The sequence below is a fragment of the Mycobacterium sp. P2_H7 genome, assembly GCF_056403275.1.
In genome coordinates, this window is the sequence record NZ_JBFUFU010000009.1 from 287,415 (window position 1) to 345,085 (window position 57,671).

Genomic DNA, 57,671 nt, shown 5'->3' on the forward strand with positions numbered 1-57,671 from the left:
AGGTGGTGACCGCCGACCCCGGGCGAGCGTTCGCGTGGGAAGTGAACAGCGGCTGGGTTTACTGGGGCTACACCCTGGAACTCGAGGAGGGCGGTACCCGGCTCACCGAGTCGTGGGAGTTCCGTCCCGCGGGCATGGCGGGCTTCCGGCAGAACTTCGGCGAGCATGCCGAGGGCTTGATCTCCGAACAGGTCGCGGCGGCCAGCGCCGGGATTCCCGCGACGCTCGCCGCGATCAAACGGATCGCCGAACGGGGCTGACACTCAGCGATTGTCGGGCAGTGAGCTCGCGATCGACTCCCACGCCTCGGTCAGGTGTGCACAGAGCGGGCTGGTCTGGATAGCGACGCGTCCGGCAGTAAGGAGCTCAGCTAGCCCAACTTTGGTTGAACGGCCGAGCGTCACATTCGAGGTTGGGGACGTCTCCTGTATTCGAGTAGCTGACTACTTCATCGGGGGCGACCCTTGGTTCATACGCTCGAGTGAGGCCGATGCAGGCGTCAGCAGGGAATTCCGCGCTGACGATGGGAAGGAGTTCGGAGATGACCCCTCAGATCATCATTGAAGCAATCACGCTGCGCGAGTTACCGATTGATGCGATCACACGTGCGATCGTCCGGCACCCCGCATGGAGGGCCGGCCGAGGCCGAGTGGATCCGCGAATCATTGCCGCCAATGTGGAGGATCGCCTCGGCGCCGAGACGGGCGAGTTCCGCGGTCTTGCGTTCGACTCATCGGCCAATGAGGCATGGGATATCTGTGGCCACGTCGACCGACTCGATGACATCGCGATGACCTCGACTGCGGCAACGCCACTCCCGTCGCCGGAGGAGTTGGGCCAGGCACTTGAGATTCTTCGTGCCGACGAAAGATTCGCTCACGCGAGCGGTGACGACGTCGTGGTGTACCAACCGATGCCTCCACTGGCCGACCTGGAACAGGATGACGGCACGTATACCCGGCGCATCAATCTGGGCATCCTGCGTCCGGCCGGTGGTCCCCGACATCACATCGTTTCGGTCGACATCGCCAGGCGACTCGTCGACTGGTACCCGATCGGCGTACATTCGCCCACCGACGCCGATTGCGAACGCATGCTTCCTGCGGGAGTGGATGTCGGGCAGGACCCCAATGGCCACGCACGGGTGCGGGTGCGGGTGCTGGACGGCGGGACGGAGTTGTGGAACTTCGTTCTGGTTCGCCCGCGGAATTCGGAACCGGCCACGTACGGGAAGGGTTCCGGCGTCGAACTGCGAGACGTTCGTTTCCGGGGCAAGTTGGTTCTATACCGGGCCCATGTGCCGATCCTGAACGTGCTGTACGACGATGGCGTGACGTACCGCGATTGGCAGCGACAGGAGACGGTATTCCAGGCGGTAGGCCAGGACCCGGTGGGACCCGGTTGGCGGCTCTGCACGCAACCGCCAAGGACAATTCTGGAGGCGGGTACGGACGCAGGTAATTTTCAAGGCGTCGCACTGCACTATGACAATGGCGAGCTACGCATTGTGAGCGAGATGGCTGCGGGCTGGTATCGCTACGTCTCAGATTGGCGGCTGCGCGACGACGGCACCATCGGAGCCCGATTCGGGTTTGCGGGCACCCGCAATCCCCGAACGTGTATGCGTCATCAGCATCATGTGTATTGGCGCTTCGATTTCGACATCAACGGCAGTGCCCAAGATGTCTTCCAGGTTCGGCGAATGGTCGTCCCGCCTGGCGGGGGACCGATCCGTCTGGAGTGGCGTCCGATAGTCCGCGAGACCCAGTTCAAACGAAACGTCGCCACGCAGCGGGGATACCGGGTGATCGATAAGGCGACCGGGAGCGGATACCGCATCGTGCCGAGCTCAGGGGACGGCACTGCTGACAGTTACGGCGTCTCGGATATGTGGGTCTTGCGCTACCACGCAGACGAAATCGACGACGGTGTGTCGGTAGTTGGTGGAACGCCTGCGCAGACTCAGACTCAGCTCGCCCGGTACGTGAGCGGGGAATCGGTCGACGGTGAGGATGTCGTGGTCTGGTACGCGGGCCATTTCATCCACGACGAGCATCATCCAAATCCGAGCCAAGGCCACATCATCGGGCCGAACCTCGTCCCGCACGCTTGGTAGCGCCAGCACGTCAGGACTCGATCTTCTCCGGTTCCTGGCTGCTTTCCCGGTTCTTCCACGCCGGGACGCTGCGGGCGGGCCGATGCCGCACCACCTGTGGCCACCAGAACCACTTGCCCATCAGCGCCGCGATGGACGGGGTCATGAACGACCGGATGACCAGGGTGTCGAACAGCAGGCCCAGGCCGATCGTCGAACCGATCTGTGCCACCACGGTCATCTCGCTGGCCACCATGGACATCATGGTGAAGGCGAACACGAGGCCTGCGGCCGTCACCACCGAACCGCTGCCGCCCATCGCGCGGATGATCCCGGTGTTGATGCCGCCGTGCAGTTCTTCTTTCATGCGGGCCACCAGCAGCAGGTTGTAGTCCGCGCCGACGGCCAGCAGGACGATCACCGTCATCGCCATCACCATGAAGTGCAGTTCGATGCCGAGGATGTGCTGCCACAACAGCACTGAGAGTCCGAACGACGTGCCGAGTGACACCACCACGGTGCCGACGATGACCGCCGCGGCGATCAGGCTGCGCGTGATGATCAGCATGATGACGAAAATCAGCGTCAGCGCGGCGATCCCGGCGATCAGCAGGTCGTAGTTGTTGCCTTCCTGCATGTCCTTGAAGGCGGCCGCGATACCGCCGAGGTAGATCTTGGAGCCCTCCAGCGGGGTGCCCTTCACGGCCTCCTTGGCGGCCGCTTTGATGTCGTCGACCAGCTTGATGCCGTCGGCGGTCAGGGGATCACCATCGTGGGAAATGATGAACCGCACCGACTTTCCGTCGGGGGAGATGAAGCTCTTCATCCCGCGCTTGAAGTCGGCGTTGTTGAAGGTGTCCGGCGGCAGATAGAACGTGTCGTCGTTCTTGGAGTCGTTGAAGGCGTCGCCCATGGCGGACTGGTTCGCCTGCATCTCGTTGGTCTGGTCCTGCATGCCCTTCTGCGTCTGGTACATCCGCAGCATCATGTCCCGCGACGACTCCATGGTCGAGATCTGCGAGGGCAGCGTCGACAGCATCTGCGGCATCAGCTGATCGAGGCGCTGAAGGTCGGGCAGCAGTTCCTGGAACTGGTCGGTGGTGGCGTCGATGCCGTCCAGGGCGTCGAACACCGAGCGCATCGAGAAGCACACCGGGATGTCGTAACAGTGCGGTTCCCAGTACAGGTAGTTACGGATGGGCCGCAGGAAGTCGTCGAAATCGGCGATGCTGTCCCGCAACTGGGCGATGTCCACGGCCATGTCGGTGCTCTTGCTCACCATGCTGTGGGTCGTCGCGCTCATCTCCGTCATCAGCGCGATCATCCGGTTCATCGTGGCGATGGTGGATTCCATGTCGCCGGCCTGCGTGAGCATGTTGGCGAACATGTCTTCCATGTACTTCTCGTTCATCTTCTGCGAGGCGCTGCCCATGCTCATCTGCGCGGGGATGGTGCTGAACTTCAGCGGCTTGCCGTCCGGCCGGGTGATGGCCTGCACGCTGCCGATCCCGGGCACCCGGAAGATGGCCTTGGCGATCTTGTCGATCACCAGGAAGTCCGCCGAGTTGCGCAGGTCGTGGTCGGACTCGATGAGCAGCAACTCAGGATTCATCCGTGCCACCGAGAAGTGCCGTTCCGCGGCGGCGTAACCCTCGTTGGCCGGCAGATCCGGGGGCAGGTAGTTGCGGTCGTTGTAGTTGGTCCGATATCCGGGCAGCGTGAGCAGACCGACCAGGGAGAGCGCGACGGTGGCCAGCAGCACCGGGCCGGGCCAGCGCACCACCAGGGCGCCGATCTTGCGCCAGCCGCGGATGCGCATGGTGCGCTTGGGTTCCAGCAGATTGCGGAAGCGGCTGGCGACGGTGACCACCGCCGGGCCCAGGGTCAGCGCGGCGAAGACAGCCACCATCATGCCGACCGCCATCGGGATGCCCAGCGACTGGAAGTACGGCAGCTTGGTGAAGTGCAGGCACAGCATGGCCCCGGCGATGGTCAGACCGGACGCCAGCACCACGTGGGCGGTGCCGTGAAACATGGTGTAGTAGGCCGATTCCCGGTCTTCGCCGAGACTTCGGGCTTCCTGATATCGGCCGATCAGGAAGATGGCGTAGTCGGTGGAGGCGGCGATCGCCAACGTCACCAACAGCTGGGTGGCGAACGTGGAGAGCCCGATCAGGTCGTGATAGCCGAGGAACGCGACCACACCGCGCGCCGCCGACAATTCGAGCACCACCATCACCAGGACGATGAGCACCGTCGTGATGGAGCGGTACACCAGCAGCAGCATGGTGATGATGACGACGAAGGTGACCAGCTCGATCATCTGGACGCTGCGGTCACCGGCGATCTGCTGATCGGCGGCCAGCGCGGACGGCCCGGTGACGAAGACCTTCACCCCGGCCGGTGGCGGGACCGCGGTGACCAGCTTCTGGGCGGCCTCCACCGATTCGTTGGCCAGCGACTCGCCCATGTTGCCCGCGAGATACACCTGCACGTAGGCGGCTTTGCCGTCAGGGCTCTGGGCGCCGGCCTCGGTGAGGGGGTCGCCCCAGAAGTCCTGCACGTGCTCGACGTGCTGGGTGTCGGCCTCCAGGCGCGCGACCATGTCGTTGTAATAGCGGTGGGCATCGGCGCCGAGTTTCTGGTCACCTTCCAGCACGATCATCACCGAGCTGTCGGATTTGAACTCGTCGAAAACCTGGCCGACCTTCTTCATCGCGATGACCGACGGCGCGTTCTGCGGACTCATCGACACCGAGCGCATCTGCCCGACGACCTCCAGCGGCGGCACCATGATGCTGAGCAGAGCGACGATCGCGATCCAGCCGATGATGATGGGGATGGCGAGGGTACGGATCCACTTCGGGATACCGCTGCGCTGGTGTTGGGGCGGGGACGCGTCCGTCACCGAAGTAGGGGCGGACACGTGCTGGCACTCTCCTGATGGCGTAGAGGTCGACTCTTTCGTACCAGATACGGTCGGCTGATGGTGCGCTACGACCGAGGAGTTGACGTCGATGGGTTTGCTTGACGGCAGAACGGCCGTCGTCACCGGCGGGGCGTCGGGGATCGGTCTGGCCACGGCGCGCCGGTTCGTCGACGAGGGCGCGCGGGTCTTCCTCACCGGTCGCCGGCAGGACCATCTGGACCGGGCCGTGGCGGCCCTCGGCGCTGCCGCGCAGGCGGTACAGGGTGACGTGGGCACGCCGGCGGACCTGGACCGGCTGTACGCGGCGGCCGGTGCGGCCGGGCGCGGCCTCGATGTGCTGGTGGCCAACGCCGGGGTGACCTCGGTGCAGCCGTTGGGTGCGATCACCGAGGACGAACTGGACCGGTTGCTGACGACAAACGTGAAAGGCGTCGTGCACACCGTGCAGAAGGCGCTGCCACTGCTGAACGACGGCGCGTCGATCATTCTGCTCGGATCCTCGACGGCCGACCGCGGCCGGCCCGGCCTGAGCGTCTACGCCGCCAGTAAGGCCGCCGTCCGGTCGTTCGCCCGGACCTGGGCCAACGAACTGAAAGACCGGGGCATCCGGGTGAACGTTCTCGTCCCCGGGTCCACGGCCACCCCCGGCAGCGACAATCTGGCCGCGCAGACCAGCCCCGGCGAGACGGTCGCCGAATTCCGCGCCGGCCGGGTGTCGACCATCCCGCTCGGGCGGTTCGCCGACCCGGAGGAGATCGCCAACGCGGCGGTGTTCCTGGCCAGCGACCTGTCCTCGTTCAGCACCGGGTCGACGGTGACCGCCGACGGTGGCGTCAACCAGGTGTGACCACCGAGCGCGGCGCGCACCACCGGTCCAGGCACGCCCGCCAGGCGACCACATCCGCGGACGCGCCGGTCCAGGCCACGTACCCGTCGGGGCGCACCAGCACGGCCGGTCCGGCGTCGGCGCGTTCGGCCTGCCGCAGCCCGGCCGCCTCGACGGGCGTCGCGCCGTGCTCACGCACCAGCACGAATCCCGGAGTGCGTTGCACTTCGGTGAGCCGGCCTTCGGTCAGCGGGATCTGCACCGCCCGCGCGCCCACCGGGCCGCGCCCGTAGCGCAACCCGACGCCGGAGAAGCTGCCCGCCACCGCATCCCGGATCGCCGGTAACCGAAGCAGCCGGGGCGCAAGGAGATTGCGAAACCCGCGCGCCACCCGCGGATGCAGTGTGACCCCGCGCGCCATCAGACCGGATTGCTGTAGCACCCGCGCACCGATCGGGTGGCGTTCGGTCTGGTAGGTGTCCAGCACTTCGTCGGCGGCACCGCCCAGGACGGCATCGAGTTTCCAGGCGAGATTCGCCGCGTCCTGGACGCCGGTGTTCATCCCCTGCCCGCCCATGGGGGAGTGCACGTGCGCGGCGTCGCCGGCCAGGAACACCCGTCCGTGCCGATACTGCTCGACTTGCCTTTCGTCACAATGGAATCGGGAATGCCAACCCACCTCCAGTATTCCGGGATCGGCTTGGGTGGCGCGCCCGAGCACGTCGACGATCTCGGAGGTGTCCACCGGTGTGCTGTCCGGTACCTGATGCCCGCGGTCCCACAGCATGGTGCGAAACCACTCACCTTCCGCGTCGCTGCGTCCGTAGGGCGCCAGGAACGCGAACACTTCCCGGGTGCTGTGCAGGGTGAGACCGTCGCCCGCGGGGCCGTGCGCGAGTTTCACATCTGCCAGCACGATCGAGGACAGCAGGGTCTTGCCCGGGAAGTCGGCGCCCACCAGGGTGCGCACGGTGCTGTGCGCTCCGTCGGCACCGATGACGTACCGCGCCCGCCAGGTGGTGAGGTTGCCGTTTTCGCGCGAGCGCGCCGTCACGGTGACGCCGTCGTGATCCTGTGTCAGCGCCGCGATCTCGAACCCCCGCCTGATGTCGGCCCCGTGGTCTGCGGCGTAACGGGCAAGGGCCGCATCGACATTCGTCTGCGGCGTGATCATGGCGAACGGGTAGGCCGAGTCGAGGTGGGTGAGGTTGATGCGCGCGCCGCCGAAGACCGTCACCCCCGGTGTCCGGTGCGCCTCGGCCAGCAACTCGTCGGCCACGCCGCGGGCGTCGAGCACCTCCAGCGTGCGGGGCATGGTGACGAAGGCGCGGCTGGAGGGGTTGACCGTGGGCCGGCGTTCCAGCACGGTCACCGACCGGCCGGCGCGAGCCAGATCGCCGGCGGCGGTGAGTCCGGTGGGACCCGCGCCGACCACCAGGACGTCGGTCTGGACGGTGCTCATCGGGTCACCGCCTCGGGGTTCGGGTACCAGCGGCGGATGTCGTCCGGGGTGGCGACCGCGTCCTTGTTGAAGACGAAGCGGCAGCCGGGCTGGCTGTCGTGGGCGGCGTTGACGATCGACTCGAACAGCAGGGTGTTGCCGGCCACCAGACGTACCCCTGCGCCGATGAGCACCGCGTCGTAGGTGCCGGCCTCCAACCACTGCCGGGCCTTGGCCGCGCCCGCGTCGCCGAACGGGATGAGGCAGTTGTCCACGTGATAGCCCGCGTCGCGCAGTCCCGCGACGTTCTCGTCGTTGGCCGCGCGCAGCCTGTCCCGCGACAGCCCGGGGAACTGGGCGAAGTCGGGTGAAGTCACATCGATGACGTCGGGATCGAGGCCGATCTGGATGGCAGTGACGGTCATGGCTTGTCCTTTCCGGCGGATTGAGTTCAACAACTGTTGAACTGAACGCTAGGCGTGCCCATTGCCCGTGTCAACAGTTGTTGAATACGCTGTCCGGATGACGACGAAACCGCGCGACGGCGAAGCCACCCGGGCCGCGATCCTGGCTGGCGCGCAGGCGCAGTTCGGTGAACAGGGCTTCGAGCGCACCACGATCCGGTCCGTCGCCGCGGCGGCCGGAGTGGACCCCGCCCTGGTCATGCACTACTTCGGCAGCAAGGCCGGCCTGTTCGCCGCGGCGTCGCACCTGGACATCGCCTTTCCGGACCTGTCCGACATCGCCCCCGAGGACATCGCGGGTGTGCTGATTCCGCTGTTCGTCGACGTGTGGGGACCGGACGGCTCGTTCCTGCCGCTGTTGCGTGCCGCCGCGACCAATCGGGTGGCCGCCGATGCGCTGCTGGGCGTATTCGCCGCGCAGGTGGCCCCCGCCCTGGCCGCGGTCGTACCCGACCGGCCTGCCGAGCGGGCGGCGCTGGTCGGTGCGCAACTACTCGGTGTCGCGGTCTCGCGCTACATTCTGGGCACTCCACCGCTGGTCGGCATGGCCGACGTCGAATTGGTCGAGTGGCTCACCCCGGTGTTGGCGCATTTCCTCACCCACCCCGCGCCGGGTGGTCTGTGATGGACCTCACATGACGCGGAGGTCAACTAGGTAGCGCTCTACTCGTGGCCCGGACATGGGCTGCCCATACGTTCGGAACATCAAGGTGGGCACCACTTCACACGTCCACCACGACGTTTGGGGACCACCATGTCAGCTCTGTCGATCACCGCCCACGGTGCACCAGGCACTGCCGGTCTGAAGTTGCTGTGGGACAGGTGCATTCAGCGTCTCGCCGTGCGATCGAAGTCCAGCAGAGCGGAACCGCGCCGTGCCCGTCGGCATTACCCGGCCGCGCGGCCGGCGTACATGAACGACGCCTGCATGCGGCGCGAGATGTCGCGGCTGTGACGCTCAGCCGGCCCAGACGTCCTCGACGTAGTGGTCGGACTCGACCAGTCCGATGAGCCAGTCGCGAGCCTGGCTCTCGCCGGCACCGGTACGGGCGCAATAGATGTCGAGAAACGCCTGCCGCACCGCGGGCGCCATCCGGGCGCCGTCGCCGCAGATGTAGACGTGAGTGTCCTTCGCCGGATCGCCGAGCAGTTCCCACACCTCGTCCGCGTCGGCCGAGATCCGATCCTGGACGTAGCGCACACCGTCCTGCGAGGCGCGGGAGAAGGCGGGCCGCATCCGCACGATCCCCAGATCCTCGGCGATGTCGAACTGCTCACGGAAGATGTAGTCCACCTGCGGGTCGCGAATCCCGAAGAAGCACAACGCCGGTGCATAGGGGTCGCCGGCCTGTCGCGCCGCGAGCCGGTCGCCCAGGAACCCGCGAAACGGTGCGACGCCGGTGCCCGCACTGACCAGGATCACGTTCTTGGCCGGATCCGCACCCGCCCGGAATGCCTGGCGGGCCTGATCGACGCGGGCGCGGATCTGTGCACCCGAACCCAGCGCGGCCAGATGGTTCGACGCCACACCCTTGAACAGTCCACGCCCCGACCTCGCCGGGGCGTCGAGCACACTGACCACCAGCGCAACGACTTTCGGCGACATCCGGGACGACGAGGCGATGGAGTAATGCCGCGGCGTCATCGGCTCCAGGAGTTCCAGGAGGTCGGCACCGGTGAGTGCGCAGGCCCGGAATTCCAGTACGCACTCGATGGGGCTCAGCGTGCAGGGTTCGGCCGCGTCGGCGAGTTCTTCCAGACGCTGCCGTTCCGGGACGCACGGATTGGCCGCCGCGAGCTTACGTAGCTGACTGCGGGTCGCCGGTTTGCGCAGTTCGACGAAGTGGGTGAGCAGTTCGCGCACACTGACCTCGCGGTCGAGCGCGATGAGCCGCCGCGAGGTCCGGCGCGGGTTGATCGACAGCCGCAAATCCGGGTCGATGCCGAGTTGCTCCAACACCGTGTCGACCAGCTCCGCGGGATTGTCGGCCAGCACGGTGAGATGGTCCCCGGTGTGATACTCGACGTCGGCAGGCAAGGCAACGCGGACAAAGTGTTTGGCTTGGCCCTGGGCATTCTCGTCGCTGACGAGCTCGGTGTTCTCCAGCACCGTCATGGGGGACACCGCGAACCGGGCGTCGAGGGCGGCGGTCACGGGGCCGACGATGGGGTGCAGATCGTAGAGCGGTTCCTCCGTGTCGGTGAGCACCACCGCGTCCGGATCGCCGAACTGCCGGGACAGCGCCGTCCACAGCGCCGTCGAGAACTCTTCCAGCGTCCCGGTCAGGTCACCGGAGGTGTCGGCCGCCGCGAACGGAACCAGAGGCGTACCGCCCAATTCGATCAGCCGTTCATCGATCCGCTTCGGCACCGCCTGATACGTGTCGGCCCAGTTGTGGTCGCCGACGCCGAGTACCGCGAAGTACGGGGCGCCCTCCAGCGCGGCGTCGGGTCCGGTGAGCCAGGCGAGGAATTCGCGGGCGTCGTCGGTCGGCTGGCCGTTGTAGGACGAGGCCACGATCAACACCGCGTCGGTGCCGGGCAGCCCCGCGGCGGCATCATCGAGCGGGCCGACCGTTGCGGCACAACCGATATCGCCGGCCTCTTCGGCCAGTTGGGTGGCCAGCGCGCGGCAGGTCCCGAGATTCGATCCGTGTAACACCGCCAACGTGGTGCCCGCCTTCAAGGTGGACAGCGGACCGACGGGCGTCTGGACGGCGCTGGCGGGTGCGGCCACAAGGGTGCGGTCGGCGGGTGTGCGCCGCACCAGGTCGAGGTGGAAGCCGGCGGGCCGTCGGCTCAGCGGGCCGTCCCACCGCAACACGTAGTGGGTGGAGTCGATGAGACGGTAGCGGTGCATGATGCGGGCTATGGCCATGGTCGCCTCGTGCAGGGCGAACTGCCGCCCGATGCAGGACCGGGCACCGGTGCCGAAAGGCTTGAACAACGCCGCGGGCCGCGCGGCCGCGCGATCGGGTTCGAACCGGTCCGGGTCGAACAACTCGACGTTGTCACCCCATTCCGGTTGCCGGTGCAAGGCCCCGGTGAGCACCGCGACCGACTCGCCCGCACGGATCGGGTAGGCGCCGCCGATGACGGTGTCTGACAGCGCCATCCGGTCGAAGCTGAGCACCGGCGGCGACAGTCGCAGCGTCTCGTTGATGACCTGCCGCAGGTAGCCGAACTTGCCGATGTCGTCGTAGGTCGGCAGGTACCCGTCCTCGGTGCCGAAGACCGCGTCCACCTCGGCCTGGACCCGTGCCAGCACCGCCGGGTGGTGCACCAGGTTGTACAGCGTGTTCGGCATCAGTTCCGAGGTGGTCAGCTGCCCGGCGATGAGAAAGGTCATGATCTGGTTGCGGATGTTCTGCTGGTCCAGCACGGGTTCGCCGCCCCGGCCGAGCATCACGAAGAGCAGATCGTCGGCGGCGTCGGTGCCCGCCGCGCGGTGCCCCTCGATCAGCTCGTCGAAGTAGGTCTGCAGGGTGGCCAGCTCGGTCTCGAATCGCGGTGTGGTCTCGCCCTTTCCGAGCTCTCCGAGGGCAGCGGTGAAACTCTGCGGGATCGCCGCCAGGCCGTCGTGGTCGAAGGACTGGAACTGTGCGCCGAAACCTGCCAGCGCCACGGTGTCCATCGCGAGCTTCTGCAGATCATCGGAGATGTTCACCGGTTGCCGCCCGGCCTGGGCGTCCCAGCGTGCGATCATCCGGCCGTTGATGTCGAGCATCGCGTCGTGATAGTTGCGCAGACCGGCGTAGCTGAATCCGGGTAGCAGAACATCATGTGCCTTCTGCCAATTCGGCTCTCCGTGGAAGGCGGTGAACAGACCGTCCCCGGCCAGCGGACGGACCCGGGCCAGCGACGGCGTCAGGTTCTTGGCGAAGCGTTCCTCGTCGCAGAGTTCTTCGACCAGTTCCATCGAGCAGGCGTACAGCTTGCGGAAGGTGCTGTAGTCGGCATAGAACAGCGGGCCGTGCCGTTCGCCGAGAATGTCGACGGGCAGCGCGTAGGGCCGTCCGGCCAGCTCGGCCGGACCGGGAAGCGGACCTTCGGCGGAGGGAACGTCGGTCAGTTCCGGTGCGAGCGACGGTGCGAAGTCGGCCATGTCGGGCAGCATAGGCGTCAATTCCGGGTGCCGGGATGAATCTTCGCCGCAATGGGCCGGAGCACCTTTACCATCGTCGACATGGTGCGATTGGTGCTGAATACGCTGGTATTCCTGGGGTCTGCGGCCATCGGTTTGCTGGTCGCGGCCTGGCTGGTGCCGGGCGTGCGGGTCTCGGTGTCGGGGTTCATCGTCGCGGTCGCGGTCTTCGCGCTGGCGCAGGCAGTCCTGGCACCGTTCATCGCGAAGATGGCGTCCCGCTACGCGTCGGCCTTCCTGGGCGGAATCGGCCTGCTGTCAACGTTTGTCGCACTGTTGCTGGCCTCGGTGCTGACCCACGGTCTGGCCATTCGCGGTGCCGGCTCCTGGATCGCCGCGACCGTGGTGGTGTGGCTGGTGACGGCGATCGCCACTCTGCTGCTGCCGCTACTGGTGGTGAAGAAGAAGATCGGCAAATCCTGACGGCGGGATGACTTTCGGCCGCCGCCGGGGTCCATACATGTGTGTGGACCACCTTGCCTCGGCGCGTGTGCGCGACGATAGCGGTCAGTTCGGCCGTGCTGCACGCACTCGCACTGGGCTCTTCGGCCGCCTTCGTCGGTGTGCTGATGATCGTCGGCTGCCTGTCCTGCGCGTGGCACCTGTGGTGGCACGACTCGATCAGGGCGTGGCTGACCGTCGCGCTGATGAATCTGGCGATGATTGCCGTGCACCTGCCGATGTCGGCGGGGCATCACCACAACGGCGGCCCGTCGGCGCCGCCATCCACCCTGATGACGTGGGGCATCGGCGCGGCCATCGTGGAGGTGGGAGCGGCGACGGTGGGGCTGTACCTCAAGACCCGGTCGTCAGACCCCGATCAGCGTGTCGATCCAGCCCCGCGCAAAGTACAGCAGGAACCCGGCCGCAACGACCCACAGCAGCGGGCTGACCTCACGGCCCTTGCCTGCGGCCGTGCGCACCACCGCCCATGAGATGAATCCGACGCCGATCCCGTTGGCGATCGAATAACTCAACGGCATGACCGCGACCGTGAGCACCACCGGCAGCGCCACCGAGAAGTCCGCGAGATCGATCTCGCGCAGGTGCGAGGCCATCATGGCGCCGACGATCACCAGGGCGGCGGCCGCCACCTCGGTCGGCACGATGGCCGCAATCGGCGTCAAAAACATTGCGGCCAGGAACAATCCGCCCGTCACCAGGCTGGCCAGACCGGTCCGTGCGCCCTCGCCGATGCCCGCGCCGGACTCGATGAACACCGTGTTCGACGACGCCGACACCGAGCCGCCGACCACCGCACCGGCGCCCTCGACGACCAGTGCGGACTGCAGGCGGGGGAAGTTGCCGTGCGCGTCGGCGACACCGGCCTGACGCGACAGCCCGGTGAAGGTGCCCATCGCGTCGAAGAAGTTGGTGAACACCAGGGTGAACACCAGCATGATGGCGGCCAGGACACCGACGCGGCCGAAGCTGTTCAGGCTGAAGTCTCCGACCAGCGACAGATCTGGGATCGAGAACGGTGAGCCCTGCAACGTGGGAACCGACAGCCCCCAGCCGCCGGGTTTTTCGACGGCCGATCCGAGATGCCAGATGGCCTCGATGACGACCGCGACCACCGTGCCGATGACCAGGCCTATGAGAATCCCGCCGCGCACCTTGCGGGCCACCAGGACACCGGTGACCAGCAGCGTGAACACGAACACCACCGTCGGGATGCTGGTGATGGATCCTGCGCCCTGCCCGCCCAGGCCGACCGGCGGTGACGGACCGCCGGTGGAGGCGACGAACCCGGCGTCCACCAGACCGATGAACAGGATGAACAATCCGATGCCCGCGGTGATCGCCAACTTCAGTTGCATCGGCACCGCGTCGAAGATCAGCCTGCGCAGTCCGGTCACCGCCAGCAGCACGATGATGAGGCCGTTGATCACGACCAGCCCCATCGCCTCGGGCCAGGTGAGCGAACCGACCACCGAGGACGCCAGGAACGAGTTGATACCGAGGCCGGCCGCGAAGGCGAACGGCAGCCGCGCGATGACCCCGAACAGGATGGTCATCACGCCCGCGGCGAGCGAGGTCACCGCGGAAATCTGGGTGAACGCCAGCTTGTCGCCGGCGACGTCGGCGCTGCCGGACAGGATGATCGGGTTCAGCACGATGATGTACGCCATCGCGATGAAGGTGACGACGCCGCCGCGCAATTCGGCGGCGACGGTCGAGCCACGGGAGCTGATGTCGAAGAAGCGGTCCAGCCGGTTCACGGTTCGACCTTAAAGGGTGGTGCCTAGTGACTGCGGGCAGATCCGGTCAGGGCGGCGCCGGCGCCGTCCTGCAGCAAGCAGATGACGGTGCTCGGCAGTGGGTTGTGGGCGGTGCGGTCCTGATTCGAATCGATCAGATAGCTGACGGTGTAGCCGCCCGACCGTCCGGTGTAAGCGGCGAGCGCCTCGGTGCAGCGCTGGTTCGCGATATCGGTGACCGCCGCGTCCACCGGTATGGGTGCGCGTTGGTAAACCTCCGCGCGGTGCGGCGCCGCGCAGTCCACCAGCGTCACGTCGACGGCGCCTTCGTCCACGGCCGGCACCTGATCTATGCAATCGCCGACCTGGAGGTTGAACCACGGCTGGATGGGCGACACCGAGGCCGGGGCCGCCGTCGCCACCGTGGTGGTGGTTGTGGTGGTTGCCGCCGAGGAGGTCGTCGGGGCCGCGGTGGGTCCGCCGCAGCCCGTCACCAAGGCCGCGACGCAAAGAGTCAGTGGCGCAAGGAGACTGCCCGTCCGCACGCCATGAAGTTTAGATCCTGCACGCGCGGACAGGCCGGATCGCGGATTTGTTCCCGCCGTTCCGAGCCGAAACTGTGATGTAGCCCTTGTAACGGATCTCGGTGCGCGGCGATGAAACATGCGAGACAGCTGCTGGCCCCGGGCCAGTGTCGGGGGAGATGGCTGCAACATGGCAGCTGTGGCTGAGATGCCACGCTCCCTGGACCTTCAGAGGAGTGGATGCACGGTGGGTGCAACGCGCGAATTTTCTGCCGGGCGATACGTCGTCGCCGGAGTCGCTTCGACGGTGGTCATCTCGCTGACCGCGTTGACCGCGGGACTGGCTCCCGCGGTGGCGGCCCCGAGACACGATGGGCCTTCGCCGACGACGGTGTCCGAGAAGCCGTCGCCGGCGGTGGTGGCTGACGACTCCGCTCCCACGACCACGGTCCCGGTCTCCGAGCCCAGGACCGCCAAGACGCAGGAACCTGCCACCGACGCCGAAGCGCCCACGGCGGCACCACAACCGACCACCTCGCAGGCACCCGCCCCCGTGGTGGAAGCACCGGTCGTGGTTCCGACGGCGACCGCCGCGCCCACCCCCGCGACGACGGCGGCCCCGCCGCCCGCGCGCACCACCACGACCAAGGTCGCCGAACCCACCACCCGGGAACCCGCGCCGACGCCGAAGGTAACCGAAGCGCCCAAGCCGACCGAGACACCCAAGCCGACCGAAGCGCCCAAGCCGACCGAGACACCCAAGCCGACCGAAGCGCCCAAGCCGACCGAGACACCCAAGGCCGCCGAGACCCCGGCGCCGCGGGTGGCCCGCACCGGTGAGCGTCCCGCACCGGTCGATCAGGTCACCGAGACGCCCGCCGAAGGCAGCGTCACACCCGCCGCGCAGACCCCGGAACCGGAAACCACGCCGCCTGCGCAGACCGTCCAGGCGGTGGCGCCCGAGGCCACCCCGACACTGACCGCCAAACCCTCCGCGACCGAGACGTCCTCGACCGTCGCCAAGGCGGCCCGGCCCATCGAGACCCTGAAGCCGCAGACCCTGGACGCACCCGAGGCGGATATCGAGGTGGCGCGCAACGCCGCGCCCGTCGAGGAGAGGCAGCCCGAACCCGCGGCCGAGCACGATGTCGCCGCGCTCGCGGTATCGCTGAAAGTCAACGACCGCAACAACAACCGAACTGACAACCGCATCGACGATCGGGACTGGAACCGGCCCGACTTCGACCACCGCAACGACCGGGGCGACCGCCTGGACTGGGACCGCAAGGTGCGCCAGTGGCGGCCGGACTGGGTGCAGTACGACGAGTACTACCGGCCGATGATCTTCAACCCGTACCGCGACCCGGTGCGCGTCGTGTACATGTACCAGAACCGGCCGCGCATCGTGCAGATCAATCCGTTGCAGCGGGTGGTCATGTACGCCGCCGACCTCGCCGCATACAGCTTCACCGCGGTCGTCGTGAACGCACTCAACACCGCCGTCAACGTCGCGGTCGGCAGCTTCTTCGGCGGCGGGTTCATCCCCACGGCCGGGCTGCTGCGCCCGCCGCCCCCGCCGCCGGTGCTGCGCTATGACAACGTGCCGGTCCAGGTGCGCTACTCACAGGCCGTCTACGAGCCGTTCCGGGTGCAGCGCATCGTCGACGTCGGCGATGACAGTCGCTACGGCGAACGCAAGGTGCTGCTCGACGGTGTCACGCCGGCCTGGGGAGTGTGGAAGCAGTCGGGTACCGGTGAACGCCAGTTCGAGGTGCACCGGACCCAGCAATTCCCCGGACTCGACGACCCGCGGGAAGCGCCGTTGCCCGGCGACTACCGGATGCAACTCGTCTCAGATACCGCTGCCGACACCCCGTCCGGGTTGGACCGCAACCAGGTCTACCTGATTGCGGCGGCGGTGGCGTGCTCGGTGCTGAGCCTGGGTGCCGTCGGCCTGGTGGGCCTCATCGGGCGCCGGCGCGGAATGTAGCCCTCGGTCAGGCGTGCACGTCGCGCAGACCGACCGCTCCGCGCAGCCCCGAGCAGTTCACGCAGCCGATGCAGCCGACGCAGTCGGTACACGCCACGCACCCCACGCAGGCCCGGCACTTGCGGCACGCGACGCAGCCGAGGCAGGCGGCGCAGCCGATGATGGCGGCGCACAGGATGGTGAACGCGCTGCCGAACACGGCGAAACTGGCTGCCACACCGGCACTTGCGCCGGTGGCGATCGATCCGGCGACGCCCGCGCTGTTGACGGTGGCGATGGATCCGGCGACGGCGGCGCTGCCGAGGGTGGCGATCGATCCGGCGACGGCAGCACTACCCACGGTGCCGATGGATCCGTCCACCGCGGCGCTGCCCACGGTGCCGAGGGAGTCTTCGACGACGGAGTTACCGTCCGGCCCAAGAGATGTCGGTTTCATCAGTCAGCACCCTTTCCGTTGTCCACGCGGTACACCGCTCCGTGGATGGCTGCCGCGTCGTCACTCGCCAGGAAGGCGATGGTCTTCGCGACATCGATCGGATCCATGAAACCGCGTGGCGCCGCGATCCGCATGATCAGATCCCAGTCGGCGTCGTCGGGGGCGGCGAACTCGGTCACCTGCGGGGTCAGCATCCCGCCCGGACACACCGCGTTGATGCGCACCTTCTCCTTGGTGAACTCCACCGCCAGGGCCCGGGTCAGCCCGACGAGCCCGTGCTTGGCCGCGCAGTAGGCGGCCGAGTAGACCTCGCCTTCCACGCCGGCCACCGAGGCGACGTTGACGATGTTGCCGCCGGTCTCGAGCAGATGCGGCAGCGCGGCCCGGCAGAGGTAGAACGGCCCGTTGAGGTTCACCGCCAGATCCTGGTCCCACTCGTCGTCGGTCAGCGTGATGGTCCGGCGCATCTGATGGAAGCCGGCCACATTCGCCAGCACGTCCAGGCGGCCGAACGCGTCCACGCAGTCGGCGACGGCCTGCCTGCAGGCGTCGGCTGTGCCGATGTCCACCGAGGCGAACCGGCCGCCGGGTATGTCGGCGAACACCTCCGCGAGCCGCTCGGTGTCGCGCGCGATGCCGAACACCGTCGCGCCGCGCTCGGCGAACACCTTCGCCGTCGCCGCCCCCAGGCCCGAGGACGCCCCGGTCACCAACGCCACTTTGCCGTCAAGATTGCCCATGCCCGGCACTCTCTCACGGGACAAACCCGGGACGTGTCAGAAGGGCCCTGCGATACTGCGTCGGTGAGGACGTACATTTCCGGATTGTTCGGTGCCGTTCTGCTGCTCGCGGCGCTGGTCGGCTTTGCCGGCCCGGCGCACGCCGACCAGCAGGTGATGGAGGGTGTCTACGCCCTCCACCAGGACGGGCTGCCCGACGGCGAATGGTCGATCTACCCGTCCTGCGTCCCGGTGGTGGGTGATTTGCGCGCCGAGATCCGTGACCCGGTCGCCTGCCGGCTGCACGTCAGCTCCATCCCGAAAGAGATTGCCAAGGGCGGCGACGCGGTCCTGACGAACGGGGTGTGGGCCTACAACATCGGTTCCGTCGACGGCCTGACGTGTCCGGACGGCAGCCTCAAGCCGCTGATGGAGACCTACCAGTTCGACAGCAACACGTTGACCGGCACCCACATCATCTCGCACAACCAGGTCTGCGGTCTGCCCGCGACGCTGGACAAGAAGCCGTTCACCCTCTCCTATCTGCGCCCGCTGCCGATCCCGATCACCCAGTACCCGCTGATCTGTGAGCCGGGTGGCTTGCGCCGCTGCTTCTGACCAGCGGCGCTACGCTCACCGTTCGATGACTGATCACACTCGGCTGGAGCGATTCGAACAACGCACCGAATGGCTGATGGCCGTTGTGGCCCTGATGTTTCTGGGTTGCTACTCCATTCAGGTGCTGGCCGAGCCGCACGGCGCGGCCGACGAGGCTGTTCGGTACGTCATGATCGGGTTGTATCTGGCGTTCGTCGCGGACTACCTGGCGCGGTTCTATCTCGCCGATCCCCGCGGAAAATGGTTCCTGCGCAATCTGCTCGACCTGGCGATCGTCGTGTTGCCGATGTTCCGCCCACTGCGGCTGATCAGCCTCGCGGTGGTGCTGGAGGTCCTGCAGCGCGCGGTCGGGCACAGCATCCGGGGCCGCGTCGCGGCATACACCGCGGGCGGCGTGGTGATGATCGTCTACGCCGCATCCCTGGCCGTGCTGGATGTCGAGCGGTACGCCCCGCATGCCCAGATCACCTCATTCGGCGACGCATTGTGGTGGGCCATCAGTACGGTGACGACCGTCGGCTACGGCGATCTGGCCCCGGTGACCTTCGGCGGCCGCCTGATCGCGGTGGCGCTGATGATCGCCGGGATCAGTCTGCTCGGCGTCGTCACCGCGACGCTCGCGTCCTGGATCGTGGAGAAGGTGGCCGAGGAGGACACCGCCAACCAGGCGGCGACCGCCGCGCACATCGAAGAACTGCGCGACGAGATCCGCCGCATGCGCGACGGGCCGAACTAGGAGGAGAACGCCCGATGAAGCGAATAGTGGTGTGGGGGACCGGTTTCGTCGGGACCATGGTGATCGGCGAGATCGTCAAGCACCCGCTGTTCGAACTCGTCGGGGTCGGCGTCAGCAACCCGGAGAAGGTGGGTCGCGACGTCGGTGAGATCTGCGGGCTCGAGGCGCCGATCGGGCTGACCGCCACCGACGACGTCGACGCCCTCATCGCGCTGGAACCGGATGCGCTGGTGCACTACGGGCCGACCGCGGCGCAGGCCGACGCCAACATCGACCTGATCACCCGCTTCCTGAGGGCCGGGATCGACGTCTGCTCGACGGCGATGACACCGTGGGTGTGGCCGCACATGCGGCTCAACCCGCCGTCCTGGATCACCCCGATCGACCAGGCGTGCGCGGCCGGGGGAGCGTCGTGCTTCACCACCGGCATCGACCCCGGCTTTGCCAACGACCTGTTCCCGCTGACACTGATGGGTCTGTGCTCGGAGGTGCGCAGCGTGCGGGCCTCCGAACTGCTCGACTACACGAACTACACCGGTGACTACGAGTTCGAGATGGGCATCGGCAAGCCGCCCGAGTACAAGCCACTGCTGGAACACCGCGACATCCTGGTGATGTCGTGGGGTGCCACGGTGCCGATGATCGCGCACGCGGCCGGCATCACGCTCGACGAGATCACCACCACCTGGGAGAAGTGGGTGACACCCGAGGACCGCAAGTCCGCCAAGGGTGTCATCCAGGCCGGGAACGTGGCCGCCGTCCGGTTCACCATCAACGGGCACTTCCGCGGCGAGACCCGCATCCAGCTCGAACACGTCAACCGGATCGGTCTGGACGCGGCGCCGGACTGGCCGACCGGCAACGACAACGACGTCTACCGCGTGGACATCGACGGCACGCCGAGCATCTCGCAGGAGACCGCCTTCCGGTTCACCGACGGCTCCGGTCGCGACGCGGCCGCCGCGGGGTGCCTGGCAACGGGTCTGCGGGCACTGAACGCCGTGCCCGCGGTGAACGCGTTGGCGCCCGGTTGGGTCACAGCACTGGACCTTCCGCTGATCCCGGGGGTCGGCACCATCCGCTGACCAGCGCCGAGTAACGCCGCTCTGGCAAATTCAGATGGACAACCCGATAGGGTTTCCTGAAGGCGGGTGTGATGACGGAGTCGGTAGGGCTGTCGATTGGTGCCACCAATCTGGCGGCGGTGACAGTGGGCCGGGCGGCGGTGACGCGCCCGGCTGTACTGACGCGGGGACGCGGCGCGGTGTTCACCGATTTCGTGGATCGGGTCGGGGACCCGGTCGGGCTGATCGGGGCCGACGGATCCACCCACCGTGCGGAGACGTTGCTCACCGAAGCGCTGCGCGGGCTGCGCGCCGCGGTCCCGCACGCCGCGCACACCGGCATCAGCCATCCGGCGCACTGGCATCCCCGGCAGATCGACGCGCTGCGTGCCGCGCTGGCCGCCGACCCTGAATTGGGTTCGGCGCCACTGTTTTCCGATGCGGTGACGGCGTTGGTCGCGCTGGCCGACACCCCCGGATTACCCGCGCGCGGGGTGGTCGTGCTGTGCGATTTCGGGGGCACGGGCACCAGCATCACGGTGGCCGACGCCGCGAACGGATACCAGCCGATCGCCCCGACGCTCCGCTATGCCGAGTTGTCCGGCGCGTTGATCGACCAGGCATTGCTCACCCAGGTACTGGCCGGCATACCGGGTGCGGCCGACGCCGCGGGCACCGCGGCGATCGGCTCGCTCACCCGGCTCCGGGCGGACAGTCGCACAGCCAAGGAGCAACTGTCGGGCGCCACGGCGGCCGTCGTCCCGGTGGATATACCCGGCCATCGCACCGAGCTGCGGATCACCCGCGACGAACTCGACGACGCGCTGCGGGCGCCGCTGACCGACTTTCTCGTCGTCCTGCAGGAAACGTTGCAGCGCAGTGGAATTCGCCCGGCCGAACTTGCGGCCGTGGCCTCGGTCGGCGGGGGAGCGCGCATCCCCGCCGTCACGACCGCCCTGTCCGAGCGGTTCCGGGTTCCGGTGGTCACGACGCCGCAACCCTGGCTGGCGGCCGCGATCGGCGCCGGGATCCGGGCCGGCCACTCGACCGCGGACGAGGGGGTCACCACCGTCACCCCGCTGGCGCCGCCCGCTCCGGTGGGCGACCCGGCCATGTCGAGCACATTCCGTGCCCTTGCCTGGTCTCAGGACACCGATGAGGTGCCCGGCCCGGAGCCGTTCGTCGTCGACCACCCGATCGAGTCACGGCCGGAGATACATTTCACGGACCGGGACGAACCCGAACCCGAACCGGTCCCGTGGTACCGCCGGCCCGCGCTACTGCTGGGCGCCGGCGCGGCCGTCGTGCTCGCGGTGTGTGCAACCGCGACCGTGGTGGTGATGCGTTCCGACCAGACGCAGACACCCGCCCCGCAGAGCACGACGGCGACCGCCACCGCGAACCCCGCCACCCCGTCGCAGGCCCCACCGGAGCCGATACCCGCCGAGGCGCCCGCACCGGCACCCGAAGCTCCACAGCAGACGCGCACCGTCACCCGGCAGGCGCCAGTCACACAGGCGCCGGCACCCGAACCCACCACGGAAGCTCCGCCCGCGACTCCGACTCCGGCACCGGCACCGGCACCGGCACCGTCGCCGGAGCCCACCACCGAAGCACCGAGCCCACCGCCGCCCCCGCCGTTCATCCCGACGATCCCGACCATCCCGCCGATACCCACGATCCCGGGCCTGCCACCGTTCATTCCACAACCGGGGCAAGCGTTTCCGCACTAGGGTGGAGCCGATGAGCACCGGTGCCGATGTGGTGATCGGCCGATTGCTGGCCGGCGGAGTCGATGTCTGTTTCGCCAATCCGGGCACCTCGGAGATGCATTTCGTGGCCGCACTGGACCACACGCCGTCGATGCGGGCCGTGCTCTGCCTCTTCGAAGGGGTGGCCACCGGCGCCGCCGACGGCTACGCGCGGATCGCGGGCACGGCCGCGGCCACCCTGCTGCACCTGGGACCCGGACTGGCCAACGGCCTGGCCAACCTGCACAACGCGCGGCGAGCGCACAGTCCGGTGCTCAACATCGTCGGCGATCACGCCACCCACCACACCGAGTTCGACGCTCCGCTGGAATCCGATATCGAGGCGCTGGCCCGATGGCCGGAGGGGCTGGTGTTCCGGCCCGCCACCGCGGATGCCTTGGCCGTCACGGTGGACGAGGCCGTCACCGCGGCCGCGGGCCCACCCGGGCGGGTGGCCACCGTGATCCTGCCCGCGGACTACTCGTGGAGCACCGCCGACATCCCGGTCGTCGCGCCACCCGAGGCCCCCGCCGGCGACGACGTCCATTCCGATATCGAACCGGTGGCGGAGGTCCTGCGCACCTACGGCCCGAACACGGTCCTGTTTCTCGGGGGAGCGGCCACCACCGAGTCGGGATTGATTGCCGCGGAACGCATTTCGTCCGCCATGGGAGCCAGGGCGCTGGTCGAGACGTTCCCGGCCAGGCTGGTCCGCGGGACCGGCATCCCGCCCATCGACCGGCTCGCCTACCTGGCCGAGCAGGCCGAGCAGCAGCTGGCCGATGTCACGCACCTGATCCTGGTGGGCGCGCGTTCACCGGTGGCCTTCTTCGCCTACCCCGGAAAGGCGAGTGGGCTGGTGCCGCGTGGCACGCAGATCCACACGCTGGAGCCGGCCGACCTGGACCGGCTCGCCGATGCGCTGGGCGCTCCGCCATCAGCACCTGCCACCCGGACGCCCCCGGCGCTGCCCAGCGGCCCGCTCACCGTGGCCAACTGGGCCGAGGTCGTCGGGGCGCTGTTGCCCGAGCACGCGATCATCGTCGACGAGGCCAACACCAGCGGAGTGCTGCTGCCTGCCGCGACCGCCGGCTCGCCGCGACATGACGTGCTGACCCTGACCGGCGGTGCCATCGGGCAGGGTCTGCCGGTCGCGGTGGGCGCCGCGGTTGCCGCCCCGGACCGGCCGGTCATCGCCCTGCAGGCCGACGGCAGTGCGCTGTACACCATTTCGGCGCTGTGGACCATGGCCCGCGAGCGCCTCGATGTCACCGTGGTGATCCTGAACAACCATGCGTATGCCATCCTGCAACTGGAGCTGGCCCGGGTGGGTTCGTCGGCCACCGGGCCGCAGTCGCGATCACTGCTTGATCTGGGCGATCCGAACATCGACTTCGTCGCCATCGCACAAGGATTCGGGGTTCCGGCGACCCGCGCAGGCACCGCTGAGGAACTCGCCGCACAGTTCCGGGCCGCCGTGGCCGAACCCGGTCCACATCTGATCGACGCGGCCATTCCCGCCTGGGGCTAGGGCGATTTCGGCCGTTTGTGCAGCACGACCACCGCGAGCGGAATGCGGGTCTCCTCGGGCGCGGCAGCCAGTCGGGCCGCTACACCGGCCTCGAGTGCCTCGTAGAACGCCGGCCTGCGCTCCGGTGGCAGCACCCCGATCAGTGTCGGGAACACCGCGGCCCGCACGAACGCCGCCCACTCCGCCCCGAAACGCCTTGCGTCACCGTCGATCTGATACTGATTCCAGAACCGGTCCTCGGCGTCGAAGACCTCGAGGTGCTCGATGGCGAGTTGCTCCAGCCGGCCGGACGGGGCGAACGGTGCGTGGAAATCGCCGGCGCGGCGTCCGGCGATCGGGATGCTCATCCGGCTCACCTCGTCCTCGGTGATCACCTCGCGGTCCACCAGTTCGGTCAGTTCGGCCATCAACGCCTGTAAGACCGGCCGGTAGCCGAACTCACCGTCGTCGGAGACGGCCATGGTGATCACCACCGTGCGCCCACCCGGGCACAGTTCGCGGCCGCGGAACGCGACGAATTCATGCCAGTCGAACGCGGCTTGCTTCTCGTGTGCCGCGCGCACATCCGGGTCGGCGCTGAACGACGCATGGATGTGGTCGGGCACCGCGGCGGGCACGCGACCCAGCCACAGCACCGCCCACGCCGACCAGCCCAGGTTGACGCTGTTGGACGGGATGATCTGCGTGTAGAACGACCGCCCTACCGCCGACGCGTAGGCCGCGCGATCCTTCTTCAGGTAGCTGTCGGGGTCCTCGGCGAGGATGCGGAACAGCGCACTGAAGTCGTTGTCAGGGACGTCGGTGTGTGTCACCAGGATGGAGTGTTCGGAGCGGGTCCGCGCGCGCAGGACGGAGATGGCCGCCGAGATCGGCAACAGCGAGTTGTGCCCGTTGGCCGCACCGTAATCGGCCAGCACGATGGGCCGGGGCGAGGACGGGATGGGTACCAGCTGGGCGGCCTGCTCGAACAGGGCGATGGCCCGTTTCAGCCCGGCGGCCTGCAGCCGGGAGCCTGCGGTATAGAACGAACTGCCCGGTGGGATCGGTCGCACCACCACACTGGATTCTCGGCTCGAACTGGACACAGCGACGACGGTAGTCCTTTGCCGCCGTACGCACCGTCCGGAGGGGGACGTGACACACTTCGCCTATGAGCGCCTCGACCGTGCCCAAAATTCTCACCGCCGTCGCCGTGGTGACCATGATCCTGTCGGGTATCGCCTTCGTGGTGGCACTGGTGCTCAACGCGTTCGTCCTGGACAAGTACAACGCCTACGGCGAAGTGCCGATCCCGGGCAGCAGCACCCTGCACCTGCCGGCCGGCGAGGTCACCATCAGCTTTCACACCCAGATCATCGGCACCACCAACGGCGGCCTGCCGATCCCCAATCTGAAGCTCAGCACCGACCCGCCGGCCGGTGTCGCCGAACCCGTGGTGACCGAGAACATCGGCAGCACCACCACCGTCAACAACGATGCGCGGGTGCGGGTGTGGGTGGCCCGGATCGCAGAGGAAGGCGACTACCGGATCTCCACCGACGGCAACGTCAGCGCGTTTCTCAGCCCGCGGTTGGCGTTCGGTCACGGCAGCCCGGTACCCAACCTGCCCTGGTGGGCGGCCGCCCTGTTCGGGGCGGCCGTGGTGGACCTGATCATCGCCCGGGTGTGGGCCGCCAAGGTGCGGCGTCGGCCGAACCCGGTCGGTGTGGCGCCGACGTTCACCATCGACTCGGGTCCGTCGTTCACCCCGACCGACGACGGCATCCGGATTCAGCAGCTGAAAACGCTTGCCGCGCTGCGTGACTCCGGTGCCCTGACGCAGGACGAGTTCGAGTCCGAGAAGCGCCGGTTGCTGGGAAGCTAGGCGGCGCTCAAGGCCAGCCGTGACCTCTGAAAGGTGCCGGCCGGCGTGAACCGGCCCAATACTTCGTCGGCGGGTTCACCCGCGAAATCGGTGATCAGCGCCTTGGCTGATTCCTCCGACGTGACGGACTCGAAGGGCCGCGGGTTGTCCAGCAGGCCCAGCAGTTTCGACGCGAACGGCGCGCTCGCGCTGGCCGCCGCGAAGAACAGGGCGCCGTAGGCCGCCAACTCCGGGTCGGCCAGGAACAGCCGGGTCACCACCTGGGCGGCGCGGGCCCGACGGTCGTAGAACTCTTCGAATGTGGCTGTCAGCCAGGCGGTGTCGAACGGGCCGTGGTGGGCGCCGGCCTTGTGCACCAATGCGGCCGCCTGGATGAGGCCGCCCTGCGCGCCCTGGCCCGCGATGGGGTCGAACGCGACGGCGGTGTCGCCCAGCGCCGCAACGGGATGACCACTCGCGGTGTGGCCCACGCCGGCGCGGACCACCTGGGTGACAGCGCCGGTCAACCACGAATGCGGGTCTTCCTCGATGACCTGCAACTGCGACACCTCGGGCAGATCCCAGTCGATGTGATCGCGGTGCAGCTCGGTCGCGACCGACAGGGCGGAATCGGCGCCCGTGACGGAGACGAACCGGCGCTCCCAGTCACTGCCGGGCCGGGCCCACCCCAGGAACGCCCACGTCGGCCCGGCGTCCTTGTGCAGGTACGGTCCCCAGAACACCTCACCCTGGTCGGCGACCACGGTCAGCGCATTGTGTTGTCCGCCCGCCGTGCTGCGGTGTGCGAAAACATCGGGGCCGTAAGGAAGCCCGGCCACCGTGAAGGCAAGCAGGCTGCGCTGCGGCTTGGCGTACACCGTGCGGGCCGGGTCGACGGGGAACAGCGCGGACAGTCCGCCGCGGCCGGTGGCCACCAGGGTCAGATCGACCCCGGCGGCGATGGTGTCCAGCCGCTGCGGATCCACCGCCTCGACCACGAACCGGCCGCCACGCTGCTGGAACAGGGTCAGCCGGTCGTCGGCCTTGAGCCGGGTGTCGACGGCGATGCCGCGGAACCCGTCGAACCAGCCGTCGAAGGCAATGGCCTCCGTTCCGCCGTCGACCACCCGCACGCTTTCGCCCGTCGACAGCGGAGCGGTGGCCAGGTAGGTGTTCAGCCCCAGACTCTCCTCGGCGCGCTGCGCCTCACCCAGGATGAGCGCGGTACCGGTGGCCGGGACACCGTCACGCAGCCGCTGCTGGTCCAGTTCGCTGTACACGGTGACGTCAAAGCCCTTGTCCAGCAATCCCAGTGCTGCGGTCACCCCGGTCTGGCCGGCGCCGATGATCGCCGCGGTTCTCGATGTCGTCATGGCATGACTATCGGTGCGTGGTGAGCGTGCCGGTAGGGACTTGCTCAGCGTGATCGCAACGTGGTCAGGCCGGCGCGGTACCGACCAGCCTCATCAATGGATCGGTGGGGCCGATGTCGAGTGTGCATTCCCTGGGACGCGGATCGGGGACGAAAGACCAGAACATGGCACCCGCAGCGCCCTGCTTGCGCATCTCGGTGAACGCCGAGCGCAGCACACGTTCACGCTGATCCGTGGAACCGCACGACCCGGCTTCCATGCCGATCTCGGTGATCAGCAGCGGTTTGTTCAGTTCGCGGGCCTGCAGCGCCCGTCGGGCCAGGCCGTCGTACCGGTTGCCGGGCAGGTAGTCCTTGGATTCGTAGAAGTGATATTCCAGCACGTCCACGCCGGGGGAGGCGCTGACGTATTCGAACGCGTCGCCGGCCGAACCGCACTGCCCGCCGCCGGCGTGCCCGCTGAAGATGGTCGAGCCCGGATCCAGCGCGTGGATGCGGGCGCCGGTGACGTCATAGAACGCGCGCAGCACGGCCGCCGAGTCCGGGTGGCAGTACCGGCGGGTCCAATCGCATTGGCTGTCCGTGCAATCCGAGGGCTCGGGCTCACCGACGGCTGTCCAGCCCGCCAGGGCCGGCGAGCCGCCCCAGCGCTTGACGGCCGCGTCCAGCCACGCCTCGAACGTCATCGGCGAACCGTGCGGGGTGGCGGACCGCCAGCCACCGGCGTACCAGGAGTAGTCCTTGAACGAGCCGCCCTCGCAGCTGCCCTCGTTACTGGAGAGCACCGCGATGAGCAGCTGGCCGTGCCGTTCGGCGGCCCGCACCACCGCATCGAGCGCAGTGAAGTCGAGCTCGCCGGTGCGCTTGTTCACCGCGAAACTCGAATACGCGTCGAACCGGGTGAGCGAATGCGGCTGCAGCCGGCTGAAGTACTCATCGAGATCGACCTGGGCCCCGCACCCGGCGTTGATGGACCAGTTGGTGCCCAGCTGATAGGCGTTGATGCCGATGGGCCACCACGGCTTGCCGTCCAGGGTCAGCGTGCTGCCCGACACCCCGAGCGTCGGAATCGGGGGCGCCTGCACTGCGGTGACGGGTACCGGTGGTGGCGGAGGCGTCGCGCACGCCGCCGCCACCACGGCAACCACAGCCCACAGGGCCAGGGCGTGCAGGAGCCGACGTGCCATCACGCAGACACTAGTGGCCTGCGGGGGTGCCGACCATCAGCATCAGGGGATCGGACCGGAGCTGCGGTGCCGGTGGGCGATGAGGTGTGGCGCCGCCCGCACCATGGCTCGATGTCAGTGCCCCCGAGCCACCCATTCGTCGTAATTGACGAGCTCGCCACCGATGGTGGTGGTGTCGCCGTGACCGGTGTACACGACGGTCTCATCCGGCAACGTGCCCAGCCGCTTGGAGATGGACTCCAAGATGGTGGGGAAGCTGGAGTAAGAGCGCCCGGTGGCGCCGGGGCCGCCCTGGAACAGGGTGTCCCCGGAGACCACGGCGTTCAGCCCCGGTGCCGACCAGCACACCGAGCCGGGTGAGTGCCCCGGGGTGTGCAGGGCGTGCAGTTCGATACCGCCGGCCGTGAGCACCAGCCCGTCTTCGACCTTGTGAAAGTCCTTGTCCGGGTGGATTTCCCGCCACAGCATCTCGTCGGCCGGGTGCAGGAACACCGGCGCGTCGAGGGTGGCGGCGAGTTCGGGGGCGACGGTGATGTGGTCGTTGTGGCCATGGGTGCAGATGACGGCGACCACGTTGCGCCCGGCGACGGCCTCGACGATGGGGGCGGCGGTGTGGGCAGCATCGAAGACGATCACATCGTTGTCGTCGCCGATGAGCCAGATGTTGTTGTCGACGTCCCAGGTGCCACCGTCGAGGCTGAACGTTCCGCTGGTGACGACGCGTTGAACGCTCACAGAATCACGACCGAGCGCAGGACCTCACCGGCGTGCATCTTGTGGAACGCGTCTTCGATCGCGTCCAGGCCGATGCGTTCGGAGACGAACTTCTCCAGGGGCAGCCGGCCCTGGCGGTACAGCGAGATGAGGGTGGGGAAGTCGCGCTCGGGCAGGCAGTCGCCGTACCAGGAGGACTTCAGCGAGCCCCCGCGGGAGAAGAAGTCGACCAGCGGCATCTCCAGCTTCATGTCCGGGGTCGGGACACCGACGAGCACTACGGTGCCGGCCAGATCGCGGGCGTAGAAGGCCTGCTTCCAGGTCTCGGGACGCCCGACGGCGTCGATCACCACGTCGGCGCCGAACCCGTCGGTGAGGTCCTGGATCGTCTCGACCGGGTCGAGTTCTTTGGCGTTGACGGTGTGGGTGGCGCCGAACCCTCTGGCCCACTCCAGTTTCCGGTTGTCGGTGTCCACGGCGATGATCGTCTTGGCCCCGACGAGTGCGGCGCCGGCGATGGCGGCGTCACCGACACCGCCGCAGCCGATGACGGCCACGGTGTCATCACGCCCGATGGCACCGGTGTTGACCGCGGCACCCAGACCGGCCATCACACCGCAGCCCAACAGGCCCGCCACCGCGGGATCGGCTTCGGAGTCGACCTTGGTGCACTGGCCCTGGTGCACCAGGGTCTTGTCGGCGAACGCGCCGATGCCCAGTGCGGGGGTCAGTTCGGTGCCATCGGTCAGCGTCATCTTCTGGGTGGCGTTGAACGTGTCGAAGCACAGGTGCGGGCGGCCGCGCTTGCAGGCTCGGCACTCGCCGCACACCGCGCGCCAGTTCAACACCACGAAGTCGCCGGGCTCGACATGGGTGACGCCCTCGCCGACGGATTCCACGGTGCCGGCGGCCTCATGGCCCAGCAGGAACGGGTATTCGTCGTTGATGCCGCCTTCGCGGTAGGTCAGATCGGTATGACACACGCCGCACGCGATGATGTCGACAACGACCTCACCGGGACCCGGGTCGGGAATGACGATGTCGACCAACTCGACGGGCTGCTTCTTGGACCGGGAAATCACACCGCGCACTGTCTGAGGCATGCGTACAACTTAATGCCTCGACCAAAAAATGGAATGGTGTCCAAACAAATGTCCGGTTGCGGGCGGGGAGCGCGAAGGCGACGGCGCGGCGCGTCCCGGCGCGTTACCGTGGGCCATGGCGTCAACGTCCACGTCGGCCGGTCCCGAAATCGAGCTTCTCGTCATCGCGCGCGCGGCGTTCCGGCGTAGCGACTGGCGCAGCACCTACGAGATGTTCGGGCGGGTGGAGGGCGTGCAGACCCTGGCCGCCGACGACCTGGCCGCCTACGCCGCCGCGGCGTGGCGGCAAGGCCATGGCCGCGAAGCCGTCCGGATCAACGAGCGGGTGCATGCCCTGTTGGTGCGCACCGATCCGGTGCAGGCCGCGGTCAAGGCCGCCGAGCTCGGTCTGGCCTGGCTGGCGCGCGGCCACGCAGCGGTGGCCCGCGACTGGGCCGCCCGCGCCGAGGTGCTTCTCGCGGGCACCCCGGAGGGCGCGGCGCACGGCTACGTCGGCTATCTGAGGGTGGTGCTTGCTTCCGATGATGCGTCGCTGTCCGACCTGCGGGCCCTCGCCGGCCGCGTCGCCGATCCGGCGCTGGCGGCGTTGGCGGATGCCGCCGAGGGCATCGTCGCGCTGACCCAGGATCGCTACGCCGACGGTTACGCCCGTCTGGACGCCGCGCTGCTTCCGGTGCTGGACGAACGTCTGCCGATGGAGTGGGCCGGCGACGTGTACCGGCGGGCTCTGCTGTTGGCCCGGGCTCATGCCGACGCGGCGCGGCTGCACGCGTGGGCGGAGTCGATGCGGAAGTGGAGCGAGGCCACCGAGGCCGCCGCATACTGCGCCATCTGCGACGTGCTGCGAGCGGGCCTGACCGCCGAACCGCCCGCGAGCCGGGCTGTGGATCTGCGCCGGCTGGTCGTGGAAGTCGACGCCGCCGTCGCCGGGCTGCTGGACGATCTGCTGGTGCAGGTGCGTTGAGAAGGTCAGTCCGCGAGCCCGCAGGAAAAGCTCGCACGCACGGTGTCGGGTGCCGTGCAATTCCGCGCGATCAACTGCTGTAGGGACTGTGTGTCCTTGATGATCGACATTCCCGCCTTCGAGAAGGTTTGTTCGTTGAACACATTGCGGGCCAGGAGCGGATTGGTGAGTGCTTGCGTGAAGGCATCGTTGGCCACCATCGTCGTCAACAGTTCGCCCATCATCGCGTAATCGGGGTAGTCCTCAGCGAATATGCCGACGTACCACTCGAGGTTGTCGATATGCCCGTAGAGCTTCTCCAGGCGTTCCCGAACGTCCGCGTCGGCTGTCAAGTCGCGGAAGCTGTTCAGCCGCTTGAGGCTGAAGGCTTCGCGGTAGTCGTTGTACGAGCTCAGCCGTGCCTGCCGCATCAACGTGATCGTCCGTTCCTCGACTGACGGATGGTCCGGATCGGACCGATCCACCAGGAAATACGGTGTGTTGAGAAGACCGATCTTTCCCGCGCGTTCCGCGGAGAAGTGCGTCACCAGGTACTCGATCCCGCGGCTTAGCACCAATGGATTGTTATTGCGAAAGTCTTTCGGGCTCAATTGGTCCGGCCCCTCGCCGATGCTGTCGGGCACCAGCATGTGCCAGCGGTAGAGCAGATTGAATTCGATCGAGCACCAGTTCTGCCGGTTCCAACGCTCACCATCGGCGATGTACGGGACCACCTGGAGGGGAAAGTCGAACGGGCCGATGTGTTTGATGTATTCCTCGACGACGAGTTTCAGCAATAGGACGATCATGACGTTGCGTGTTGTCTCGAACAGTCGGTCGTCATCCCAGTCCGGGTGCCGGCCGTTGAGCAGATGTGCGATCCGGTTGTGTTCGCGCAGGAATACGGTGTCCAGCACTGTGTGGCCGATGGTGGAGTTGCCGTGCTCGAGACCGACCGCGAACACCGAATCCTTCCGGTCGTCGGGAACGTCGCCGAGGATCGTGTAAATGAAGAACTCTTCATCGTGAAGTCCTCGGAACTCCGGCTTGAATTCGAGTGGGCTGCCTGGTTCACGCGGATTGAAGAGGAATGGCGGGAACTCCTCACCGTCGATGAGCTGACTCTTGAGTCGCCCGCCGTGGTGCTCGCGCAGCATGGCCGTCTTTTCCGCGCTGAGCCCGTAGATCTGGCACAGGTCGATCTCGTGGTTGGAGGTGTTCTTCCGGCCCATCGTGTCGGCGCGGCTGGTCCGCAAGAAGCTGTCCGTGAACCACTGCGCGAAGAACATGAACATCGCGCTGGTGTCGGTGGATTTGATTTCCGCCTCGCGGCGGTAGAGCCCGGTCACGTCGGCAGATGCGGGCAGTGCTTCCGGCGGCGTGGTCGACGGCGGGAGGTGGCGTCCGCTGTAGGTGCGATCGGTGAGGCTCAGCCAGCTCGTGTAGTCGCTCGCGAGCGAGAGCGCGCGCGGACGAGGTGGACTGGCATACCCGTAGTAGTTGATCACCAATCGGCTGGCGGTCTCTCGCAGAGGGCCGACGGCACCGATCAGTTCGACGATCTTCGGCAGTCGCCGAGTCACTGATTCGGGCAGGTTCGGCGGCTTCAAGCCGAGTCGCGATATCGCCTTGCGTGGCTCGCGGACCAACAGCAACGGTGTCGAGAACATGCGGCTCCCTTGGGTAGACAAAGATTTGGCGGAGGCGGGTGAAGGGTCTGCCTTGATCGTTGTCGGTGCGGGGCCGGCGGATACGCGTAGCGCGATACTCGCTTGCTCCTCGCCGTCGATGGGTGGGCCGGGCACGCACGTAGCATTCGTGGCCGTGAGCGCCCTCGATGTGTTGTCCGACTGGCCGGTGCCCGCGGCCGCCGCTGCGGTGGTGGGACCGGCCGGGCCACTGGCCACCCACGGCGACGTCCGCCGCGTCTTCCGGCTGGCCTCGGTGACCAAGCCACTCGTCGCGCGCGCCGCGCAGGTCGCCGTCGAAGAGGGGGTCTTCGAACTCGACACCCCGGCCGGCCCGCCCGGGTCGACGGTGCGCCACCTGCTGGCGCACGCCTCCGGTGTGTCGATGCAGACCGCCGACATCCTGGCCGAGCCGGGCGCCCGGCGCATCTACTCCAACTACGGCTTCGCCCTGCTGGCCGCCGCGCTGCAGGATGCCGCGGACATCGACTTCGGCGACTACCTGCGCGAGGCGGTGTTCGCGCCGCTGGGCATGGCGGATTCCGAACTCACCGGCGGGGCCGACGCCGCCGGGTACGGCGGGCAGTCCACGGTCACCGATCTCGCGGCGTTCGCCGGTGACCTGCTGCGCCCGGCGCTCGTGTCCAAGCAGTTGCACGGCGAGGCGGTGTCGGTGCAGTTCCCCGGCCTGGGCGGGGTGCTCCCGGGATTCGGATCGCAGCGGCCCAACGACTGGGGCTTGGGGTTCGAGATCCGGGACGGTAAGTCACCGCACTGGACCGGGTCGCTGAACTCGGCGGATACCTTCGGGCATTTCGGCCAATCGGGCACGTTCATCTGGATCGATCCCGCCGCTGACCTGGCCTTGGTGGTGCTCACCGACCGCGATTTCGGCGACTGGACCTATCCGCTGTGGCCGGCGATCTCTGATGAGGTCCTGAGAGAATTCCGCGCACACTAGCGCAACAACCGCCCCACGAGGCACAATAGACACGCACGAAACAACTGCATCGCTTTGGTAACTACGAGGTCGTTGGGGAAGACGTCCCTAGTGGAAGCCGAAGGAGCAGATGATGCGTGCGTCGAACCAGTTCGCCGATGCGACGACTGGCGTGGTTTACGTTCACGCCTCGCCCGCGGCGGTATGCCCACACGTGGAGTGGGCCCTTTCGTCGACCCTGTCGGCGCGGGCGAACCTGAAATGGACGCCCCAACCGGCCCTGCCGGGGCAGCTTCGTGCTGTCACGAATTGGGTCGGGCCGGTGGGCACCGGTGCACAGCTGGCCAATGCCCTTCGTTCGTGGTCGGTGCTTCGTTTTGAGGTCACCGAAGATCCCAGTGAGGGCGTGGATGGCCACCGCTGGTGTCACACCCCGCAGCTCGGGTTGTGGAACGGCCCGATGAGCGCCAACGGCGACGTCATGGTCGGGGAGCAGCGGCTGCGCACCATGATGGCCTCCGGCGCCGATGCCCTGGCCGCCGAACTGGACACCGTGCTGGGTACCGCCTGGGACGAATCGCTGGAGCCGTACCGCGGCGGTGGCGACACCGGCGAGATGACTTGGCTGAACCGCGGAGTCGGCTAGCAGTATTCCGTCGAGTGGCCGGTTATCACACGCGAATCGTGCATCGCCGTGCGAGAACTGGCCACTAGGCGCGGCTAACGCAGCCGCGGGGCCAGGAAGTCCGCCGCCAGCGCCGCGGGTTGTCCGGGGTCGGCGGTGAAGACGTGGTCCTGGCCGGGTAGAACATGAATCTCGCCGTGCGGGAAGACGGTGACGAAGTGCTCTGACGCGGCGGCGGGCACTGCCTGGTCGTCGGCGCCCTGGATCACGGTGACCGGACCCGCGTACTGGGCCGCGACCTGTTCCAGCGGCAAGGTCTGCCCGGTGAGGATGTAGTTGCGGCCGACGTGGAAGTTGTTGACCGAGGCGACCACCTCGGGTGGATTGGCCGGGTCGAATCGCGTGCCCAGGAAGTCTCCGGACCGGGTGGCGGCGGGGATGATGCTGGCCGGGGCGAACAGTGCGACGGCCGAGATCTTGTCGCCCAACTCGCCGGCGAGCATCGACGCGACCACGCCGCCCTGGGAATGTCCGGCCAACCCGATGGTCGACACGAACGGTAGGCCGCGCGCGTAGTCGTACATCACCCGCGCGTCGTCGATCTCGCCGGGGACCGTCATGTCCTCTTGCCGGCCGCCGCTGGCGCCATGGCCGTCGAAGTCGAATCGGAGTGTGGCGATGCGCGCGTCCTGCAACGCGTGGGCCGTCGCGCGGATCAAGGCCTCGTTCTGGTTGCCACTGAATCCGTGCATGACGATCACCAGCGGCACGTGTTCGCCCGGCGCCAGTGGCGGAACGTCGAGCGTCCCCACCAGGCGGATACCGTTGCGCCACAATTCGATCGGCTCGGATTTCGCCGCTGCGGGGGCCGGGGACGCGGTGGCCAGCTGCACCGCTGCGGCACGGGTCGCCGGTGCTGACGCCTCGGTGCCCGGGTCGGAGGCGCAGCCGCTCACCACGAGCGACAGCGTCGCCAGGGCGCCGAGAGCGAGCAGGTGGATGTTCTCGGGCATGCCGCCTAACGTACCCGGTAGTGCTCTGGGTCCGGTTCGGCCAGCATCCGGGTGAGTGTGGCCCGATCGAACGGCCACAGGTCGACGGTGCCGCCCTCGGTGAAGTACCACGAATTGCATCCGGTGTTCCACACCGTCGGCCCCATCGCATCGGCGACGGTGGCGTTGAACTGGTCGGTGGCCTCTTCGGTCACCTCGACCTCGCTGATCTCGCCGTCGCGGAACCGCTTGAGCCAGGCCACGATATAGCGCGCCGTGGCCTCCGCGGAGTACTGCAGCGGGATCGAACCCGTCGGTGAGTTGGGCCCGAGCACGGTGAACAGATTCGGAAAGCCGGGGATCGCCGTCATCCGGTAAGCGCGTGGGCCTTTGACCCATGCGTCGTCGAGGGTGACGCCGTCGCGACCGACGATCGACATCGGGCGCATGTAGTGGTGTGCGTGAAAGCCGGTGGCCAGCACCACCACATCGACGTCGTGGTGTACACCGTCGGCGGTCCGGATGCCGGTCGCGGTCATCTCGGTGATGGGTGTGCTGACCAGCCGCGCGTTGGGCCGGGTGATCGCGCGGTAGTAGCTGCCCGACACCACCTGACGTTTGCACAGCGGCTGATAGTCGGGGGTGAGCTCGGCGCGCAGGTGCGGGTCGCGGATCTGGGCGCGCAGGCTCAGCCGGGCGTAGGCCTGCACCAGGCTGCGCCGCCAGGACGGGGTGGTCACGACGTCGGCGAGGATGTTCGACATCCACTGCAAGCGGTCGAAGGTGAAGGCGTGCAATGCAGGCCAACGCCGCAGCGCCGCGGTCAGGGCCTTGGGCTGACGCAGCCACATCGGCGCCCACAGGATCCACTGGGGCGAACGGGCGAAGTGCAGCACCGTGCGGGCACTCGGTTGCAGGGCCGAAACCACCTGTACGCCTGTGGAACCCGTCCCGATGACCGCGACACGCTTGCCGTCGGTTTGCACGTCGGGATCCCAGCGCGCCGTGTGCACCACCGGCCCGGTGAATCCGTCCATGCCGGGAATGTCGGGGATGAACGGGTGGTGCAACACCCCGGTCGCGCAGACGACGAAGTCGGCCACCAAGGTGTCACCACCGCAGGTGTTCAGCGTCCAGGCGCCGTCCTCGTAGCGCGCCGCGGTGATCTCTGTGTTGAGCCGTAAGTGCGGCGCCAGCCCGAACCGGTCGACGACATCGCGGTGATAGCGCTGGATGTCGGTGCCCGATGCCCACAGATGGCTCCACTGCGGGTTGGGTGCGAAGCCGAATTGATAGATCTGCGAAGGCACATCGCAGGTGAGGCCCGGGTAGCGATTCCAGTGCCAGACCCCGCCGACATCCGAGCCCTTCTCGACGATCGTGAAATCGGTGAATCCGGCCTCGCGGAAGGTGTGCGCCGCAGCGATACCGGCCATCCCGGCGCCGATGATGACGATGCGGACCCTACGCGTCATGATGTCGTTCCCGAGTGGTCCTTGGCGTGGCGTTGCAGCCGCTCCAGGTAGACCGCCCGCGCCGTGGCGTCGATTCCGGTGAGCGCCCGGCGGTCGTCGATGCGGGCACGTACCGCACGTTCCAGGAACTCCGGGACGAGCGCGTCGACCAGGGCCCACATCGGTGCGACCCAACCAGGTACCGAGGTACGGGCCGCGCGGGTGCGCACGGTGCGGAACACGGCCTGTGCCACAGCTTCTGGATCGACGGTGGGCAAACCACGGCCCAGTGGTACGCACTGCAGCAGCGTAATTCGCCGGCGGTGCCGGCCGCGACCTCGGCATCCACGTCGCCGACCCACACTGTCGCGCCGCGCGCGATGAACAGCTCGGCCGTCTTGGCGCCGATACCGCGCGCGCCGCCGGTGACAACGACGACCGCGCCGTCCGCTGTGGCGCTTCTCGTTCCCCGCATCTGCAACCTCCCGTAGTCCAGATACTGACGGTATCTGAATACTGGGAGTCAAATCAATACCCTCGGTTTATGATCTGGGGATGCCGCGGCTGACCAGGGCGCAACGCCAGGAACAGACCCGCGCCGAACTGCTCGAGGCCGCCCGGCAGCGATTCCTCGCCCACGGCTACGCCGCCACCAGCCTCGACGACATCGCCGAGGACGCCGGCTATTCCAAAGGGGCGGTCTACTCCAACTTCGGCAGCAAGCAGAACGTGTGCCGCGCTGTCCTGGAGCTCATCCACCGCGAGAAATTCGGCGAGATCGCCGAGCTTGCGACGGCCGATGCCGATCTGGACAGCCGGATCGCCGCCGTCAACGCCTGGTTCGACCGCACCGTCGGCGATGTCGGCTGGACCATGCTCGAACTCGAATTCGTCGTGCTGTCCCGCAACGACCCCGAACTCACCGAGATGATCACCGCGCTGCGCAACGAGGCCGCGCAGTCGGTGGCCGGTGTGCTGCGCTCACTGTCCGCCGACGTGGGGATCGACGAATCCAGCTCGGTGTCAGCGAGTTTGGGTGACCTGGGTGATCTGTTGCTCAGCGCCGGTATCGGCCTGGGCATCCAGCGCGCCATCGATCCGTCCATTCCCGCGCGGCCGGCCACCGACGCCATCGGCTATCTGGTGAACATGCTCGGGGCGATCGGATCATCGCCGGGCCCAACGGGATCCAGCCGGTAGCCGACCAGGCCGCGCACGATCAGCATCTGCAGCAACAGATCGATGCGGGTCTGCAGGTTCGCGGGAGCGTCGAGTCCCGCACCCGCGAGACGTCCGCCTGCCGCCGCGATGAGTTCGTGCCACGCCACCGTCTGGGGCCAGTGGGCGGTGAGCACGTCCAACGCTGCCTTCACGCCGTGGTCATTGGTGTAGATCTGCCGGGCACCGGCCTCGCCGTAATGCTGGTTCGTGTGGTCGAACCGGGTGAACCCGTCGGTGACCGGTAGGTGGGTGGCGAAATGCAGCCGGGGGAATCGAGCCGGACCGACGTCGTAGCGGATGTGCGCCGCACGGTCGGCGTGCACCACCAGTGACTGGCGAAACGCGCGGTTGCTCACGAAGTCCAGGCACTGCTCCAGTTCCAGCTGGCTCGCGCACTCGTCGAGAAGGCGCTGCGCCGTCTCCTCGCTGTGGTTGGCGGCGTACATCGTCTCGGTCTGGGCATCGGCGAGGTAGGTCAGGTCGTGCACATCGAGGCGCTCCACGAAGTCCACCAAATAGCAAGGGACGTCGTGTAACACTTCCCTGGATTGCCGGCCCGGGTAGACGTTGTAGCTCACGCATGCCACCCCGTCGGGTGTCAGCGACGCACGGATGGCCGACAGGATCGCCTCGCGGACGTGCTCGGGTACCCAGCTGTAGACCCCATGACAGATGACGAAGTCGAACTGTCCCAATGCATTCACGTCGATCTCGGCGATATCCCCGTGCATGAGCGTCACATTCGTGAGGCCCATGCGCCTGGCCGCACGGCGACCCGCGGCGATCTGAACACCCGACAGGTCGATCCCGACGACCGCGGCGCCAGGGTGCGTCGCCGCGAACGGCAACAGATTCGCCCCGGCGGCACAGCCGATCTCGAGGACACGCGCGGTCACGACCGGGGGTGGGTCGATGCCGAAAAGGTGTGCCACCGCAGCCAGATGGTCCGGTGCGGCCGCCGGATGCACGAGGGAACCGTACGGCGCCTCGTCGTAGTCGGCGCGCAGCCTTTGCATCGCTGAATCCAAGACATCCCCTCCTGTGCTCGCTAGCAGGAGATGGTTACACGCGTGGCTGGCAACCGGCCGCAAACTACCTGCGCAGCAGCTTCAGTGCGCCCGGCATCGCCGAGACCGTGACCGGCAGCGGGCAGGCGAAATCGCCGTCGGCGTACGCGTTGATGCCGGGGGAGTCGACCGTGATGCTCGCCGCCCGCCTGGTGGTGACTTCGGGGAGGTTTACGTGCGTGCCCTTGAACACCGTGGGGAACAGCCGGATCAGTTTGGTGCGCGATGCGGAGTGCGCCATGGTGATGTCGAGCAGGCCGTCGGTCGGATCGGCTCCGGGACAGATCAACATGCCGCCGCCGTAACTTCGGGTGTTGCCGAAGGCTGCCAGCGTGAGATCGGTGACGATCTCGGGCCCGTCGTCGAACGTGAGGCGGAACGGCAGCAGGCGCAGCCTGGACAGCTCGGCGACCATTGCGACGTTGTAGCGCATCCGGCCGTGCGGCCAGGTCATCCGGTTCGTGCGGTCGCTGACCAGGGAATCGAAGCCGGCCGCCATCACGGTGCCGAACCATTTCACGCCGCCGGTCGCGTCGATGATCCGGCCCAGATCGATGGTCTGGATGTGGCCGTCGGCCACCACGTCGGCGGCGGCCTCGGGATCGCCTGTGGGAATCTGGAATTCGCGCGCGTGGTCGTTGCCGGTGCCGGCCGGGATGATCCCGAGCGGCACGTCGCCGCGAGCGAGTGCCTGCAGGGCGACCGAGATGATCCCGTCGCCTCCGACGACCACCAGAGCGTCGGTGCCGCGGGCGAGTTCGTCGTCGACGAGGCGGCGGGCGTGCGCGGCGTCGGTGCCGACGATCTCGCACACATTGATGCCGCGCTGCTGGAACCGTGCGATGGCGCGCTCGGCCGCATGTGGCGCGTTGCCGTGCCCCGACGCCGGATTGGTCAGGACGGTGATCCGGTTCACGGAATCAGCTTGCCGGGGTTGAGGATTCCCGCGGGGTCGAGCACCGCCTTCACCGCGCGCAGCACCTCGACACCCAGATCGCCGATCTCGTCCCGCATCCAGGGCCGGTGGTCGGCGCCGACGGCGTGGTGGTGGGTGATGGTGGCGCCGGTGCGCACCATCGCCGCCGAGGCGGCGGCCTTGGCCTTGCTCCACTGCTCGATGGGGTTGCCGCGCTGGGCGGCCACGACGGTGAAGTACAGCGAGGCGCCGGTGGGGTACACGTGCGAAATGTGGCACATCACCAGCGCCTGTGTGCCGGTTTCGGCCAGCGTCGTGGTCAGCGCCTCGGTGACGGCGGCCTTCAGGGCCGGGATGTTCGACCAGGAGGTCGCCGTCTCCAGCGTCTCGCACAGTGCGCCGGCCACCAGCAGGGAATCCCGCAGGTAGGGCGCGTTGAACCGGCCGTGCTCCCAGGCCAGGGCCGGTGCCTCGCCCAGCGAAGTCCCGCCGTGGTCGGCCAGTACCGCCCGGGTCTCGGCGTGCCGACTCTCGGCGTGGGCCGCCGTGCCCTCGAACGCGGTGATGGCCAAGCATCCGCCGGTGACGCTCTGCTCGCCGATGCTCTCGGTGGTGGCCAGGTTCACCCCGGTCTCCACCTCGTCGGACAACCGGATGACGGTGGGGCCCGTCCCGGTCTGGATGACCGCACGCAGTGCCGCTGCGCCGGTGACGAAATCCGGGAACGACCAGGCCTCGTGGCGGGTGGTTTCCGGGACCGGATGCACCCGGACCTGGACGGCGGTGATGACACCGAAGACACCCTCGGAGCCGACGATGAGCTGGCGCAGATCGGGACCGGCCGCCGAGGCCGGGGCGCGTCCGAGGTCGAGCACACCGGCAGGGGTCACGGTGCGTAGCCCGCGGACCATGTCGTCGAAGCGGCCGTAGCCTGCCGAGTCCTGGCCCGAGGACCGGGTGGCGGCGAATCCGCCGATGGTGGCGAACTGGAAGCTCTGGGGGAAGTGGCCGAGGGAGAAGCCGTGTTCGGCGAGCAGGCGCTCGGCGTCGGGTCCGGTGACCCCGGCCTGCAGGACCGCCTCGCCGGACACCGCGTCGATGCTGAGCAGTTGGTCGAGACGCCGGAGATCCAGTGACACCACGGCGTGGAACTCGCCGCGCTCCGGATCGAGGCCGCCCACCACACTGGTACCCCCGCCGAACGGGACGACGGCGATGCGCTGCTCGACGCAGAACGCGAGGATCGCTGCGATCTGCTCCTCGGTGCCGGGCAGCAGCACCGCGTCGGGCGCGTCCTGAACGCCGGTATCCTTGCGCCGCAACAGGTCCGGAGTGGACTTACCGCCGGCGCGCAGCAACCGGTCGTGGTCGTCGACGAGGCAGTGCCCGGCGCCGACGATGGCTTCGAGGGCCGCGCGCTCGCCGGCGGTCACGCGGGACGGATGCAGCGTCACCTGCTCGGCGGTGATATCCGGCGTGCCGGCGTCCTCGATGCCCAGCGCCTGCTTGAGCAGGGCCCGTATTCCGTCGGACAACGGCTTGGCGGCCGCGGGATCACCCCAGGCATTCCACTTCATCATGAGTTACAGTATTACATATGATGTCAATCAGTAACGATGACGACGGTGAGTCGCTGGGCGAGCGGATCCTCGACGCCGCCGCCAGTTGCGTGCTGGCGTACGGCATCGACCGGGTGACCCTGGCGGAGATCGCCCGCCGCGCCGGTGTCAGCCGGCCGACCATCTACCGCCGGTGGCCCGACACCCAGGCGATCCTGGCCGCACTGTTGACCGCGCGGGTCACCCGCGTGCTGGTCGACGTCGGCGAGCGGGGTGAGGGGCGCACCGCGCTGGTGACCCGGATGGTGGCGGTGGCTGAACGGCTCCGCCACGACGACATCGTGATGTCGGTGCTGCATCACGCACCCGAGCTGGCCATGGTGTACATCGCCGAGCGGCTGGGCACGAGCCAGCAGATCCTGATCGACGCACTGGCCGGCCAGCTCAAACTGGCTCAGGAACACGGCAGCGTGCGGACTGGTGACCCCCGGCAACTGGCCGCCATGTGCCTGCTGATCACCCAGTCGGCCGTGCAGTCCGCGCAGATGGTCGCCCCCATCCTCGGCGCCGAGGCGCTGGCCGCCGAACTCGAACACGCCCTGAACGGATACCTCACGTCATGAACACCTCGCTGAACGCCGCCCGCCGCCGCGCGGAACTCGCCGCCCTCGCCGACGCCGCGCACGTCGACATCGTCGTCATCGGCGGCGGCATCACCGGGGCTGGTATCGCGCTGGATGCCGCCAGCCGCGGGCTGTCGGTGGTGCTGGTGGAGAAACACGATCTGGCCTTCGGCACCAGCAGGTGGAGTTCGAAGCTGGTGCACGGCGGGCTGCGCTATCTGGCCACCGGCAACGTCGGGATCGCCCGGCGCAGCGCCGTCGAACGCGGAATCCTGATGTCGCGCAACGCCCCTCACCTGGTGAAGGCGATGCCCCAGTTGGTGCCGCTGCTGCCGTCGATGGGCCGGGCCTCCCGGGCGCTGGTACGCACCGGATTCGTCGCGGGCGACGGGCTGCGCAAACTGGCGGGCACCTCCGCCTCGATCCTGCCGCGGTCACGCCGGGTGGACGCCGCCCGCGCCGTCCAGCTCGCTCCGACGGTGCGCCGCGGCGGTCTCGACGGCGGATTCCTGGCCTACGACGGGCAATTGATCGACGATGCCCGGCTGGTCACCGCCGTGGCCCGGACCGCCGCCGGGCTCGGTGCCGTGATCCTCACCCGGGTGGCGGCGTCGGCGGCCACCGGGACCTCCGTCACCCTGACCGACGAACTCACCGGTGAATCGTTCGGGCTCGCCGCTCGCGCCGTCATCAACGCGGCCGGCGTCTGGGCCGGGGAGGTCGACCCGTCGATCAAGCTGAGACCCAGCCGCGGCACCCATCTGGTGTTCGACGCCGCGGCGTTCGGGAATCCGACTGCGGCGCTGACCATCCCGATTCCCGGCGAGCTGAACCGGTTCGTCTTCGCGATGCCCGAGCAGCTCGGCCGGGTGTACCTCGGCCTCACCGACGAGGAGGCGCCCGGCCCCATTCCCGATGTGCCGCAGGCGACGCCGCAAGAGGTGTCCTTCCTGCTCGACACCGTGAACACCGCCCTGCAGACCACCCTGGGCGTGGGCGATGTGCTGGGCGCCTACGCCGGACTGCGGCCGCTGATCGACACCGGGGAGGGCAGGACCGCCGACGTGTCCCGGGAACACGCGGTCACCGAATCGTCGTCGGGGGTGCTCAGCGTGATCGGCGGAAAGCTCACCGAGTACCGCTATATGGCCGAGGACGTCCTGGACCGGGCCATCGCCCTGCGCGGCATCACCGCCGCGCCCTGCCGCACCAGGAATCTGCCGCTCGTCGGCGCCMCCCGGGACGTCGTTGGGGGATTGCCGCATTCACTGGTCGCGCGCTTCGGTGCCGAGGCGATGGAGGTGCTCGCGGGTGCGACGTGCGCACGGCCCGCGGAGCCGGTGGCCGACGGCGTCGACGTGCTGCGCGCGGAGTTCGAGTTCGCCGTCAACCACGAGGGCGCGCTGAGCGCCGGTGACATCCTGGACCGCCGGACCCGGATCGGGCTGGTGGCCGGCGACCGGGAACGGGCCGCCGCGGTGGCCGCGGAGTTCATCGCCGCCCGGGACACTTAAGCCGGCGGGCAGACAATCCCGTAGCGCAAAATCATTGGTCGCCGGAACCGGTCCGGCCACACTGATCTGCCATGCATGTCCTTCGTTCTGAGGCCGCGCCGCGATGTCGGCGGCGCACCACATCTGTGCAGCCCTCAGCACGTTCACCGAAGGACACCTCCACACCTCATGGCAACCTCATTCGCCCGGCGCCGGTTCCTGGCTGCAAGTGCAGCCCTGGCGGGTACCGGACTGCTCGCCGCGTGCGCACCCCGTAACCCCGCCGGTCAACCGGGTGTCGCCGCGGGAGGTGCGCCCAGGGCGGGCGGGTCGATCACCTACCTCAACGAGAAGCTGATCGACGCCTATCAGCAGCAGCGCACCGGCTCGTGGCATGTCGCCCAAGTCTGGAATCAGGTGGTGGACCGGCTCTTCTACTACGACGCGGCCGGCCGATTCACCCCGCACCTGGCCACCGGATTCACCCAGAACGATGACCGCACCCGCTTCGTCGTCACCCTGCGCGACGGTGTCACCTTCTCCAACGGGGAGAAACTCGACGCGGCCGCGGTGGCCGCGAACCTGAACCTGCTGGGCAAGGGTGACGACAAACGCGGCATCCCGCGATCGGCCTACTTCCCCAACGAATACGCCGAGGCCGTGCCCGTGGGCGAACACGACGTCGAGATCCGGTTGAGCGCGCCGTTCGGCGATTTCATCCAGAAGCTCGGTGCGTGGACGACGGTCGGGATCCTGGCGCCGGCGACCATCAACGCGAGCCTGGAAGAGCAGTCGGATCTGAGCAAGGTCCACGGCACCGGCCCCTTCGTCGTCGAATCCTGGGTGCCCAACAAGGAAGTCGTGCTCAAGCGGCGCGAGGACTACGCCTGGCCGCGTGCCGACGCCAAACATCACGGTGCGGCCTATCTGGACAGAGTCACCGTCCAGCAGGTGGTGGAACCGTCCCTGCGGGTGGGTGCACTGCAGTCCGGCCAGGTCAACGTCATCCACTATGTCCAGCCCACCGAAGAGCCGCGCATCCGGGATGCGGGCTTCCAGCTTATTGCGCCCAGCTTCTTCGGCAGCGTGTGGGGACTGCAATTGCGGCTGACGGCACCGCATCTCGACGATGTGCGGGTCCGACAGGCGCTCACCCACGGGATCAACCGTCAGGAGATCCTGCAGACGAACTACCCGGGCGGGGAATGGACCGAGGCCAAGTCGATCTTCAACGATGTCGTGCCCGGCACGCTGGACCTGCGGGACCGGTTCGCCTACGACCCGCAGCGGGCCAACGCCCTGCTCGACGAGGCGGGCTGGACCGGCCGGGACGGTGACGGATATCGGACCCGCGGCGCCGACCGACTGGGGCTGCTCATCTACCCATCGGTGTTCATCACCACCAGCAAGGCCGACCTGCAGCTGATCGCCCAGCAGTGGAAGCAGATCGGCGTCAAGCTCGACATCAAAGGCGTGGATTTCAGCAACTACAACACCGTTACCGCCGCACCCGATGTCCCGCTCTATGAAAACCATTGGCTGGCAGGAAGTCAGAGCGAGGCGTGGCGTTGGTGGCACAGCTCGCAGGGCAACCAGTTCAAGAAGCCCGGACCCGAACTCGACGGGCTGCTCACCGATCTGTCGCAGGCGCGCTCCGATGACGCGCGGGTGGCGGCGTCGGGGAAGGTTCAGGAGTACGTCATCGACAACGCCTACTACATTCCCGTGCACGAGTTCCGGCAGACCTGGGGCGCCGACCCCTCCGTGCAGGGACTGCAGGTCGACGGGCTGGGCTTGATCAGCTTCTACGACGCCTGGCTGAGCACGTGAGCGCCGAGCTGAACCGGCGCCGGCTGCTGGCACTCGGTGCCACCCTCGCCGGCGCCGGGGTGCTGGCCGCCTGCAGCCCGCGCACCGGACCGGTGGCAGGGCAGGGGAGTTCGACGCCGCGCCCGGGCGGCGAGATCGTCTATCTCAACGCCCATCTGAACCCCGCCTATGCGCAGCAGCACATCAATTCCTGGCACACCCTGCAGGTGTGGTCGCAGTTCGTGGAATACCTCTTCTACTACGACGCGGCGGGCAAGCTGGCACCGCACCTGGCCACCGGCTACACCCACAACGACGACTTCACCGAGTTCACCATCGCGGTGCGCCAGGGGGTGACGTTCTCCAACGGGGAGAAACTCGACGGGGCGGCCGTCGCGCAGAATCTGAACCTGCTGGGCCTCGGCGACGAGAAGCGCGGCATCCTGCGGGTGGCGAATCTGCCGACGAGTTACGGGCAAGCCGTGACGACGGGGGAACACGAGGTTCTGGTCCGGCTCAAAGAGCCGTTCCCCGGTTTCGTCCCGATCCTCGCCGGGACCTCGACGACCGGGATCTTGGCACCCGCAACGCTGAAACTGAGTTTGGAAGAGCAGGGCGACCTGAAGAACACCTGGGCCACCGGACCTTTCGTGGTGGAGTCCTGGGTCCCGAACAAGGAGATCAAGCTCGCCCGGCGCGACGACTACGACTGGCCGCGCCCCGAGGCGCCGCACCAGGGCCCCGCTTACCTGGAGCGCATCACCATCCAAGAGCTGGAGGAGGATTCGTTGCGGGTCGGTGCCCTCGATTCGGGCCAGGTACAGGTGATCCACTACACCCAGCCCACCGAGGAGCAGCGCCTCGGTGAACATGGCTTCACCGTGCTCGACTCGTTCATCCCGGGCAGCGTCTGGGGCCTGCACCTACGGCTGACGGCACCGCATCTCGACGATATCCGCGTCCGCAAGGCACTCACCCACGCCATCGACCGGCAGGAGATCGTCGACACCCTGTACAACCCGGCGTGGAAGGTGGCCACCGGCCCCCTGAACGCCGGCACCCCGGGGGCGGTCGACCTCAGCGACCGGTTCGCCTACGACCAGGGCCTTGCCAACCGGCTGCTCGACGAAGCCGGTTGGACCGGACGCGACGGTGACGGCTACCGCACCAAGAACGGTCAACAGCTCAGCTTCATCGAGTACCCGTCGGTGTTCATCACCACCTCCAAGTCCGACCTACAGCTGATCGCCCAGCAGTGGAAACGTATCGGCGCCAGGCTCGAACTCAAGAACGTCGACTTCGTCAACTACAACACCGTCACCGCCGACCCTTCGGTCTCCTTGTACGAAATTCATTGGGCGGCACCGTATCCGAACTTTCTGTGGCGGTGGTGGCACTCGGGCCAACAGAACCAGTTCAAAGCCCCCGGACCGGAACTGGATGCCCTCTTGGAATCGGTCGCCGCCGCCAAGACCGACCACGACGCCTACGCCGCTTCGGCCAAAGCCCAGGAGTACGTCATCGACAACGCCTACTTCATTCCCGTCCACGAGTTCCCGCAGAACTTCGCGGCCGCACCGAACCTGCGGGACATCGCCGCCGACGGGTACGGCCGAATCCGGTTGTACGACGCCTGGCTGGACGCCTGATGTCGGCCACCGCGAAGTACGTGTCGTCCCGGATCGCCCAGGCGGCCATCGCCGTCCTCGGCGTGTACATCGTCGTGTTCGTCATCGTCACGGTGCTGCCCGGAGACCCGGTCTCCAGTCATCTGCGCAATCCCGAATTCAATTACACCGAGGCCGAGATCGCCCAACTGCTCGCGTATTACAAGCTGGACCGTTCGTTGTGGGAGCAGCTCGGGGTGGCGCTGGGCCGGCTGGGTCACGGCGACTTCGGGCTGTCGCTCTCGGCCAATCGCCCGGTGACCGCGGTGCTCTGGGACGGTGTCCCGTCCACCCTGCAGTTGGCGGGCACGGCTTTCGTACTCTCGACGATCTTCGCCTTCGGCATCGCACTCGCGGCGTTCTACCTGCCGTCCCGGTTCGGGGGCGGCCTGTTCCGGGCCTTTCCCTCGCTGTTCCTGTCCATGCCGAACTTCTTCATCGGGCTGATCATCATCGACGTGTTCTCATTCCAGTTCGGGTTCTTCAAGATCAACGACTACCAGAGCGTGAACGCGCTGATCTATCCTGCGGTCACCCTGGCCATCCCGGCCTCGGCGCCGATCGCCCAGGTGTTCATCACCGCCCTGGACGAAGCTCGTGCCCAGCAATACGCGACCGTGGCAATCGCGAAGGGCATCAGCAAGTTCCAGCTGTTGGTGCGGCACCTCTTCCCGAATGCCGCCCTGCCCACCCTGACCATCGCCGCCATCATCGTCGGGGACCTGCTCGGCGGATCGATCATCACCGAGGCCATCTTCGGGCGCACCGGGGTGGGCAGCATCATCGAACTTGCGGCCACCGAACAGGACGTCCCGGTGCTGCAGGCCGCCGTCACGCTCGCCGCCGTGCTGTTCCTGCTCATCAATCTCGCCGTCGACCTGGTGTACCCGATCCTGGATCCACGCCTTCGCCAGGGGGTCTCCTGATGGTCGCGCTCGCCGCCCTCCCGCGCCTGACGGCTTGGCGCCCGGCCGCGAAGGTCGGCCACCTCTACACCGCGCTGGCGGTCCTCGTCTTGCTCACTGTTCTGGCGTGGGCCGTTGTCCCGCAACTGTTCACCGGGCACGACCCGTACGTCGGGGTACCGCTGGACAAGTTCTCGCCGCCGTCGGCCGAGCACTTGTTCGGCACCGATCAACTCGGCAGGGACATCTTCGCCAGGGTGGTCTTCGGTACCCGGCCTGCGGTGCTCACCGCGTTGTTCGCGGTGGCCATCGGGCTGCTGCTGGGCGGGCTGGTCGGGCTGGTCGCGGGCTTCTTCGGCCGCACCACCGATGCGGTGCTCGGCCGGTTCATCGACATCCTGCTCGCGATCCCCGGGTTCCTGCTGGCGGTGATCGTGGTGGTGTCGCTGGGTTTCGCGACCGTGAACGCCGCTGTCGCCGTAGGTGTCTCGTCCATTGCGGTGTTCGCCAGGCTCGCGCGTTCGGAGGTGTTGCGGGTGAAGAATCTGGCCTTCATCGAGTCCTCGTACCTGATCGGCAGTAACCGGCTGACGGTCCTGTTCGCCCATGTGCTGCCCAACGCGTACCGGTCCGTGCTGGCTCTGGCGGTGTTGCAGTTCGGCCTGGCGATCATCAGCATCTCGGCACTGGCGTTCCTCGGCTACGGCAATCCGCCGCCGAGCCCGGACTGGGGTCTGCTCGTCGCCGAGGGTAAGGACTTCCTCTACCGGTACCCGTGGCTGGTGTACACCCCCGGCCTGGTCATGGTGGCGTCAGTGGTCGCACTCAACCAGCTCAGCAAGTCGATCGGCAGGGGGAACTGACATGACCGTCTCACCGACAATCGTTCGGCCCGAAGTGGACCGGGCCACACCGCCCGCGCCGCTGCTCACGGTGCGTGACCTCACCGTCGCCTATGGCGGCTACCTCGACACCCCCACCGTCGCCGGGGTGTCCTTCGAGGTGCGACCCGGCGAGACCGTCGCGATCGTCGGCGAATCCGGCTCGGGGAAATCGACGGTGGTGAACGCGATCCTGAAACTGCTCGACCCGCATGTCGCGGTCGGCGGGGTCGCCGAGTTCGACGGACGGAACATCCTGGCCTTGCGTGAGCGCTCCTTCCGCCCGCTGCGGGGACGCCGGATCGGCTTCGTCCCACAGGATCCGACCTCGGCGCTGAACCCGGTGCGCCGCATCGACGGGCAGATCTACGAGGCCTACCGCACCTCGGGGTTGGTCGAGTACGCGGATTCCGACCGACACCCGGCGCAGGCACGGGCGCTGCTCGAGTCGGTGGGCCTCGTCGACCCGGAGCGGGCCCTGCGGGCCTACCCCCATGAACTGTCGGGCGGTCAGCTCCAGCGGGTGTTGATCGGTATCGCGATCGCGCAGCGGCCCCAGCTGATCGTGGCCGACGAGCCGACCTCGGCACTGGACGTGACGATTCAGAAGACCATCCTCGACCTCATCGACCGACTCAAATCGGAGATCGGGCTCTCGGTGCTGTTGATCACCCACGATCTGTCGCTGGCGGCGGAGCGATCGGACAAGGTGCTGGTGCTCAGCGCGGGGGAGGTGCAGGAGTACGGTCCCGCCACAGAGGTGCTGGAGCGCCCGCGCTCGGAGTACGCGCGGAAGCTGATCGGTGATGTGCCGAGCCTGAATCTGGACAGGTTCGCCGCGGCGGCCCGTCGACGCCCGGAGCCCACCGCGGAGGTGTTCGCGCTCCAGGTCCTCGATGTGCACAAGACTTTCGGGACCGGTAAGCAGCGGACCGAGGCACTCAAAGGGGTGTCGTTCGGTATCCCGGCGGGCCGCACCCATGCGCTGGTGGGGGAGTCGGGTTCCGGTAAATCGACCTTGGCCCGACTGATTCTTCGGCTGCTGGAACCCGATCAGGGCCGGATTCTGGTTGCGGGCCAGGATATTTCGCATCTGGGACGCAAGGAGCTGCGGAACGCGCACCGGCACCTACAGCTGGTCTATCAGAACCCGTTCAACTCACTCGATCCCACCTTCTCGGTGGCCCGGCTGATCGGTGAACCGTTGCTGCGCTACGGACTGGGCTCGCGGCCGGAGCGCAGGGCGCGCGTCGCCGAGGTGCTCGGGTTGGTGGGTCTCTCGGAGTCGTTCCTGCCTCGGCGGGTCCGTGAACTCTCGGGCGGACAACGTCAACGTGTGGCCATCGCGCGGGCACTGAGCCTGAACCCCGACGTCCTGGTGCTCGACGAGCCCACATCCGCCCTCGATGTCACGGTTCAGGCGCAGCTGCTCGACGTACTCGTCGATCTGCAGATCACGCTCGGGCTGAGCTACCTGTTCATCTCGCACGACCTGAGCGTTGTCCGGCAGTTCGCGGACACGGTGACGGTTCTGCAGCGCGGTGAGGTCAAGGAGAGTGGGCCCACCGCAGAGGTTTTCGCCCACCCTGCCGACCAGTACACCAAAGCGCTGGTGGAATCGATTCCCGGAGTTTCGCGGTGAGCTGCGGCTGAAAACAGGTACCCGGGTACTCGCTACGCGTGCCGGCTCCGGGCGCACGCTGGGCAGATGGCCCTGGAAGTCATCGACAAGGGAACGTGTTCGGCCGAACATCCGGCGCCGCTGCTGTTCGTGCACGGTGCCACCCACGCCGCGTGGTGCTGGGACGACCATTTCCTGGGCTATTTCGCCGATCTCGGTTACCGCGCCGTCGCGTTGAGCCTGCGCGGGCACGGCGGATCGAACTCGATACCGGTGGGCACATGCTCGATCGCCGACTTCGTCGACGACGTCGCGAGCGTGGCCGCCGGCCTGCCCCGGGTGCCGGTGCTGATCGGGCATTCGATGGGCGGCTTCGTCGTACAGAAGTATCTGGAGTCCTACCTGGCGCCCGCCGCGGTGCTGATGGCGTCGGTGCCGCCGCGCGGAATGCGCGGCGCGTTGCTGCGCAGCACTGTGTTGCGGCTGCGCATGCGGATGAGCAACCCGCGGCAACCGGTCGACGTGGCCGAACTGCAGCGCGTCATGTTCTTCCACCCCGACACCACCGACGACACCGTCGCCGAATGTGTCGCGCGGCTGTCCACCGAGGCGCCGTCGCGGGCGATGCTCGACATGCTGGGCCGCAACCTGCCGAGCCCCGGGCGGGTGCGCACACCGTTGTTGGTGCTGGGTGGCGGCGACGACCGTAGCGTCACGCGCTCCGAGGTGTGTGCGACCGCCCGGGCGTACGGGATGCTGGCCGAGATCATGCTGGGCATGGGTCACGACATGATGCTCGAACCGCGTTGGGAGGCGGTGGCCGGCCACATCGATTCGTGGCTGGCGGAGCGCGGGCTCTGACTCAGCGCCGCCAGAACAGATGGTGGACGACGCCACTGGGGCTCGGCACCACGTCGCAGTGGAACCTGTCCGACAGCTCCTCGGGTGTCTCCCACAACCGCGACCCGCTGCCCAGCGTGACCGGGGATACCGCCACGTGCAGGGTGTCGACCAGGTCGGCGTCCAGGAACTCCCGGACGGTCGTCGCCCCGCCGCCGAGCCGCACATCCTTATTTTGCGCGGCCGCCCGGGCCTGCTCGAGAACTGCCGCCGGCGTGCCGTCGACGAAGTGGAATGTGGTGTCGCTCAACGTGAACGACGGACGCGGGTGGTGAGTCATCACGAACACCGGGGTGTGGAACGGCGGCTCGTCACCCCACCAGCCCTGCCAGTCGTGGTCGGCCCACGGGCCGCGGTACGGGCTGAACTTGTTGCGGCCCATGATCTCGGCACCGATGTTGTTGGCGAAATCCCGGGTCAGATAGTCATCGAGGCCGCGGCTACCGCCCGGGTCGGTACGGTTCGGCCAGCTGGCCGTGGCGCCGGCCCAGGCGAACATCGTGCCGGGATCGGCGTGGCCGAACGGGCGATCGAAGCTCTGTCCCTCCCCGGCACCGAAACCATCCTGAGAGACGTTGAAATTCTGGACTTTGAGCAGCTGCACCATGACCTGTAGACCCTGCCAGGCCGCAGAACTCATCGAAAACGCCGAATGGCCCGGGGAGTGCTCCCCGGGCCATTCGATGTCGAGTCCTTACAGCGGGATGTTCTTGTGCCGGCCGCGCCGGTGCGGCGCCTCGGCCAGCGCCTGGGTGATCACGCTGCGGGTGTGCGCGGGATCGATCTTGGCGTCGACCACACCGATCTCGATGGCGGAATCCACACCGCCGGCGATCCGCTCGTGCTCGGCGGCCAGCTCCTCGTGCAGGGCGTCGCGGTCCTCGGGGGCGGCGGCGGCCAGCTTGCGCTTGTGCAGGATGCCGACGGCGGCCTTGGCGCCCATCACGGCGACCTCGGCTTCCGGCCACGCGAACACCTTGGTCGCGTTGAGCGAGCGGGAGTTCATCGCGATGTAGGCGCCGCCGTAGATCTTGCGGGTGACCAGCGTGACGCGCGGGACGGAGGCCTCACCGAACGCGTGCAGCAGCTTTGCGCCGCGACGCACCACGCCACCCCACTCCTGATCGACGCCGGGCAGGTAGCCCGGAACGTCCACCACGACCACCAGCGGGATGCCGAACGCATCGCACAGCCGCACGAAACGTGCTGACTTCTCGGCACTTTCGGAGTTCAGGCAGCCGCCCAGGCGCAGCGGGTTGTTGGCGATGACGCCGACGGTGCGCCCGGCCAGGCGGCCCAGGCCGACCACGATGGACGGGGCCCAGCGGGACTGGAACTCCTCGAAGGGTGCGTCGTCGTCGAGCAGGGCCTCGACGATCGGGTGCACGTCGTACGCGCGTCGTGCCGACTCGGGCATCAGGGCCTTGAGGTCGGTGTCGCCGGCCTCGGCCTTGGCGCGGTCGAAGTGGCCCTGCTGGGAGAACAGGCCCACCAGACGACGGCCACGCTCGTAGGCGTCCAGTTCGTCATCGGCGACGATGTGGCACACACCGGACTTCTTGTGGTGCGCTTCCGGGCCGCCGAGGGACACCATGTCGACGTCCTCGCCGGTGACGCTGCGGACCACGTCCGGGCCGGTGACGAAGACCTTGCTGTCCGGCGCCATCACGATGACGTCGGTCAGGGCCGGGCCGTACGCGGCGCCGCCGGCGGCGAAACCGACCACGACCGAGATCTGCGGGATGTAGCCCGAGGCGCGGATCATCGCCTCGAACACCAGACCGACGGCGTGCAGGGCCTTGACGCCCTCGGCCAGCCGTGCGCCACCGGAATGCCAGATGCCGACGATCGGGGACTGCTCCTCGATGGCGACGTCGTAGGCGTTCACGATGTGCGCGCAGCCCTCGATGCCCATCGCGCCACCCATCACGGTGCCGTCGGTGCAGAAGGCAACCGTGCGCACACCGTTGACGGTGCCCGCGGCGCCCAGCACACCGGACTTGTCGCGTTCGTGCAGGAGTTCCACGGTGCCGTCGTCGAAGAACGACGACAACCGCAGCAGCGGGTCGCGAGGATCAAGGGATTCAGCAGCCGTCTCGGGGGCCATGGTTGTCATTTAGGGGTTCTCCTTGATCTCGCGGCGAACGTGCCGTCAGTACTTGCCGAAGGCGAGAGCGACGTTGTGCCCGCCAAATCCGAACGAATTGTTGATTGCGTATTGGTATTCGCCATACCGCGGTTCGCCGGCCACCACGTCGAGGTCGATGTCTGGATCCAGGTTCTTCAGATTCAGCGTGGGTGGAATGACGCCGTCGCGCAAGGCGAGCACCGTCAGGATCGACTCGACCGCGCCGACGGCGCCGACCGAGTGACCCAGCGCCGACTTCGGTGCGTACACCGCGGGACGGTGCGTGCCCATGGCGTTGTTGATGGCGACGCCCTCTGCCACGTCACCGACGTGGGTGCCGGTGGCATGCGCGTTGACGTGGTCGATATCGGACGGCTGCAGCCCGGCCAGTTGGATCGACCGGCTGATGGCGTAACCCGCCTGCTCACCGTTGGGGTCCGGCGCGACGATGTGGAAGCCGTCGGAGGTGACACTGGCACCCATCAGGCGGCCCAGGATGTTGGCGCCGCGGGCCTTCGCGTGTTCCTCGGTCTCGATGACCATGAGCGCTCCGGCCTCGCCGAAGACGAAGCCGTTGCGGTCCTTGTCGAAGGGACGACACGCACCCTCGGGATCATCGTTGGTGGTCGACAGCACGATCCGCATCTGGGCGAAGCCGGCAATCGGCACCGCCTCGATCTGGGTCTCGACCCCGCCGCAGATGGCGATGTCGGCCTCACCCAGCACGATGTTGCGCCAGGCGTTGGCGATGGCTTCCGAACCCGAGGCGCAGGCCGAGATCACGGTGCTCACACCGGCCTTGGCCTTGCGTTCGAGTCCGATGGCCGCCGCCGCGCCGTTGGGCATGTACATCTGCACCACCAGCGGGGACACCGCCTTGAGGCCGCGTTCGCGCATGCCGTCGTAGGCGAAGAGCAGTTCCTCGGTGGAGCCCATGCCGGTGCCGACGGAGACCATCAGCCGCCGTGGGTCGACGTCCGGCGAGCCGGCGTTCTCCCACACCCGGCGGCCGATGACCGTCGACATCTTCTGCAGGTAGGACAGGCGCCTCTTCTCGACGCGTGTCAGGTCGTCTTCGAAATCTTCGAGCAGATGCCCGCCGATCCATACCGGAAGGTCGTACTGCGCGATGAATGGATCATCGAGCTTCCGGATGCCGCTCTCCCCGTTGAGCAGCTTCTTCCAGGTGCCTTCAGCATCGGTGGCCAACGCGGTCGACATGGCAACGCCAGTGACGACCACGTTGGGCAAACCGTTCCCCGTCGAGACTCCCGCGACTCCTGCCATTACTGAGCTTTCCTTTCGTGCCTACTCAGTACCGCCCGAAGGCCAGTGCCACATTGTGGCCACCGAACCCGAATGAGTTGTTGATGGCGTACTTGAAGTCGCCGTATCGAGGCTCGCCCGCAACGACATCGAGATCGATCTCGGCGTCGGGCGTCTCGTAATTGAGCGTCGGCGGGATGACGCCGTCGCGCAGAGCCAGCACGGTCAGGATCGACTCCAGGGCGCCGACGGCGCCGATCGAGTGCCCCAGTGCGGACTTCGGTGCGTACACCGCGGCGTGGTCGATACCGGCGACCCGGAGTGCGTTGGCCTCCGCCGTGTCACCGATCGGAGTGGCCGTGGCGTGCGCGTTGACGTGATCGATGTCCTTGGGCGACAGGCCCGCGGTTTCCAGTGCGCGCGTGATCGCCGCACCGGCCCGCAAGCCGTCCGCCGCCGGAGCGACCATGTGGAACGCGTCGGAGGTGATACCCGCACCGAGCACCCGGGCCAGCGGCTTGGCGCCACGAGCCTTGGCGTGTTCCTCGGTTTCGAGGATCAGCACCGCACCGGCTTCGCCGAAGACGAATCCGTCACGGTCCTTGTCGAACGGACGCGACGCGCCGGCCGGATCGTCGTTGCGGGTGGACATGGCACGCATCATCGAGAACGCCGCGATGGGCAGTGCCTCGATGCCGCCCTCGACACCACCGCACACGGCGATGTCGGCGTCACCCATGACGATCTGGCGCCATGCATGCGCGATGGCCTCCGACCCCGACGAACACGCCGAGACCGGAGTGATGACGCCGGCGCGGGCCCCGAGTTCGAGGCCCACGACGGCGGCAGCACCGTTGGGCATGATCATCTGCACGGCGAGCGGGCTGACCTTGCGGATCCCGCCCTCGTTCATCGCGTCGTACGTTTCGACGATCTTCTCGCCACCGCCGAGACCGGTACCGATCACGACGGAGAAACGATCCGGATCGACCTCGGGCATGCCCGAGTTCTGCCACAGGCGGCGGGCCAGCACGAGCGACAAGCGCTGCACGTAGGAATTGCGCCGCAGTTCGACTCGGCTGAGGTGGCTTTCGATGTCCTCGACCAAGTGACCACCGATACGCACCGGAAGGTCCCACTTGGTGACGAAGTCATCGGTCAGCTCACGGATGCCGCTTTCGCCTGCCAGGAGACCCTTCCACGTGCTCTCGACATCAGCAGCGAGCGCCGTGGTTGCCTCCACGGCGGTCACCACGACGTTCGGGAAGCCTCCGTTAGCAGTGGAAGGCCTGGTCACTTCGTGAACTTATCGCGCAGCGCGGCGGCAGCCTCGGGGTTCTCTTCCTCGAGCTTCTGGATGTAGCCGACGACGTCGCCGACGGTGCGCAGACCGGCCAGGTCCTCGTCCGGGATCTTCACGCCGTACTTGTCCTCGGTCTGCACGGCGATCTCGACCATCGACAGCGAGTCGATGTCCAGGTCGTCGACGAAGCTCTTCTCCAGGGTCACCTCGGAAGGCTCGATGCCGGTGACCTCTTCGATGATCTCGGCGAGACCGGCGATGATTTCTTCTTGATTGGCGGCCACGATGGCTCCTTTTTCATTGGTGTTGCTTCACTCCGGCTGTCGGAGTGTCGGGTGGGGACTAGAGCTCGGCGAGCCCGTCCAGGTCTGAGGGGGCCTTCACCGCGTGCGTGGGTGTGCCCTTCAGTTCGCGTTTGGCGATGCCGACGAGGGTCCCGGCGGGCGGGAACTCGACGATCGCCTTCACGTCGAGACCCCGCAGGGTCTCGTTGCACAGGTCCCAGCGCACCGGCCGGGTCATCTGGGCGACCAGCTTGGCCATCGCGTCGGCGGCGCCGGCGACCGGCTTGCCGTCGGCGTTGGACAGCAGGGTGGCGGTCGGCTCATTGGTGGCGACCTGCTCGGCCGCCGCGGCGTAACCCTCGGCGGCGGGCGCCATGTAATGGGTGTGGAAGGCGCCGGCGGTGGCCAGCACCCGGACCCGGGCCTTGGCCGGGGGATCCTCGGCGAGCTTCTCCAGCGCGGCGATGGCACCGGCGGCCACGATCTGGCCGGCGGCGTTGCGGTTGGCGGGGACCAGATCCAGCGATTCCAGACGGGCGAGCACTTCGGCTTCGTCGCCGCCGAGGACGGCGGCCATTCCGGTGGGCTCCAACGCGCAGGCCTTGGCCATCTCGGCGCCGCGGGTGGCGGCCAGCTTGATCGCGTCGTCGGGGGAGATGACGCCGGCGATGGCGTAGGCGGCGATCTCACCGACGGAGTGGCCGGCGACGGCGATGCTGTCGTTGATCAGGTCGCGCTTGGTGAGCTCTTCGTGGGCCAGCAGCGTCGCCGCGACCACCAGGGGCTGGGTCACCGCGGTGTCGGTGATCTCCTCGGCGGTGGCGGTGGTGCCCAGGCGGGCCAGGTCCAGTCCGCTGATCGCCGACCACGCCGCGATCCGCTCACCGGCACCGGGCAACTCGAGCCAGGAGGTGAGCATGCCGGGGGTCTGGGATCCCTGTCCGGGAGCAAGCATTGCAAGCACGGCTCTAAGAAAACACTGTGAAGACGTCTCCGCGCCGTGTAAGAGATTATGAACCTTGTCTTATTCTTTTGTGGAGAGTCTACAAAACAGCACGTGATGCGACCTTGTCGAGACCGGATTGCGATTTGTCACATCGGAATCTGGCTGCCCGACTTCGCTGGTTGGCTGAGGAACACCCCGTCTGTACTGCCATTTGACCCGTTGAAATGCCCGGTGTCGCGGCGCAGCCGGCCGACCGTCGTGGCGACCCGCAGGACATACGCGTCGCGCGGCACCGTCGGATCACGCCCGGTGAAGTCGGTGATGCGTTTCAGGCGGTAGCGGACGGTGTTTGGATGAACCGTCAATTTGCGGGCGCAAGCTTCGATCGCGCCGCCAGAGTCCAGGTATGCGTCAAGGGTTTGCGTCAGCGCGGGGTCTGCGTCTCCGAGCGGGCGCATCACCTCGGTTTCGAGCGCGGCCAGTGCAATGGGATCGCCCAGCAGCGCCCGCTCGGGCAGCAGCTCGCGTGCCGCCACCGGCCGCGGCGCGCCACCCCAGCCCGTGACGGCGCGCATCCCCGAGATGGCTTCGGAGGCACTGCGGTGCAGGGTCGTCAGGTTCGGTGCGGTGGGGCCGAGCACCACCGGGCCGTTGCCGAATACCTTCATCAATTCGGACAGGAAACGGTCGGTCGGCGACAGCGGACCGGACACGATGGCGACCAGCCAGGTGCCGTGCACGTCCGACAGGGC

At 67.7% G+C, this 57,671-nt stretch carries 51 protein-coding genes and 1 pseudogene (2 of these 52 cut by a window edge); 24 read left to right on the forward strand and 28 right to left on the reverse strand.

Annotated features, from left to right (window positions below; all coding sequences use genetic code 11):
• Together AC1DY7_RS13595 and AC1DY7_RS13600 are read left to right on the forward strand one after the other, a co-directional pair.
• Positions 1–260, forward strand: partial view of an SRPBCC family protein gene (locus tag AC1DY7_RS13595; RefSeq protein WP_477494204.1) — the 3' portion only. It extends 196 nt beyond the left edge of the window; only the last 260 of its 456 coding nucleotides appear in the window; its start codon lies off the left edge, out of view; it ends in the stop codon at positions 258–260.
• A gap of 281 nt (positions 261–541) precedes the next feature.
• Positions 542–2,116, forward strand: coding sequence for a copper amine oxidase (locus tag AC1DY7_RS13600; RefSeq protein WP_477494205.1), 1,575 nt, complete (start codon positions 542–544; stop codon positions 2,114–2,116).
• Between the two features lie 10 nt (positions 2,117–2,126).
• On the opposite strand, the gene AC1DY7_RS13605 is transcribed toward AC1DY7_RS13600, so the two are convergent.
• Positions 2,127–5,021: an MMPL/RND family transporter gene (locus tag AC1DY7_RS13605; protein WP_477494206.1), complete on the reverse strand. Its 2,895-nt coding sequence runs from the start codon at positions 5,019–5,021 to the stop codon at positions 2,127–2,129.
• A gap of 91 nt (positions 5,022–5,112) precedes the next feature.
• On the opposite strand from AC1DY7_RS13605, the gene AC1DY7_RS13610 reads away from it, so the two are divergent.
• A complete protein-coding gene (locus tag AC1DY7_RS13610; RefSeq protein ID WP_477494207.1) occupies positions 5,113–5,871 on the forward strand; it encodes an SDR family NAD(P)-dependent oxidoreductase in 759 nt (252 codons plus the stop codon).
• On the opposite strand, the gene AC1DY7_RS13615 is transcribed toward AC1DY7_RS13610, so the two are convergent.
• Together AC1DY7_RS13615 and AC1DY7_RS13620 are read right to left on the reverse strand one after the other, a co-directional pair.
• Entirely contained in the window at positions 5,858–7,312 is a 1,455-nt protein-coding gene (locus AC1DY7_RS13615; RefSeq protein WP_477494208.1) for an FAD-dependent oxidoreductase, read from the reverse strand. The two genes, AC1DY7_RS13610 and AC1DY7_RS13615, sit on opposite strands and share 14 nt — an antisense overlap.
• Complete coding sequence (locus tag AC1DY7_RS13620) at positions 7,309–7,716, reverse strand: hypothetical protein (protein ID WP_477494209.1); 408 nt, start codon at positions 7,714–7,716, stop codon at positions 7,309–7,311. The genes AC1DY7_RS13615 and AC1DY7_RS13620 overlap by 4 nt, the downstream gene beginning before the upstream one ends.
• A gap of 97 nt (positions 7,717–7,813) precedes the next feature.
• On the opposite strand from AC1DY7_RS13620, the gene AC1DY7_RS13625 reads away from it, so the two are divergent.
• Complete coding sequence (locus AC1DY7_RS13625) at positions 7,814–8,380, forward strand: TetR/AcrR family transcriptional regulator (RefSeq protein WP_477494210.1); 567 nt, start codon at positions 7,814–7,816, stop codon at positions 8,378–8,380.
• Between the two features lie 333 nt (positions 8,381–8,713).
• Here AC1DY7_RS13625 and AC1DY7_RS13630 read toward each other — a convergent pair whose 3' ends face one another.
• The gene (locus tag AC1DY7_RS13630) at positions 8,714–11,860 is read right to left on the reverse strand and encodes a bifunctional cytochrome P450/NADPH--P450 reductase (RefSeq protein WP_477494211.1); all 3,147 of its coding nucleotides are present in this window, start codon (positions 11,858–11,860) and stop codon (positions 8,714–8,716) included.
• An 81-nt stretch (positions 11,861–11,941) separates the two neighbouring features.
• On the opposite strand from AC1DY7_RS13630, the gene AC1DY7_RS13635 reads away from it, so the two are divergent.
• Positions 11,942–12,322 (forward strand): phage holin family protein, encoded by a 381-nt coding sequence (locus AC1DY7_RS13635; RefSeq protein WP_477494212.1) that lies wholly within the window; start codon positions 11,942–11,944, stop codon positions 12,320–12,322.
• A 386-nt stretch (positions 12,323–12,708) separates the two neighbouring features.
• Here AC1DY7_RS13635 and AC1DY7_RS13640 read toward each other — a convergent pair whose 3' ends face one another.
• Both AC1DY7_RS13640 and AC1DY7_RS13645 read right to left on the reverse strand, forming a co-directional pair.
• A complete protein-coding gene (locus AC1DY7_RS13640; protein ID WP_477494213.1) occupies positions 12,709–14,121 on the reverse strand; it encodes an NCS2 family permease in 1,413 nt (470 codons plus the stop codon).
• Between the two features lie 23 nt (positions 14,122–14,144).
• Positions 14,145–14,645: a hypothetical protein gene (locus tag AC1DY7_RS13645; protein ID WP_477494214.1), complete on the reverse strand. Its 501-nt coding sequence runs from the start codon at positions 14,643–14,645 to the stop codon at positions 14,145–14,147.
• 226 nt (positions 14,646–14,871) lie between these two features.
• Between AC1DY7_RS13645 and AC1DY7_RS13650 the strand changes: the two genes are divergently transcribed.
• Positions 14,872–16,614 (forward strand): hypothetical protein, encoded by a 1,743-nt coding sequence (locus AC1DY7_RS13650; RefSeq protein WP_477494215.1) that lies wholly within the window; start codon positions 14,872–14,874, stop codon positions 16,612–16,614.
• 7 nt (positions 16,615–16,621) lie between these two features.
• On the opposite strand, the gene AC1DY7_RS13655 is transcribed toward AC1DY7_RS13650, so the two are convergent.
• On the reverse strand, positions 16,622–17,050 hold the full coding sequence (locus tag AC1DY7_RS13655) for a hypothetical protein (protein ID WP_477494216.1): 429 nt from the start codon (positions 17,048–17,050) through the stop codon (positions 16,622–16,624).
• Positions 17,050–17,790 carry an SDR family NAD(P)-dependent oxidoreductase gene (locus tag AC1DY7_RS13660; protein ID WP_477494217.1) on the reverse strand — a complete coding sequence of 247 codons (741 nt, stop codon included), beginning with the start codon at positions 17,788–17,790 and terminating at the stop codon, positions 17,050–17,052. Before AC1DY7_RS13660 ends, AC1DY7_RS13655 begins: the two co-directional genes overlap by 1 nt.
• A 63-nt stretch (positions 17,791–17,853) precedes the next feature.
• Here AC1DY7_RS13660 and AC1DY7_RS13665 point away from each other — a divergent pair, with 63 nt between their 5' ends.
• The 5 genes from AC1DY7_RS13665 (at position 17,854) to AC1DY7_RS13685 (ending at position 23,469) form a co-directional block, all read left to right on the forward strand.
• A complete protein-coding gene (locus tag AC1DY7_RS13665) occupies positions 17,854–18,387 on the forward strand; it encodes a hypothetical protein (protein ID WP_477494218.1) in 534 nt (177 codons plus the stop codon).
• A gap of 25 nt (positions 18,388–18,412) precedes the next feature.
• Positions 18,413–19,123, forward strand: a complete 711-nt coding sequence (locus AC1DY7_RS13670) for a potassium channel family protein (protein ID WP_477494219.1) — start codon at positions 18,413–18,415, stop codon at positions 19,121–19,123.
• A gap of 14 nt (positions 19,124–19,137) precedes the next feature.
• Positions 19,138–20,208 (forward strand): NAD(P)H-dependent amine dehydrogenase family protein, encoded by a 1,071-nt coding sequence (locus tag AC1DY7_RS13675; RefSeq protein WP_477494220.1) that lies wholly within the window; start codon positions 19,138–19,140, stop codon positions 20,206–20,208.
• A 71-nt stretch (positions 20,209–20,279) separates the two neighbouring features.
• The gene (locus AC1DY7_RS13680; protein WP_477494221.1) at positions 20,280–21,920 is read left to right on the forward strand and encodes an Hsp70 family protein; all 1,641 of its coding nucleotides are present in this window, start codon (positions 20,280–20,282) and stop codon (positions 21,918–21,920) included.
• 10 nt (positions 21,921–21,930) lie between these two features.
• A complete protein-coding gene (locus tag AC1DY7_RS13685) occupies positions 21,931–23,469 on the forward strand; it encodes an acetolactate synthase large subunit (RefSeq protein ID WP_477494222.1) in 1,539 nt (512 codons plus the stop codon).
• Here the strand turns inward: AC1DY7_RS13685 and AC1DY7_RS13690 are convergent.
• Positions 23,466–24,554 (reverse strand): class I SAM-dependent methyltransferase, encoded by a 1,089-nt coding sequence (locus AC1DY7_RS13690; RefSeq protein ID WP_477494223.1) that lies wholly within the window; start codon positions 24,552–24,554, stop codon positions 23,466–23,468. The genes AC1DY7_RS13685 and AC1DY7_RS13690 overlap by 4 nt on opposite strands.
• Positions 24,555–24,619: 65 nt before the next feature.
• Between AC1DY7_RS13690 and AC1DY7_RS13695 the strand changes: the two genes are divergently transcribed.
• Positions 24,620–25,333, forward strand: coding sequence for an SHOCT domain-containing protein (locus AC1DY7_RS13695; RefSeq protein WP_477494224.1), 714 nt, complete (start codon positions 24,620–24,622; stop codon positions 25,331–25,333).
• Here AC1DY7_RS13695 and AC1DY7_RS13700 read toward each other — a convergent pair.
• The 4 genes from AC1DY7_RS13700 to AC1DY7_RS13715 form a co-directional block, all read right to left on the reverse strand.
• The gene (locus AC1DY7_RS13700; RefSeq protein WP_477494225.1) at positions 25,330–26,685 is read right to left on the reverse strand and encodes a styrene monooxygenase/indole monooxygenase family protein; all 1,356 of its coding nucleotides are present in this window, start codon (positions 26,683–26,685) and stop codon (positions 25,330–25,332) included. The two genes, AC1DY7_RS13695 and AC1DY7_RS13700, sit on opposite strands and share 4 nt — an antisense overlap.
• A gap of 64 nt (positions 26,686–26,749) precedes the next feature.
• Positions 26,750–27,871: a beta-mannosidase gene (locus AC1DY7_RS13705; RefSeq protein WP_477494226.1), complete on the reverse strand. Its 1,122-nt coding sequence runs from the start codon at positions 27,869–27,871 to the stop codon at positions 26,750–26,752.
• A 114-nt stretch (positions 27,872–27,985) separates the two neighbouring features.
• Positions 27,986–28,606, reverse strand: a complete 621-nt coding sequence (locus tag AC1DY7_RS13710) for an MBL fold metallo-hydrolase (RefSeq protein WP_477494227.1) — start codon at positions 28,604–28,606, stop codon at positions 27,986–27,988.
• Positions 28,603–29,688, reverse strand: coding sequence for an S-(hydroxymethyl)mycothiol dehydrogenase (locus AC1DY7_RS13715; RefSeq protein WP_477494228.1), 1,086 nt, complete (start codon positions 29,686–29,688; stop codon positions 28,603–28,605). The genes AC1DY7_RS13710 and AC1DY7_RS13715 overlap by 4 nt, the downstream gene beginning before the upstream one ends.
• 115 nt (positions 29,689–29,803) lie before the next feature.
• On the opposite strand from AC1DY7_RS13715, the gene AC1DY7_RS13720 reads away from it, so the two are divergent.
• Positions 29,804–30,652, forward strand: coding sequence for a chemotaxis protein CheY (locus tag AC1DY7_RS13720; protein WP_477494229.1), 849 nt, complete (start codon positions 29,804–29,806; stop codon positions 30,650–30,652).
• 5 nt (positions 30,653–30,657) lie between these two features.
• Here AC1DY7_RS13720 and AC1DY7_RS13725 read toward each other — a convergent pair whose 3' ends face one another.
• Entirely contained in the window at positions 30,658–32,436 is a 1,779-nt protein-coding gene (locus tag AC1DY7_RS13725; protein WP_477494230.1) for a peroxidase family protein, read from the reverse strand.
• 19 nt (positions 32,437–32,455) lie between these two features.
• Here AC1DY7_RS13725 and AC1DY7_RS13730 point away from each other — a divergent pair, with 19 nt between their 5' ends.
• Together AC1DY7_RS13730 and AC1DY7_RS13735 are read left to right on the forward strand one after the other, a co-directional pair.
• A complete protein-coding gene (locus AC1DY7_RS13730; RefSeq protein WP_477494231.1) occupies positions 32,456–33,280 on the forward strand; it encodes a serine hydrolase domain-containing protein in 825 nt (274 codons plus the stop codon).
• Between the two features lie 112 nt (positions 33,281–33,392).
• The gene (locus AC1DY7_RS13735) at positions 33,393–33,905 is read left to right on the forward strand and encodes a DUF3145 domain-containing protein (protein ID WP_477494232.1); all 513 of its coding nucleotides are present in this window, start codon (positions 33,393–33,395) and stop codon (positions 33,903–33,905) included.
• A gap of 74 nt (positions 33,906–33,979) precedes the next feature.
• On the opposite strand, the gene AC1DY7_RS13740 is transcribed toward AC1DY7_RS13735, so the two are convergent.
• The 4 genes and pseudogenes from AC1DY7_RS13740 to AC1DY7_RS13755 form a co-directional block, all read right to left on the reverse strand.
• Positions 33,980–34,897 carry an alpha/beta hydrolase gene (locus tag AC1DY7_RS13740; protein ID WP_477494233.1) on the reverse strand — a complete coding sequence of 306 codons (918 nt, stop codon included), beginning with the start codon at positions 34,895–34,897 and terminating at the stop codon, positions 33,980–33,982.
• A gap of 5 nt (positions 34,898–34,902) precedes the next feature.
• The gene (locus tag AC1DY7_RS13745; RefSeq protein WP_477494234.1) at positions 34,903–36,351 is read right to left on the reverse strand and encodes a flavin-containing monooxygenase; all 1,449 of its coding nucleotides are present in this window, start codon (positions 36,349–36,351) and stop codon (positions 34,903–34,905) included.
• Positions 36,348–36,584, reverse strand: coding sequence for a hypothetical protein (locus AC1DY7_RS13750; RefSeq protein WP_477494541.1), 237 nt, complete (start codon positions 36,582–36,584; stop codon positions 36,348–36,350). Before AC1DY7_RS13750 ends, AC1DY7_RS13745 begins: the two co-directional genes overlap by 4 nt.
• Before the next feature lie 107 nt (positions 36,585–36,691).
• Positions 36,692–36,805, reverse strand: a pseudogene (locus tag AC1DY7_RS13755) (short-chain dehydrogenase); the annotation flags it as partial.
• An 80-nt stretch (positions 36,806–36,885) separates the two neighbouring features.
• Between AC1DY7_RS13755 and AC1DY7_RS13760 the strand changes: the two are divergent.
• Positions 36,886–37,530: a TetR/AcrR family transcriptional regulator gene (locus AC1DY7_RS13760; RefSeq protein ID WP_477494235.1), complete on the forward strand. Its 645-nt coding sequence runs from the start codon at positions 36,886–36,888 to the stop codon at positions 37,528–37,530.
• Here AC1DY7_RS13760 and AC1DY7_RS13765 read toward each other — a convergent pair.
• From AC1DY7_RS13765 to AC1DY7_RS13775, 3 genes are all read right to left on the reverse strand, one after another.
• Positions 37,467–38,567, reverse strand: coding sequence for a methyltransferase domain-containing protein (locus AC1DY7_RS13765; protein WP_477494236.1), 1,101 nt, complete (start codon positions 38,565–38,567; stop codon positions 37,467–37,469). The two genes, AC1DY7_RS13760 and AC1DY7_RS13765, sit on opposite strands and share 64 nt — an antisense overlap.
• A gap of 76 nt (positions 38,568–38,643) precedes the next feature.
• Positions 38,644–39,534 (reverse strand): diacylglycerol kinase, encoded by an 891-nt coding sequence (locus AC1DY7_RS13770; protein ID WP_477494237.1) that lies wholly within the window; start codon positions 39,532–39,534, stop codon positions 38,644–38,646.
• Positions 39,531–41,111 (reverse strand): FAD-binding oxidoreductase, encoded by a 1,581-nt coding sequence (locus AC1DY7_RS13775; protein WP_477494516.1) that lies wholly within the window; start codon positions 41,109–41,111, stop codon positions 39,531–39,533. Before AC1DY7_RS13775 ends, AC1DY7_RS13770 begins: the two co-directional genes overlap by 4 nt.
• A 20-nt stretch (positions 41,112–41,131) precedes the next feature.
• Here AC1DY7_RS13775 and AC1DY7_RS13780 point away from each other — a divergent pair, with 20 nt between their 5' ends.
• The 8 genes from AC1DY7_RS13780 to AC1DY7_RS13815 all read left to right on the forward strand — a co-directional run bounded on the left by AC1DY7_RS13780 (position 41,132) and on the right by AC1DY7_RS13815 (position 50,953).
• Positions 41,132–41,716, forward strand: a complete 585-nt coding sequence (locus AC1DY7_RS13780; protein WP_477494238.1) for a TetR/AcrR family transcriptional regulator — start codon at positions 41,132–41,134, stop codon at positions 41,714–41,716.
• On the forward strand, positions 41,713–43,230 hold the full coding sequence (locus AC1DY7_RS13785) for a glycerol-3-phosphate dehydrogenase/oxidase (protein ID WP_477494239.1): 1,518 nt from the start codon (positions 41,713–41,715) through the stop codon (positions 43,228–43,230). The genes AC1DY7_RS13780 and AC1DY7_RS13785 overlap by 4 nt, the downstream gene beginning before the upstream one ends.
• 168 nt (positions 43,231–43,398) lie before the next feature.
• Entirely contained in the window at positions 43,399–45,039 is a 1,641-nt protein-coding gene (locus tag AC1DY7_RS13790) for an ABC transporter substrate-binding protein (protein WP_477494240.1), read from the forward strand.
• Entirely contained in the window at positions 45,036–46,667 is a 1,632-nt protein-coding gene (locus AC1DY7_RS13795; RefSeq protein ID WP_477494241.1) for an ABC transporter substrate-binding protein, read from the forward strand. Before AC1DY7_RS13790 ends, AC1DY7_RS13795 begins: the two co-directional genes overlap by 4 nt.
• Positions 46,667–47,611: an ABC transporter permease gene (locus AC1DY7_RS13800; protein WP_477494242.1), complete on the forward strand. Its 945-nt coding sequence runs from the start codon at positions 46,667–46,669 to the stop codon at positions 47,609–47,611. The genes AC1DY7_RS13795 and AC1DY7_RS13800 overlap by 1 nt, the downstream gene beginning before the upstream one ends.
• Positions 47,611–48,453 carry an ABC transporter permease gene (locus AC1DY7_RS13805; RefSeq protein ID WP_477494243.1) on the forward strand — a complete coding sequence of 281 codons (843 nt, stop codon included), beginning with the start codon at positions 47,611–47,613 and terminating at the stop codon, positions 48,451–48,453. The genes AC1DY7_RS13800 and AC1DY7_RS13805 overlap by 1 nt, the downstream gene beginning before the upstream one ends.
• Position 48,454: 1 nt before the next feature.
• Complete coding sequence (locus tag AC1DY7_RS13810) at positions 48,455–50,113, forward strand: dipeptide ABC transporter ATP-binding protein (protein WP_477494244.1); 1,659 nt, start codon at positions 48,455–48,457, stop codon at positions 50,111–50,113.
• Positions 50,114–50,179: 66 nt separating this feature from the next.
• On the forward strand, positions 50,180–50,953 hold the full coding sequence (locus AC1DY7_RS13815) for an alpha/beta hydrolase (protein WP_477494245.1): 774 nt from the start codon (positions 50,180–50,182) through the stop codon (positions 50,951–50,953).
• A 1-nt stretch (position 50,954) separates the two neighbouring features.
• On the opposite strand, the gene AC1DY7_RS13820 is transcribed toward AC1DY7_RS13815, so the two are convergent.
• The 7 genes from AC1DY7_RS13820 to AC1DY7_RS13850 form a co-directional block, all read right to left on the reverse strand.
• A complete protein-coding gene (locus tag AC1DY7_RS13820; RefSeq protein WP_477494517.1) occupies positions 50,955–51,599 on the reverse strand; it encodes a dihydrofolate reductase family protein in 645 nt (214 codons plus the stop codon).
• A gap of 87 nt (positions 51,600–51,686) precedes the next feature.
• Entirely contained in the window at positions 51,687–53,108 is a 1,422-nt protein-coding gene (locus AC1DY7_RS13825) for an acyl-CoA carboxylase subunit beta (RefSeq protein WP_477494246.1), read from the reverse strand.
• A gap of 36 nt (positions 53,109–53,144) precedes the next feature.
• Entirely contained in the window at positions 53,145–54,407 is a 1,263-nt protein-coding gene (gene kasB / locus AC1DY7_RS13830) for a 3-oxoacyl-ACP synthase KasB (RefSeq protein WP_477494247.1), read from the reverse strand.
• Positions 54,408–54,432: 25 nt separating this feature from the next.
• Positions 54,433–55,683 carry a 3-oxoacyl-ACP synthase KasA gene (kasA, locus tag AC1DY7_RS13835; RefSeq protein WP_477494248.1) on the reverse strand — a complete coding sequence of 417 codons (1,251 nt, stop codon included), beginning with the start codon at positions 55,681–55,683 and terminating at the stop codon, positions 54,433–54,435.
• Entirely contained in the window at positions 55,680–55,973 is a 294-nt protein-coding gene (acpM, locus tag AC1DY7_RS13840) for a meromycolate extension acyl carrier protein AcpM (RefSeq protein ID WP_477494249.1), read from the reverse strand. Before acpM ends, kasA begins: the two co-directional genes overlap by 4 nt.
• 58 nt (positions 55,974–56,031) lie before the next feature.
• The gene (locus tag AC1DY7_RS13845; RefSeq protein ID WP_477494250.1) at positions 56,032–56,937 is read right to left on the reverse strand and encodes an ACP S-malonyltransferase; all 906 of its coding nucleotides are present in this window, start codon (positions 56,935–56,937) and stop codon (positions 56,032–56,034) included.
• Positions 56,938–57,065: 128 nt separating this feature from the next.
• Positions 57,066–57,671: the 3' end of a PucR family transcriptional regulator gene (locus tag AC1DY7_RS13850; RefSeq protein ID WP_477494251.1), read on the reverse strand. Its footprint extends 681 nt past the window's final position; only the last 606 of its 1,287 coding nucleotides appear in the window; its start codon lies off the right edge, out of view; it ends in the stop codon at positions 57,066–57,068.

Bases quoted from the DNA above. Each gene is read 5' to 3' on its own strand.
- AC1DY7_RS13695 (WP_477494224.1), top strand. From the start codon at position 24,620: ATGAGCGCCTCGACCGTGCCCAAAATTCTCACCGCCGTCGCCGTGGTG.
- AC1DY7_RS13700 (WP_477494225.1), bottom strand. From the start codon at position 26,685: ATGACGACATCGAGAACCGCGGCGATCATCGGCGCCGGCCAGACCGGG.
- AC1DY7_RS13780 (WP_477494238.1), top strand. From the start codon at position 41,132: ATGATGTCAATCAGTAACGATGACGACGGTGAGTCGCTGGGCGAGCGG.
- AC1DY7_RS13735 (WP_477494232.1), top strand. From the start codon at position 33,393: ATGCGTGCGTCGAACCAGTTCGCCGATGCGACGACTGGCGTGGTTTAC.
- kasB (WP_477494247.1), bottom strand. From the start codon at position 54,407: ATGGCAGGAGTCGCGGGAGTCTCGACGGGGAACGGTTTGCCCAACGTG.
- AC1DY7_RS13820 (WP_477494517.1), bottom strand. From the start codon at position 51,599: ATGGTGCAGCTGCTCAAAGTCCAGAATTTCAACGTCTCTCAGGATGGT.
- AC1DY7_RS13655 (WP_477494216.1), bottom strand. From the start codon at position 17,050: ATGAAACCGACATCTCTTGGGCCGGACGGTAACTCCGTCGTCGAAGAC.
- AC1DY7_RS13815 (WP_477494245.1), top strand. From the start codon at position 50,180: ATGGCCCTGGAAGTCATCGACAAGGGAACGTGTTCGGCCGAACATCCG.
- AC1DY7_RS13675 (WP_477494220.1), top strand. From the start codon at position 19,138: ATGAAGCGAATAGTGGTGTGGGGGACCGGTTTCGTCGGGACCATGGTG.
- AC1DY7_RS13670 (WP_477494219.1), top strand. From the start codon at position 18,413: ATGACTGATCACACTCGGCTGGAGCGATTCGAACAACGCACCGAATGG.
- AC1DY7_RS13825 (WP_477494246.1), bottom strand. From the start codon at position 53,108: ATGACAACCATGGCCCCCGAGACGGCTGCTGAATCCCTTGATCCTCGC.
- AC1DY7_RS13790 (WP_477494240.1), top strand. From the start codon at position 43,399: ATGGCAACCTCATTCGCCCGGCGCCGGTTCCTGGCTGCAAGTGCAGCC.
- AC1DY7_RS13740 (WP_477494233.1), bottom strand. From the start codon at position 34,897: ATGCCCGAGAACATCCACCTGCTCGCTCTCGGCGCCCTGGCGACGCTG.
- AC1DY7_RS13810 (WP_477494244.1), top strand. From the start codon at position 48,455: ATGACCGTCTCACCGACAATCGTTCGGCCCGAAGTGGACCGGGCCACA.
- AC1DY7_RS13805 (WP_477494243.1), top strand. From the start codon at position 47,611: ATGGTCGCGCTCGCCGCCCTCCCGCGCCTGACGGCTTGGCGCCCGGCC.
- AC1DY7_RS13745 (WP_477494234.1), bottom strand. From the start codon at position 36,351: ATGACGCGTAGGGTCCGCATCGTCATCATCGGCGCCGGGATGGCCGGT.
- AC1DY7_RS13720 (WP_477494229.1), top strand. From the start codon at position 29,804: ATGGCGTCAACGTCCACGTCGGCCGGTCCCGAAATCGAGCTTCTCGTC.
- AC1DY7_RS13625 (WP_477494210.1), top strand. From the start codon at position 7,814: ATGACGACGAAACCGCGCGACGGCGAAGCCACCCGGGCCGCGATCCTG.
- AC1DY7_RS13765 (WP_477494236.1), bottom strand. From the start codon at position 38,567: ATGCAAAGGCTGCGCGCCGACTACGACGAGGCGCCGTACGGTTCCCTC.
- AC1DY7_RS13610 (WP_477494207.1), top strand. From the start codon at position 5,113: ATGGGTTTGCTTGACGGCAGAACGGCCGTCGTCACCGGCGGGGCGTCG.
- AC1DY7_RS13760 (WP_477494235.1), top strand. From the start codon at position 36,886: ATGCCGCGGCTGACCAGGGCGCAACGCCAGGAACAGACCCGCGCCGAA.
- AC1DY7_RS13685 (WP_477494222.1), top strand. From the start codon at position 21,931: ATGAGCACCGGTGCCGATGTGGTGATCGGCCGATTGCTGGCCGGCGGA.
- AC1DY7_RS13660 (WP_477494217.1), bottom strand. From the start codon at position 17,790: ATGGGCAATCTTGACGGCAAAGTGGCGTTGGTGACCGGGGCGTCCTCG.
- AC1DY7_RS13800 (WP_477494242.1), top strand. From the start codon at position 46,667: ATGTCGGCCACCGCGAAGTACGTGTCGTCCCGGATCGCCCAGGCGGCC.
- AC1DY7_RS13635 (WP_477494212.1), top strand. From the start codon at position 11,942: ATGGTGCGATTGGTGCTGAATACGCTGGTATTCCTGGGGTCTGCGGCC.
- AC1DY7_RS13600 (WP_477494205.1), top strand. From the start codon at position 542: ATGACCCCTCAGATCATCATTGAAGCAATCACGCTGCGCGAGTTACCG.
- AC1DY7_RS13630 (WP_477494211.1), bottom strand. From the start codon at position 11,860: ATGGCCGACTTCGCACCGTCGCTCGCACCGGAACTGACCGACGTTCCC.
- AC1DY7_RS13715 (WP_477494228.1), bottom strand. From the start codon at position 29,688: ATGCCTCAGACAGTGCGCGGTGTGATTTCCCGGTCCAAGAAGCAGCCC.
- AC1DY7_RS13620 (WP_477494209.1), bottom strand. From the start codon at position 7,716: ATGACCGTCACTGCCATCCAGATCGGCCTCGATCCCGACGTCATCGAT.
- AC1DY7_RS13705 (WP_477494226.1), bottom strand. From the start codon at position 27,871: ATGGCACGTCGGCTCCTGCACGCCCTGGCCCTGTGGGCTGTGGTTGCC.
- AC1DY7_RS13775 (WP_477494516.1), bottom strand. From the start codon at position 41,111: ATGAAGTGGAATGCCTGGGGTGATCCCGCGGCCGCCAAGCCGTTGTCC.
- AC1DY7_RS13615 (WP_477494208.1), bottom strand. From the start codon at position 7,312: ATGAGCACCGTCCAGACCGACGTCCTGGTGGTCGGCGCGGGTCCCACC.
- AC1DY7_RS13680 (WP_477494221.1), top strand. From the start codon at position 20,280: ATGACGGAGTCGGTAGGGCTGTCGATTGGTGCCACCAATCTGGCGGCG.